Origin of the sequence: Acinetobacter sp. TY1 (genome assembly GCF_048551395.1) — a bacterium.
Taxonomy (GTDB): domain Bacteria; phylum Pseudomonadota; class Gammaproteobacteria; order Pseudomonadales; family Moraxellaceae; genus Acinetobacter.
The window spans coordinates 57,672-115,342 of record NZ_JBLYZK010000002.1; the positions used below are offsets into that span (position 1 = coordinate 57,672).

Consider the following 57,671-nt stretch of genomic DNA (forward strand, 5'->3'; position numbering starts at 1 on the left):
AAAATTGGTTCCATACTTAATGGAGCCATTGGGTTTGAATACTAAAAATAGCGAAGGAATCGTGAATGATTACCTGAAAAATATTGAAAATATGATCATGAGTTATATATTTTTACCTCTTCGGAATGCCGTGAAAAGTGATTTATCGCATATTGAAGAGTTCGAATATTTATTTATGAGTGTACATCGGATTTTGTCTGAAATTTTGGGACATTATCGTGATTTTAAAGAACAGCCATCTTTGTTTTTTAACACCGATATTCAGTTGCTTGAATATCGAATTATGGCGTATTTAAAATTACTTGAAAAACGTAAAGATGAAATTTTTATTCCCATGTATGGTACCGAATGGGCAAAAATGAATGAGCGCTCACAGCAACCTGTGCGTAAAATCCAAGATTTACTTGAATTTCATATGCAGGATTTCTGTGATTTAAAAACCTATATGGGACATTTATTAGAAGAACAAACCATGACCAAGGGTTCGTTTTTAAAACGTATTATTAAAGGTGAAAAAGTTGAAAAAGATTTAATTCAGGCTGAAGCGGCAGCTATGCGTATGAAAAAACAAGCCTATCTTGATATTATTGCTGTACCAAAAAGTTTACTTAGATATAGCGTATTTATTGAGTTTGAAAGCTTAACTTCAATGAATGAGTTTGAACGTCATTATGCTTTTCCAAATGGGGATAATGGACTTACTCGTTTACCTGTGTTGATGAAAATACCTGAAAACTTGGGTGATTTTGATTTTGAAGCATTTAATGCATCAATTATGCGTTATGACGTTAGATTTTCTTCGGTAACAAAGTAAATGATTTTTGTGAAAGCATTACTTGAAAACTTAATATTCGAGTTATTTTTGTGATAAGAAAGATTTTTATACTGTCATAACAATTTACAATAACCTATGGTTTTTACTAACAAAAGTAAAGTGTTCGTTTTGAGAGTTTTTTAAAAATGATGATTGCTCATTTTCTGTTAAAACAACGATTGTTTTTATATGACGGAAAATTTGGGCTATTTTTTTAATAATATTTTAAATCATATATTAAGCTTTAATTGAATGGCAAATATTTTATTGGTGAATAAAAAAGATGAACCGTTTAGATATCAACTTTAGTTGAATTCTAGTACAATTGTGGGGTTTTGAAATTAAGTTTAGATCTACATAAATAGAGGACGCATCTGTGAGCAAAGACACTATCATCGCCCTACATACTGAGCATCAAGGTCGTTGGAAAAACCGTGAAGAAATCGCGGAGCGTATGATCGCATTAATCGGTCAATTGTACCGTGAAAAAAATATTGTGACTTCTGTTTACGGTCGTTCTTTAGTAAACCGTTCAGTAATTCAAATTCTTAAAGCACACCGTCGTACACGTATGATGGATGTTGAGCTTTCTGTTATCCATACTTTTCCTATTTTGGAAGCTTTAGCAAAATTAGAAACAATTGGTTCTGCTGAAGTTGATTTAGGTAAACTTGCTGTTGAATTTAAAGAAAGAGGCGGCGACATAGATGCATTTATTGCTCAAGCTGTTCAATCTTTAGAGGGTCGTCCTGCACAAGTTGAACCTAAAGATGTTGTTCTTTATGGTTTTGGTCGTATTGGTCGTATTCTTGCACGTTTAATCATTGGTCAGTCGGGTCTTGGTCGTGGTTTAAACTTGAAAGCAATTGTTGTACGTAAATCATCAGATGGTGATTTAGAGAAACGTGCTTCATTGTTACGCCGTGATTCAATTCATGGTCCTTTTGCAGGCACAATTTCTGTTGATGAAGCAAATGAAGCAATCATTGCCAATGGTAACTTCATTAAAGTGATTTATGCATCTAGTCCTGCTGAAGTAGATTACACAGCTTATGGTCTTGAAAATGCACTTGTAATTGATAATACAGGTAAATGGCGTGATGCCGAAGGTCTTGCTCAGCATTTGGCTTGCCCTGGTGCTGCTCGTGTGATTTTAACTGCACCTGGTAAAGGTGATATGAAGAACGTTGTATTTGGTGTGAACCAAACTGACATTCTTGATGAAGATAAAATCATCTCTGCTGCAAGCTGTACAACAAATGCGATCACACCAACACTAAAAGTTTTACATGATAAATATACAGTGTTAAATGGTCACGTTGAAACTGTACACTCATTTACAAATGACCAAAACTTGATTGATAACTATCATAAAGCGGATCGTCGTGGCCGTGCGGCAACATTGAACATGGTGATTACAGAAACAGGTGCAGCAAAAGCAGTTGCGAAAGCACTTCCAGCGCTTCAAGGTAAATTGACAGGTAACTCTGTACGTGTACCTACACCGAACGTTTCTTTGGCGATTTTGAACTTAACGTTAGATAAAGAAGTTGATCGTGAAGAAGTGAATGAATATATTCGCCAAATCTCAATTAGCTCTAGCCTTCAAGGTCAAATTGGTTATACAAATTCAACTGAAGTTGTATCTTCTGACTTTATTGGTTCACGTACAGCAGGCGTATTTGATGCTCAAGCAACAATAGCTACGGGTAACCGTTTAACTGCGTATGTTTGGTATGACAATGAAGTAGGTTATAGCTGTCAAGTATTGCGTATTGCTGAACAAATGGGCGGCGTAAGCTATCCTAAAGTTCCTGCTGAAACCAATGCATAATTTGTAAGATGTATAAAAAAGAGCTTCTATTGAAGCTCTTTTTTATTATAAATTTTAGATTTACGACATCATTAAATACAAAAATAAAGATTTAAAATTAATGCAAATTATGGTTTTAATCGACTGTAAATAATGCCTCTATTTGGGATTGTATCGTTATAGGTTTGTGACCAATTAATTGTTCAAGGTCTTTACTTTCACTATACATTGCACCTTCAACTGTCTGTATGTCAGCATCAACAATGACTGAAATAAGTGTTTCAGGTAAGCCTGCCTGTTGAAGTCCATGAGTTAAATCTGAAGCACTCAGTTCAATACGTGATACTTTTTTTCCTGAAGCCTTTTCAATAAATTTAGCTAAATCAAGTTTAGTGAAATTTTCGGAACCTGCAAGTTCATAGGTTTTATTGTCATGATTTGTGGATGCTAAAACAATTGCAGCAGCTTCAGCATAATCAGTACGAGATGCAGAGCTAATTTTTCCATCTTTCGCAGCACTGAATAATTGCCCTGATGCTGCATTTTGAACTACACCTGCAATATAGTTTTCGCTATACCAATTATTACGCAAAAATGTATAGGTTAAACCACTTGCTTGAATGAGGGCTTCAGTTTCACGATGTTCTTGTGCTAAGCCTAAAGATGAAGTATTCGCTCGAAGTAAACTTGTGTAGGCAATATAAGGTACTTTTGCATTTTTCGCGGCTTCAATCACGGCTTGATGCTGTGCTGTACGTCGACCAATTTCATTGGCAGAAATCAGTAATAATTTATCAATTCCTATAAGTGCAGGAGCTAAAGTTTCAGGTGAGTCATAATCGAAATGGCGTAATTCAATATTTTGTTGTTTAAGCTTAAGAGCTTTGGTTTTATTGCGTACCAAAGCGACAATATTGTCCGCAGGTATATGAGTTAACAAAGCTTGAATGATGAGTTCACCGAGCTGTCCTGTTGCACCTGTAATTGCAATTTTCATTATTTTGACCTCTGTACTTTGTGTGCATAAAAGAAACTTGATGAGGAAATATTAATCTGATAACTTACAAATTGTAAGTACGTACCGAAAAGTAAGTTTATTACCTTTAGGAGATAATTGATGAGTACATATGCTTCAAGTACAGTGTTGGGTCAAGTTTTGTCGACAGAATGTCCTTCTCGTGAAATTTTAGAGCATTTGACTCATAAATGGTCGGTGTTAGTTTTACGTTGCTTAAGTGATGGGGTGCATCGTTTTAGTGAGCTAAGGCAACGTATTGAAGGTATTAGTGAGAAAATGCTTGCACAAACACTTAAGTTTTTAGAAAAAGATGGTTTTATTTTGAGAACTGTTTATCCTGTTGTTCCGCCAAAAGTTGAGTACCAATTGACAATTTTAGGTGCACAAGCTGCGGAAAAATTAAATTATTTAATTACTTGGGTTGAAAGAAGTCTGCCTGAAATTTTAGAAAATAAAAATGCATTGAAATGAGAAAGCTACAGAAAAATTTAATTGAAGTGATAATGTTATTTTAAGATTAAATATTTGTTTTTAATTATTCAAAATTGTTAATTTTCATATAGGTAGATATGATAAGTGCTTGCCACTCGGTGATCATCTACCTTTATTTTTTATGTGAATATAGCTAATACTTAAATTGACGAATTGCACTGCCTCTTTCTATAAGTGCATGTTGTTGATGCTGCTTATTTTTTTGTGATTCATGTTGCGCATCTAATTGTTGTTGTATTTTCATGGCCAAGAGTTCTTTAGCTATTTTTTTATTGGCATGTTGGCTACGCTCAGACATGACTTTTACGCTGATACCTGTTGCAACATGAATTGCATGTATAGCAGAATCTGTCGTATTGACATGTTGACCACCAGCACCTGATGCTCGACAAGCCTGAAAAACAATAGCATCATCTTGAGGAAGTTGTTTAGGTTGCACAAATTCAGTTATGCCAACGAACCAATTTTTACGTTTATGATTAGGTCGAATTTTACTTTGAAATGTCCATTGAATCGTACCAAGCCAAGTATTGAGCCAAAGCGTAGATTTTTCGGGAGATGTGCCTTCAAGTTTAAAAAGAACAGAAGAATATCCATATTTAGTACTGTTTTCTTCTAAAATATCGAAGGATATTTGATGTTTTTTAGCGTCTTTTAATATTTCTTGTAGGGTGAGCTTTACAGCGAGTTCACATTCTGCAGGTCCGAGCGCAGCACTAATTTGGACAATAGACAATAGAATATATTTCCTAAATAAACGATTATATTGCTTTTGAAAAATTCAAAAAGTATATGAGAAAAAATCAAAAAATTCGATTTTAAAATTTGCTACTTTATTTGCCCATGAGTTTAATTGTAGTTTGGAAAATAATCAAATTATATCTAATTTAACAAATTGAAGGGCGATCTTAGGTATTTATTCAAAAAGTTAAGCGAAATTCATGTTGTGTTGAATAATACTTATCGAGAAATTTTTCAAAATATGGCAGAATATGCGGTTTTAAAGATTTTAGAGGATTGGCAACATGCGCTTTGTTGATGAAGCAGTCATTACCGTAGAGGCTGGCGACGGTGGCAATGGCGTAGCTAGTTTTCGCCGTGAAAAATTTGTACCATTCGGTGGACCTGATGGTGGCGATGGTGGCCGTGGTGGTAGCGTTTATGTTCAAGCAGATGAGAACACGAGCACCCTAGTCGATTTTCGTTATACCCGTAAATTCCGCGCAGAACGTGCTAAAAATGGTCGCGGTGCAAACTGTGCTGGTCGTGGTGGTGACAACACAGTGTTACTTGTTCCAGTGGGAACAACAATTGTAGATACAGAATCGGGCGATATTATCGGCGATTTGGTGGAAAGTGGTCAGAGTGTAATGGTTGCGGCAGGTGGTGATGGTGGTTTGGGAAATACCCATTTCAAATCATCAACTAACCGTTCACCACGTAAATGTACACATGGTATCAAAGGCGAATTCCGTGAAATTCGTCTTGAATTGAAAGTACTTGCAGATGTTGGTCTATTAGGTATGCCAAATGCGGGTAAATCAACATTTATTCGTGCGGTATCGGCAGCAAAACCGAAAGTTGCAGATTATCCATTTACGACGATGGTGCCAAACTTAGGTGTGGTCGATGCTGATAGTCATCGTTCATTTGTGATGGCAGATATTCCAGGGCTTATCGAGGGTGCATCGGATGGTGCAGGCTTAGGTATTCGCTTCTTAAAACATTTGGCACGTACACGTATTCTTTTGCATATTGTCGATGTTCAGCCAATTGATGGCTCTGATCCAGCATATAACGCAAAAGCAATTATGGCAGAATTGGAAAAATTCTCTCCAACTTTGGCACAGTTGCCGATTGTTTTAGTTTTGAATAAAGTCGATCAACTCGCAGATGATACACGTGACGAATGGTGTCAGCACATTTTGGATGAACTCAAATGGGAAGGACCTGTTTTTAAAACTTCAGGCTTAACCTTTGAAGGAACAAAAGATGTTGTGTATTACTTGATGGATCAGATTGAAGAACAACATGAGTTAGAAGCTGAAGATCCTGAATATGCAGCAAAAGTGAAAGCATTCCGTGATCAGCTTGAAGCTGAAACACGTGAACAAACACTTGCAGCGAAAGAAGCATATCGTTTGATGCGCCGTCAACAACGCCTAGAAGGTATTTTAGGTGAAGACGACGAAGATGAAGACGATGATGGTGATGACGGCGATATGGAAGTGTTTTACGTACGTTAATTTTCAGGTCAATACTCTTAAAGGTGAAGGCTTTGGAAAAGGATAACTGAGGGCAAAATGGTAGAAGTGGTGGATGGGCAACGTCAGCTTGGTGCGTTAAAACGCATTGTTGTGAAAATCGGATCTGCATTACTTACAGCAAATGGCAAGGGTTTGGATCTCAATGCAATTTCGCATTGGGCAAAACAAATTGCCGATTTACATCGTGTAGGACATGAAATTATTTTGGTGTCTTCAGGTGCGGTTGCTGAAGGTATGGTTCGTATGAAGCTTGACAACCGACCCACCGATCTACCAAGTCTTCAGGCTTGTGCGGCTATTGGGCAAATGGGCTTGATTCATACGTGGTCAAGTGTGTTAGAGCAACATGCTATTCAAACGGCCCAGGTTTTATTGACTCACGATGATCTAGCAGATCGTCGCCGTTACTTAAATTCGTGTGATGCATTACAAAATTTAATTGATTGGCGTGTGATTCCTGTTATCAATGAAAATGACACTGTTTCCACAGATGAAATTCGCTTTGGAGATAACGATACTTTAGCTGCGATGGTTGCAGGTCAAGTCCATGCCGATTTGTTAATTATTTTGACCGATCAGCAGGGTATGTTTGACTCAGATCCACGTTCAAATCCCAATGCGAAATTGTTTTCAACGGTTCGTGCGATGGATGAAACACTGTTTGATATGGCGGGCGGCGGCGGTAAGTTTGGTCGTGGTGGTATGCTGACCAAAGTTCGTGCTGCACGTTTGGCAGCAAAGTCAGGTTGTCCAACGCTCATTGCAAGTGGTGAAAGTGACAATGTACTTTCACGTTTAATGTCAGGTGAATTGCTCGGTACGTTCTTTATAACCGATGATGACCGCGTCACAGCACATCAACAATGGCTTGCAGCACATTTGCAAACAGCAGGGCGTTTGGTTATTGATGACGGAGCTGTAAAAGCGATTAAAGAAAATCACCGTAGTTTATTGCCTGTGGGTGTAAAAGCTGTAGAAGGGCATTTTGAACGTGGTGATGTAGTAGAATGCGTTGATATTGCAGGTAATCGGATTGCAGTTGGGCGTGTGAATTTTAGTTCTCGTTCTGCAGAAATTGTTAAAGGTTTATCATCAGATAAAGTGCATCAAGTGCTAGGTGAAGCTCGTTCACTTGAAATGATTCATCGTAATCATATGGCAATCTATTGATTTTTTAATTATATGAATCATTTTGATTATTCTTGGTGAGCTGTTATAGAAACCTCGCTTTGGTGGGGTTTTTTATACTATATATTTTTAAAAATATAGACATAAATAAATATTGTTAGTTAAATTCTTCCTTCGCTATTTGGGGTAAAACTCGATCTTCTCCGACCATATATTTGAAATCGGCAAGGCTAAGCATATCTAAATCTTCTTCACTATTACCATAGGCATAAATTTTTTGATATTGATCAAGATTATATCGTTCTAAAATGCGTATTTTTTTTTGTTCGCAACTGCAATCGGGTGTGGAATAGTCACCTGAATATTTCCCATTAATGATTTTAGTACCTGTGCAAATCAAATTTATATTTAAAAGATGACAAATAATTTCTAAATAAATATCAATAGAGGCGGAAACGAGAACAACATCATCCCCTTGTTCTTGGTGATCTAATAATTGTTGATAGATTTTGACATCTAATTGTCCCATCAACTGATGTGCATATTCCTCAGCAATATCTTGTATTTCAGAAGCTTTAGCATCTTTAAACATGGCATTAAAAAGTTTTATGCGCATTGAGTTGGCAGGATAAATATTTAAATAATACGCTTGAATCCAAGGTAGTATTTTAAGACCTTGCTTCACAATATGTCTTTTAGATAAAGCATAGAAAATGAATCCTGTGAAACTGTCTTTTTTACACAGGGTTCCATCAAAATCAAATAATGCGAGATTTATATTCTTTTTGCCCGTTGCATGCATGTGTCATATCGTCCATTGACCCGGCTTGCATACCAATTGGTATTGTAGTCACGGCTCAGTTTAGGGCCTGAAATAACGACTTCAGGCATAATGGCATAAATAGGATCTTTTTGAGTTTTTTCAGTATAAATTTTAGAAACAGCAGCATAAGTCTGTGTTTTTTCAAAGCCTTTTTCTTTCTCTTTTTCTAAATCATTACGTAACTGACGTGGCGTAATTAAAACATTATTTTGTACAAATAGATTGAGCAGGGCTTTTTCAGTGGTTGTTGTTGCGGCGCGTGGATTGCCATTTTTATCATAGGACAGCAAATCACCATCAAGATCTAAATCGATACCGGATGATTTTTCTATCATTTTTTGAAATGCTGCATTGCGACTTGAATACATACCTGAGTTATAGTCTGCAAAACGATAAATTGGTTTGTCATAATTTGCAGGATACATCATTAAACGATGAATCCCGTAGTATAAACCGCCGTATTGAGTATATAAATCATCACGCAATTCATTGATATTCATACTGCTACGCTTATTATCTTTGGCGTAGTTGATATGGACTTGCATTGAACCCAGAGTCGTAATTGGATTTAATTTTTCGGCAAAATCCTGCCCAACCAATTTGGCAGCACCTGTTAATGCACTTACGTGATAATGCTTTGACATATAAGCAAAAATTTCTCGATATAATACATCGAGCTCTTTTTCATTTTTGACTTTGCTCATTTGCTTTAAATAATTATTTTCAGGTGATGGTTGATTTTTTAAGACATCCTGAAAATAGCCTGCCAATGGTGCACCAATGGTCGTACCTAATTTATCTTCAAATTTTTCTTGTAAACGACTACTGACTTCTTTAACCGCTTTTGCACCTAGACCGGGAACATTAGGATTGGCAATAAAGTTCGACTCTTGATCGACGACAGCAATAATTGAACAGATATTCTCTTTGTTGCGTGGAATTTTTAACTCTTCAGTAATTGCGTAAATATCTTTTGCCCAAGACGAGCGATCATTAACCCGAGAGGGAATGAGTTTTCTGATTTGATCACTTTCTAGTTTTGGCTCGTCATCATTAGACCACCATGAACCATTACCACAGCCAGCAATGCTGATTGTCAGTGCAAGCAAAGCACTGCTACGAACGAATAAATTACGATGTACAGATTTTTTCATAATGATGAAAACGCATCCAGAAAAGGGTGAGTCAGAAACAAGGTTGCAGTATACTATGATCGTCAAAAAATGTATGAATATATATGTATATCGGTCCGTATCAACTGTCAAATAATTTAATCGTTGCTCCGATGGCGGGTGTGACAGATCGCCCTTTTAGAACACTTTGTAAGTACTTTGGTGCAGGGCATGCGGTCAGTGAAATGATGACATCAGATCAAACTTTACGAATGAGTAAAAAAAGTTTGTATCGTGCAAATTTTGATGGCGAACTTGCGCCTATTTCTGCACAGATTGCAGGTTCTGAGCCTCAAGAATTAGCTGAAGCAGCACGTTATCAAGTGGCGAATGGCGCACAAATTGTCGATATTAATATGGGTTGTCCTGCTAAAAAAGTCTGTAGCAAGCTTGCAGGTTCGGCATTACTCAAAGATGAAGATTTGGTTGCGCGTATTTTAGATACAGTTGTTGCAGCGGTTGATGTCCCTGTAACCTTAAAGACACGTTTGGGTTATTTGAATGGTAATGAAAATATCATGCGCGTTGCAAAACGTGCTGAAGAAGCAGGCATTGCAGCACTTGCTTTGCATGGTCGTACACGTGAAGATATGTATTTAAATACAGCACGTTATAGCTTGATTAAAGACGTTAAAAGCATGCTATCGATTCCCGTCATCGCCAATGGTGATATTGATAGCCCTGAAAAAGCCAAGTATGTATTGGATTATACCGGTGCGGATGCAGTCATGATTGGACGTGCTGCGCAAGGTCGTCCGTGGATTTTTCGTGAAATTGCCCATTATTTACAAACAGGTGAGCATTTAGCAACGCCTGAAATTCAAGAAGTCAAAGATGTACTTTTAGGGCATTTATCTGAGCTATATCAGTTTTATGGTGAATATTCAGGTTGCCGTATTGCACGTAAACATATTGCTTGGTACACCAAAGGCTTACGTTCGAGTAATGAATTTCGTCAAAGTATGTATAAGGTTGAAAATACTGCTGATCAGGCTAAAGTGGTTGAAGCGTATTTCAATCATTTACTTTCGGAAGGAAACATTATGAGCGATGTTCAAGTTGAGCAAGTGAATTTACTCGATACTAAATAAGTTGAAATATAGAGAAATTAAAGTTGCCTTTGTCGTATGGTTGAATCAGTTTAGTGTGAGAATTTGTTAGGGAAAATAGATGGATTTAGACAGTTTATTGCTCATGGCGCAATACAATATTTGGGCAACTCAGCGGCTATGTCAAAATTTAGAAAGTGTATCTGATGATGATTTTTATAAAGATGTAGGGCTTCATTTTAAGAGTATATTTGGAACTTTGAATCACTTATTACTCGGTGAACATTATTTATGGTATTCGCGATTTGCACAGGGAATATCACCAAGCTTAAAACTCAATAATATTATTGAAGCAGACCGAAATAAGAGTTTAGAGCAATTACGATTAAAGTCTTATCAGTGGCTTCCCTTTATTGAAACACTCGATCATGAACGTTTACACGGAAATTTAAGCTATACCCGAGTAAATGGTGAACAGTTAACGTTACCATTTATGCCAACTTTATTGCATGTTTTCAATCATGGTACGCATCATCGTGGACAGGTTACAGCTGCTATGACAGCAATGGGTTATGAATGTCCAGAATTGGATTTGGTTTATATGCTTGTAGAACAAGAGAGTGCCAAAGCCAATTCTAATCAGGCATAACTACATCAAATATGCTTTATATTTGATTCATTTCTAAAATCAATTGATTAATTAAATCTCTTGCTTCAAGTTCACGAATTTGAGCGACATTACTACCTGCCCAAAAAGCGCCATAACCAACATCGCCATTTTTTATAGCCAAAGCATTCAACTGTTTAGCAAGATCATAAGCATAAGGATAAGGTGCAGTTTTAGGACGTTCAGGTAAATCAATTTCCATTTGCCAATGGTTGATAATGCCGCGTGCAGGACGACCTGAAATACTTGCAGTCACTTGAGTAATCGGTTGATTCAGTAAGGCTTGACGATAAGTAGAGTTGGCACTTGAAGTTTTACATTGGACGAATGCTGTCCCAAGTTGCACAGCACTTGCACCCAAGTTCAGCATGTATTTGATTTGTTGTCCATTCATAATACCACCCGCTGCAACTACGGGCAGAGTGCAATTTTGAGTGATCAATCGAACTAAATCTGCAGTTGTAATCGCTGCATCAAAAGTAGGATTGAAAATACCACGATGTCCTCCTGCTTCAATACCTTGAGCAATAATGATATCGATGCCTGCCTTTTCAATGGCACGAGCCTCAGCAAGATTGGTTGCAGATACTAAAGTTAATATACCTGCTTCTTTGAGTTTGGTAATTTGATGTGGATGTGGAATGCCAAAATGAAAACTCACAGCTTTGGGTTTGGTTTCTAAAACTAAATTGAGAAAGTCATCATTATCTTTAAAACTTGGATAAATACATTTTAATTCCGTCGGTGCAGGGCTATTGTATTTTTCAAATACAGGACGAATGTAATCAATCCAAAGTTGCTGTGATTCAGCACTAGATTCAACAGATTCATGGCAGAAAAAATTAACTTGAAAGGGATGGTCGGTTAGGACTTGCGTGTCTAAAATTTGTTTACGTGCAGATTCAACAAAATTTGCGCCTAAGCCGAGTGAACCAAGTCCCCCTTGATTGGATACTTCGGCGGCTAACTCCGGAGTTGAAACGCCTGCCATTGGTGCGAGTAAAATCGGGTGTTTAATGCCGAGTTGTTGGGCGAAAGACATGCGCTTGCTCCTGTTATTGATCGGATTACTTTGCCCAAGCCTTTAGTAATATGCAAATTATGTTGGTTATTTATTTAAAAAATGTATTTTAAATATACCTTATCGGTGAGCTTATATTGTTTGCCTCAAATAATCAGAAAGTGCTGGGCTTTACTGTCTTTATTTAAAAGGCGTAGTGTATTAAAGCGGTGTAACTTGGAACAACGATCCAATCCAACTTGAAAAAGCCATGGCTAAAATACCCCACATCGTGACACGTAAACTGCCTTTCCATAACGATGTTCCTGCATAATAACTCGATAATGCACCAAGTAAGGCAAGAGAAATCACACCAACAATGATTACTGATGATTCAATATATTGCTCAGGCGTAAATAAAATGGATAATGTTGGAAATAATGCACCCATTGAAAACGATAGGGCAGAATACAGTGCCGCTTGAATTGGTTTTGCAGATGTGGCATCAACAATACCAATTTCATCTCGAGCATGGGCTGCAAGTGCATCTTTAGCCGTCAATTGAACTGCGACTTCATGTGCTAATTCAGGTGAGAGTCCGCGATGAATATAAATTTGTGTCAGTTCTTTAAGTTCTAAATGCGGATTGCGATCTAACTCTTGAGCTTCAAATTTTAAATCGGCTTCCTCAATGTCAGCTTGTGATTTGACAGAAATATACTCACCCGCAGCCATAGAGGTTGCACCTGAAATTAAGCCTGCAATACAGGTAATTAGCAATGTGTGTGTAGATGCACCACTGGCAGCCATTCCCATAACAAGGCTTGTTACCGAAATAATGCCATCATTTGCCCCTAAGACTGAGGCACGTAACCATCCTGTACGATGGATAAAATGTTGCTCAGGATGTTGTGAATATGACATTGTAAATGATTCTCAATATTATTTTAGTGGGTGCAATGTTAATGTAATTGCGTTACGTTGTCATGCTTGGTATGGATCACTTTTTACTTAAAAATAGTCCCGCAAATATGGCACCAATCGTTGCAAGGAACATATCTTTGTGTGCATCCCAAATATCACCTTGTTGGCCATTGTAGTTTTCGGCTTCTTCGGGAGATAAGCCAATAGCAATCCACCATTCAATCCATTCATATAATAAACTGCTTGCCATGACAAATTGAATCACCAGAATAAACCATATTTTGGGACTTAGACTGGGTAACCAAACTTGAAATAGTCGATAAAAAAATGGATATAATAATAGACCATAAAAAAAATGTACTAAACGATCGAACATATTACGATCCCAACCCATGGCGTTGTTCAGGTCAAAATGTAGATATTGAATCATCCAATCATTATAGGGGACATAAGAATAGAGATAATGTGCCGCTAAAACATGCACAAGTAAAAAGCATATATAAAGGAGGAATGTAGAGAAACTCAGTCCAATTTTCTTTTGACAGAGAATCAGTACAATCAACATGAAAGCCGTACCGACTTGATGCAATAGATAAGATGAAAATTCTAATGGATGGATGCTGGCAAGTATGATTGCAATAAAAAGTATAGTTAAAGTGAACCAGTGTTTTTGAGTGAAGCTGTGATAGATTGTTGTATGGAGCATGTTATTGTTTTCTTACGTTTAGTCCATGCTAGTTTAAACAGAATAGAATAAAAAACGAAGCCGAAGCTTCGTTTTTTAAGAATGATGTTTGTAAGTTTTTAGATTTTTGAAATTAAATCTTTAACTTGTTTTGCTTGCTCAGCGGCATTACCTGTATAAGTTGCAGGTGTCATTTCGGCTAAACGTGCACGGTCTGCTACTGGTACAGCTTCAAGTTCGTTACCATTGACAAAATCAACCATCATGTCACGCGTCATTGCTTGACCACGAGTCAACGCCTTTAATTTTTCGTATGGTTTTTCAACATTGTAACGACGCATAACGGTTTGAATTGGTTCAGCCAATACTTCTTGTGCATTGTCTAAATCTTCATTAATGCGTGTTGCATTGAGCTCAAGTTTACCAATCCCTTTTAAGCATGCTTCAAAAGCGATTAAGCTTTGTGCTAAACCAACACCCATGTTACGAAGAACAGTTGAGTCAGTCAGATCACGCTGCCAGCGAGAAATTGGCAATTTTTCGCCAAGATGAGCAAGGACAGCATTGGCAAGACCTAAGTTTCCTTCAGAGTTTTCAAAGTCAATCGGGTTTACTTTGTGTGGCATCGTTGAAGAGCCTACTTCGCCATCTTTCAAACGTTGTTTGAAGAAACCTAGAGAGATATAACCCCAAACATCACGGTTAAAATCGATTAAGATTGTATTGAAACGGCGTAATGCATCGAACATTTCAGCGATGTAATCGTGTGGTTCAATTTGTGTGGTGTACGGGTTGAAATCTAAACCTAAAGATTCAACAAAAGCTTGCGAATGTGCAGGCCAGTTAATTTCAGGGTAAGCAGAGTAGTGAGCGTTATAGTTACCTACAGCACCATTAATTTTACCTAACAATTCAACTTGTTTGAATTGTTTGATTTGACGTGCAAGGCGGTAAGCCACGTTCGCCATTTCTTTACCCAAAGTTGTTGGGCTTGCAGTTTGACCATGTGTACGTGACAACATAGGTTGTTCTGCATGTGTTTCAGCAAGAGTTGCAATCGCATCAACGATTTGTTGCATAGATTCAACAAGGACTTCACGACCGCTTTTGAGCATTAATGCATGAGACAAATTGTTGATATCTTCAGATGTACACGCAAAGTGAATGAATTCACCTGCATTTTTAAGCTCATCAATGTGTGCAATTTTTGCTTTCAGGAAATATTCAACCGCTTTTACATCGTGGTTCGTTGTACGTTCAATGTCTTTAATGCGATTGGCATCGGCTTCGGAGAAATCAGTCAAAATCGCATCTAAAGCTGTATTGGTTACAGTAGAAAATGGTGGAACTTCAGTGATTTCAGGACGATTTGCAAGCGCTTGCAACCAACGTACTTCAACGGTCACACGAGCATGGATTAAGCCAAACTCAGAGAGGAAAGGACGAAGAGCATCACATTTGCTAGCGTAGCGTCCATCTAATGGAGAAAGTGCGGTTAAAGCGTTCATAACGATTCCTTAAAGGCTGGAATTAAACGTAAAACAAAAAAGCGTGTTACACATCAGTTAAACCACCTGATACTGTAAACGAGCGAGATCCTGAATATCTTGAAGTAACTTACGTTTACTGAAAATCATATTCCACGAACTACCACCGAGCTGTCGCCACAAGTGCGCCATCTGTAAGCCTGTAAAGAGCGAAGCACGAATACGGTTGGTATGGGATGAATCTTTAAATGCCTCAGCATTGCCGCGAACCATAATGCGAGGATTAATTTGTCCTGCTGTTTCTACATAGGTTTGCGCTAAGTTGGCAATAATACTGGGGTGCATATAATTATTGTCGAAAAAAGACAGTTGTCGCAGTATTTTTTGCTGAGACTGCTCAATAATTTCGACATATTTAGGGTTGCTATAGACCTTCTTTTCCAATGCCAAAAGCGACATGGCATAGGACATGGGTAGTTTTGCAGCGGATAGTTTAGGCAATTTTGATTTTGGTGAGGTATTGAACGGCTGACTAATACTACTTTCTAATGTTTTTAGACCAAGTGAGATATCGGCCAATTGGGTAAAAAAATTGAGTGTTTGGCATGATGCAGTTTTACTTGAACGAATATTAAGGCTAGCTTTTATCAATTGTTCAAAATAAAAGTTGCTACTGTCCCCCACGTTTTGGCGACCAGATAGGGCTGTCATATGCGTTAACTGTGTTGCCTGAAAAACGGCAGCCAACGCCAAAGCTCTATTTTGACGTTGGTTGAGTGTTTGAGGCTGTTGAAAGGGCAACTCAACCATGCCTAATTCCTTTACACATTAATGATCATGATGTTAGTCAATAAAATCAGGTTTTGGTGCATTGGTATGATGAATAACACCACCACCTAAACACACTTCATCTGTATAGAATACAACGCTTTGACCTGGAGTAACAGCACGTTGCGGTTCATCAAACTCAACACGTACTCCATTGGATGTATTGCTATCTTTAAACAATGTACAGGTTTGATCGGCTTGGCGATAACGAGTTTTTGCAGTACAGCGGAAACCTGTTTCAGGAATTGCTTGTTCACCTGCAACCCAGTCAATCGTTTCCGACCACAGCATAGTGCTTTGCATGAGCGGATGTTCGTGGCCTTGACCAATCACGAGGCGATTATTTTCAATATCTTTATGTAGAACAAACCAAGCACCTTCTTCAGTACCTTTTAGTCCACCAATACCAATGCCGCCACGCTGACCGAGCGTATAGTACATTAAGCCGTGATGATCACCAACCACTTTCCCATCATCAAGTACGATTTTACCTGGTTGTGCCGGAAGGTATTGTTTTAAAAAGTCATTAAAACGGCGTTCACCAATAAAACAAATACCTGTAGAGTCTTTTTTCTTTGCAGTTGCTAGACCTAGTTCTTCTGCAATTTTGCGTACTTGAGGCTTTTCAATTTCACCAACAGGGAATAATGTCTTATTAATTTCACGGCCATGTACAGCATGTAAAAAGTAAGTTTGGTCTTTGTTATTATCTACACCACGTAGTAAAGGTGCATATTGATCGCCTTTAGAATTGGTTTTTGTTGCGCTACGACGACAGTAATGACCTGTAGCAATAAAGTCTGCACCTAAGTTTACGGCGTGATCTAAAAAGGCACGAAATTTAATTTCTTTATTACATAAAATGTCAGGATTTGGCGTGCGACCTGCAGCATATTCTGCTAGAAAATGCTCAAACACACGATCCCAATATTCCATTGCAAAGTTTGCTGTATGTAGTTTGATGCCAATTTTATCGCAGACGGCTTGCGCATCGGCAAGGTCATCCATAGCGGTGCAATATTCCGTACCATCATCTTCTTCCCAGTTTTTCATGAAAAGCCCTTCAACTTGATATCCTTGTTGAAGTAAAAGTGCAGCAGAAACAGATGAATCTACACCACCCGACATACCGACGATGACACGTTGTTGCATAGGATTAGGCATCCAAATTTGAAATGAAAGGAGAGTTTTGGTGCTCATAGATGAGCGAAAGTGGGTATTTTTGCCCAGAAAGCGCATCTTGTACAGCTTTAATCACTAAGGGGCTACGTGCGCGAGCGGTTTCGAGTAATTCATCGAGTGTCATCCACTTTGGGCCGACAATGCCTGTATCAAGTTCAGCTTCAGGGAAATATTCAAGTACATGCGCTAAAAAGCAAAATCTATAATAAGTACGGTCAGGAAACATAGGGGGTGTATAAGTATAAATGCCAAGTAAGGCATCGACATCGACCGCATGACCTGTTTCTTCCATGGTTTCACGAATTGCCGCTTGAATAATAGATTCACCTGCTTCGACATGACCTGCAGGTTGATTGAACACAGTATGCGTTACACCTTCGCCATGTTCTTCTACAAACAGGAATTTTCCGTCTTTTTCGACAACGGTTGCAACAGTAACGTGAGCAGTCCAAGCGGTCATGATCAGCACCATAGGAAAGAGAGGGCTTATTCTACAAAATTTAGAGCGTGGTGGCTATGTCGATTTACGATTTCTATGTTTAGATGACTTTAAATTGTAAGAGATGATCATACATAGTCTTACTAGGAAAATCCTTGCCAAGGATTGTGTCATTACAATAAATCGAGTAGTTTGTTGTGCATGAAATTGTAGGACTGTAATGATGCAAAATGATTCCCAAAAAAAATCCCGTATTATTCTGTTTGGAACCTTAGCAGTCATGATTCCGATCGTAATTTTGGCGATTGTTTTTTTTGCGGCAAAAAATGATGCAGAAAATAAACGTGAATATGATCAAATTCGATTGGAACAAGCTCAGAGAATTGCAGAGCGTGAAGCTCAAGAAACGGCTGAACATGTTTCAACTGTAGTGGCACATTAAGTGCTTTTATTTTTAGTGAATAATATCTTTTTTTAATGTTCGAATACTTGGGATTTCGGTATAACGAGAAACCTTGTAACCTGCCTGAGTTAACATCTTATCTCGACTTGCATCTTCCTTCTCCTTGCCAATGTGGGAAGGATCATCAAGTTCAATAATTGCGATCACCTGCATTTGCATATCTAAAATCACAAAATCAGTCACTTTACGATTGAATTTCGCTCGTAGTTTATATTGTTGGCTGGTGATCAGTGCGCTAAAGGCGACTTGTGCAAGAATGTGGTGTTGTGGAAAAGCTTCATTTAAACGGAGAAACATTTTTTGTTCAAATGGAGTAATCACTCTGCGAGCATAATAATCTTGAGAATGAAAAAAACGCTGTCCAAAAAGAATAAACAAGAGTGCCAAAGTTGCACAGCAACCAATGAAAAAAAAGACTAACTGTGATGTGTCAGGCATGAGAATGAAAAAATCAGTTGAATAAGAAAAACCCACTCAATTGAGTGGGTTTTTAGAATTTGGCTCTCCAACCTGGGCTCGAACCAGGGACCTGCGGATTAACAGTCCGTCGCTCTACCGACTGAGCTATTGGAGAATCTGATGCGCATTCTATGTGGCAAATGCGAATCGGTCAAGGAAGAAAGTCATAAAAAGCTATATTTTTTATTTAAATGTTTTAAAAATAAGCATTATTAAGTTTGATTGAACATTATGCTTGTATGATTAAAGGTAAATGGATTGCCTTTTATTTTAAGAGGAGGCTACAGTATTATCTTTATGTGATTTGGAATTATTGAAGAGCTATTTTAGAAAATATATGCATAAAAAAGCCCACTTCATAATGAGTGGGCTTTTTAGAATCTGGCTCTTCCACCTGGGTTCGAACCAGGGACCTGCGGATTAACAGTCCGTCGCTCTACCGACTGAGCTATGGAAGAATAGATGGCTCTCCAACCTGGGCTCGAACCAGGGACCTGCGGATTAACAGTCCGTCGCTCTACCGACTGAGCTATTGGAGAATCTGATGCGCATTCTATGGATGAAATGGAAAGTGGTCAAGCAAAATGACAAGAAAAAAAGGTTAAGTGTTTTTTTATTGTTCAGATTCGAAGTTTTTGCTTATATATTGATTATTTTTGAAGTTTTTAAACTCATTTGGGTGAATGATTTGATTATATTTCAACATTTTGCATTGTCAGTGCTTAAGTTTTTTCAACAATTTTTATATTTTGATCTTATATTGCAGTCATAAAGAAGTATGGATTGTAAAAATTATAAATTTTTACATAGGTGTTTTTCACGGAATAGGAAAAACAACTCTATTGTTTAATCCATTTTAAACAGGGTTTTATTTATTGAGTACAGATGCATCATTCAATATAAAAAAATCGCCCAAAAGGACGATTTTTTAAAGAATTAAAATTTTAATTCTTATTTTTCAACACCAGCAGCAAGACCTGCATATTTAGCGTTTGCATAATCCCAGTTTACAAGGCTTTCAAGGAAAGTTTTGATGTAAACAGGACGTGCATTACGGAAATCGATGTAATAAGCATGTTCCCAAACGTCAATTGTTAATACTGCAACTTTGCCATGAGCAAGTGGAGTATCTGCATTTGCAGTTTTAAGAATAGAAAGGTCACCATTTGCTTTATCAGCAACTAACCAAGCCCAACCTGAACCGAATTGAGTTGTTGCAGCGGCAGCAAATTCTTCAGCAAATTTTTCATAAGAACCGAAAGCTTCATCAATTTTAGTCGCTAAAGCACCAGTCGCTGCGCCGCCACCATTTTTAGCCATACAGTTCCAATAGAACGTGTGGTTCCATACTTGAGCAGCATTGTTGAACACACCTGCTTTAGAAGCATCGCCTGCAACAGCAACGATGATTTCTTCTAAAGTTTTACCTTCAAGGTCAGTGCCTTTGATCAGGTTGTTTAGGTTTACAACATAAGTGTTGTGGTGTTTGTCATGGTGAAATTCTAAAGTTTCTTTGCTGATGTGCGGTGCAAGATCTTCGTAACCATATGGAAGTGCTGGTAAAGTAATCGTTGTCATGTTTTCAATTCCTTGCTTTTTGCTGGGTTTTGACATTAAGTGGCTTTATTGTAATAGATTCTAAGAATAAATGTGCATTGCGACAAATAACAATACACAATAATGTCTGAATTTATACGAATAAAGAAAAATGCCAAAATCAGATCGATGAAAATAACCCAAAATATTAAATCGGATTGTTCAATTCGAAATAACTATACTCAATATTAAACTGTTCTGAAATAGCTTTGGCGAGTCGTTGCACACCATAGCGTTCAGTTGCATGGTGCCCACAGGCATAATAATGCACATTTAATTCTTTGGCTTCATAGAAAGTGCGCTCTGAAACTTCACCTGAAATATAGGCGTCACAGTTCATTTTTGCTGCTTGAGCAATAAAATCTTGTGCACCACCTGTACAGAAACCAACTTTTTGAATGAGTGATTTTTCTGCAGGTAAGTGAATCGCATTAAAACCTAATTTTTCAGTGACTAAGTTTTTGAAGCCTTCAGGTGAGATGGCATTTTTTAAATAGCCAATATTGCCAATAGGATGACGCTCACTAGGATCTAAAGGTCCAATATTGTCTAACTCTAAAATATCTGCAATGGCAGCATTATTTCCTAAAGTTGGGTGACTATCTAAAGGAAGATGGTAGCCGACCAAAGAAATATCATTTTGAATGAGTGATTTAATCCGTTTACCACGCATGCCTGTAATAGGGTAGGCTTCACCTTTCCAAAAAAAGCCATGATGTACAAGTAACAGGTCAGCATTTTGGGCAATTGCTGCATCAATCGCATCTTGGGATGCAGTCACCGCGCATAAAATTTTACGTACTTCGGTCTTACCTTCAATTTGTAAGCCGTTTGGTGCGTAATCTTTGAATTCTGCTGCTTTGAGGGTGTGATCACACCACTGAATAATGTCCTGAAGTGTTGTCATATCAAACCTAAAATAGAACAAAAAAATATACAGACATCAAAGCATATTTTGAATTGTAACTAAAGCTGAACAAATCTTTAAAATGAAATTTAGGTATTGGACTAAAATTTGATTACAATAATGAAAATGTTAGATTCATCAATATATTAAAAAAAATTCGAGGATAATACAGTGCGCCGTTCATTTACTTGGTTACCTTGGGTATTACTTGTGATTGTGATTGCTAGCTTTATCGGTTGGCAGAAGTTCCATCAGCCAAAAGCACCCATTTCAGCTGATGGTGTAAAAATGCCTGCGGAAAAAGTTGAACCGTTGGTCGATACGACCCGTACAGGTGGGGTGGTTTCATATAATGCTGCGGTAAAAGTAGCAGCACCTGCTGTGGTCAATATTTTTACGACACAAAAAGTAAAACAAAAACATCCTTTACTTAATGATCCTGCATTCCGTGAATTTTTTGGTAATCAAATACCTGAAGAAAATCAGGGTGATAGTGAGAATAGTTTGGGTTCAGGCGTGATTGTGCGCCCAGATGGTTATATTTTGACAAATAATCATGTGATTGCGCAGGCTGATCAAATTGTTGTTGCATTACAAGATGGTCGCCGTGCAGTTGCGAAAGTGATTGGTACAGATCCCGATACCGATATTGCTGTAATTAAAATTGAGCTTGATAAATTACCCGTTTTACCTTTTAAACTCAGTGGTAATGAAGTCGGTGATGTTGTTTTAGCGATTGGTAACCCATTTGGTGTAGGGCAAACGGTGACACAAGGGATTATTTCTGCGACAGGTCGTTCAGATTTAGGAATTAATACTTACGAAGATTTTATTCAAACGGATGCTGCGATTAATCCTGGTAACTCAGGTGGCGCGCTGATTGATGTTGCAGGAAATTTAATTGGTGTCAATACGGCTATTTTTTCTCAATCCGGTGGTTCATTGGGCATTGGTTTCGCGATTCCTGCAAAAATTTGTCAACAAGTGATGAATTCGATTTTGAAAGATGGTCGAGTCGTTCGTGGATGGTTAGGCATTAGTCTGATGGCACCGCAACAAGATGATGTGTTGAAACCGCGTCAAGCAGGTGTAGTCGTTGCAGATGTGTTGAAGACAGGGCCAGCAGCAATGGCAGGGTTGAAAGTGGGTGATAATATAATTAAAGTAAATGATGAAGTCATTACATCAACTTCACATTTAATTAATTATGTTGCGCTTCAAGCACCAAATTCTGAGATTAAAATTGTGGTCATTCGTGATGGTAAACAACTTGATCTAACCGTGAAAGTGGGTGAGCGTAAGGTTCAGCCAACTAACTCTCAGTTCATTCCGTTACCGCAACGTTAATTTTGAGTTATGTTTAAATAAAAAGCTCTGACAATTCAGGGCTTTTTTTTATGATTAAAAAAATGATATTTTCATGAGCATCACAAGTGATATAAAAAAAGCATGCTATAAGTGATAAGACGTATTGTTGTAATACGAAAATAAGCATTAAAGCAATGATTCAAAAAGGATTTTAAAAATGGATAGACTTGAACAGACTAGACCAAGTCATATTAAGGAGGCTGAGTGGAATGCACGTTGTGAATTGGCAGCCCTGTATCGACTGATTGCCTATTATATAATGACCGATTTAATTGATACCCATATCAGTTTACGTGTACCTAATGAACCAGAACATTTTTTAATAAATTGTTATGGTGTGACTTTTGACCGTATGAAAGCATCTGATTTGGTTAAAATTGATCATGAAGGAAGAATTGTTGAAGAATATGATCAAGGTAAAATGGTAAATGTTGCTGGTTTTGTTATTCATTCAGCTTTACATCATGCACGCGAGAATATCCACTGTGTCATTCATACCCATACTGCTGATGGAATTGCGGTTTCAGCACAGGAGCAGGGTTTATTGCCACTATCACAACATGCACTCAAATTTTATAACAATATTGCCTATCATGAGTACGAAGGTATTGCATTTTCAACGGCTGAGCGTGAGCGTTTAGTTACAGATATGGGGCAGTATAGATGCATGATTTTGCGTAATCATGGATTATTATCCACAGGAGATAGTGTGGCTCGGGCATTCCATGAAATCTACTTTTTAGAGCGAGCTTGTCAGGTGCAAATTAAAGCCATGAGTAGTTCTACATTACACTATCCTAGTGCGGAAGTTTGTGCATATACAGTGAAGCAGTTTGAGAGTGATGCTGCCGAACCGATTATCCAAATTGCATGGAAAGCGGCATTGTCTTTAATAGAAAATCAACAAATAGATTATTGTTCTTAATCTTTATTCAAAACAAAAAAATCAGTGTCGAAGCACTGGTTTTTTTGTTTGTTCACTTTCAATAAGAAATTAACTTTCTTGTTGAATGCCTGCAACTAACCAATCTTGTGTCGAACCCGTAGGTTTCACAAAATGCCAAATTTCAGAGAATGGGACAGGTGCACTGTTTAAGTCTTCACTGACTGTACCAGTAAAACGTACGCTGACAATGAATTGACCATTGTCAGTTGCACTGTCTGCAACCATTGCATTTAAGTTTGAAAATTCAGCAACATCTTGATCTTGGTTCGTCATAATGTCGTTATACATCGACTGGTAAAGATCAGGTGTTAAATAACGCTGAATTTCAGTGATATTGCTTGCCGTATTCATTGACTGAATATGATTGAAACGCTGACGAGCAATACGTAAGAATGCAGCAGGTTCAGTACCGTCGGGTAACTGGTTTCCACTTTGAGTAGATGCAGAACCAAAAGGTGCTTGAACAGGCGCACCGCCACCGACTGCTTGACCAAAAATATTGGTGTTCGTGCCTGAAGCAGTACGTTGTGTTGCATTATTCTGACCAAACGGTGCAGATGTAGGACCTGCATTGTTTGGTGCATAAGGGTTATTGGTTGCTAATTTTTTTTTTGCGCCGAATTTACGGAACAAGAAGAATGCAGCACCACCAATCACAAGAAGCCAAATCCAACTAGGGATTCCACCTTTCTCTTCTTCCTGTTGAGCTGCTTGTGCTTGCTGTTGTGCAGTCGCATCAGTTTTTGCAGGATTAGCATTGTCATCCGCCATTGCATTGGCAGCAACCGCACCAATTGCAGCACCAGCAACACCAGCTGCAACCATACCACCGACACCTGGACCAGATTTCTGTGGTGCTGTAGCAGGAGCCATCGGTTGTTGAGCAGGGGTTGCTTGGCGGGTTTGCTGAGATGACTGACTTGGAGCAGCAGAACGGCTCATACCATGACTTTTACCGCCACCAGCACGTTTCGCTTCAGCTAAAGGAGCAACCACTAAAGTTGCCATTAATAGACCTGCCATCAAGCCACGCTGTCGAACTTCCATTGAGAATTCCTATTTTTAATAAATCAAAAAGTATCAATGTTCTTTATGCAGTCTTTTGCTATGAATTTCAATGGATGTGTTAGATTTTTGGACTAAAATTCACACAAATATAACGAATATTTTTAAAGAGGAATAATGAGGTTGTCAGATATAAATTTAAAAAATAGCTATGAAGTTGAATGCGTTTATCATATGAGATGAATTGATCTTTAAAAAGAGAATTCAGCGGATATTCTTAACGCTGAATTCTCAAAAAGTACTTTTAAAATTATTTTTTATAACTGGTGGTCAAAATTATGATTCATCACTGAGTTGCATTGCTTCTGTCAAAGCTTCGTGTAAACGAGCTACTGCAATAATTTGTACACCGGGAATGTTTTTTTGTGGTGCATTACCACGTGGGACAATAATGTATTTGAAACCATGTTTAATGGCTTCTTTTAAGCGTTCTTGACCGTTAGGTACGGGACGAATTTCACCTGATAATCCGACTTCACCAAATACCGCTAAATGTTGAGGAAGCGCTTTGGAGCGTAAACTTGAAGCGCAAGCCAGTAGTACCGCAAGATCTGAACCTGTTTCAGTGATTTTTAAGCCACCCACGACATTGACATATACGTCTTGTCCTGATGTTTGAACACCGCCATGGCGATGCATGACGGCAAGAAGCATATTTAAGCGGTTTTGCTCTAAGCCAAGTGCAACACGACGAGGCTGTCCATGAGCATCATCAACTAATGCCTGTACCTCAACTAAAAGTGGGCGTGTGCCTTCTCGGCTAATCATTACAATTGAACCGGGAATGGCTTCATCATAGCGACTAAGGAAAATTGCAGATGGATTGGCAACTTCTTTTAGACCTTTATCGGTCATGCCAAAAACACCGAGTTCATTGACTGCACCAAAACGATTTTTGACTGCACGAATCATACGGTAGCGCGAATCAGACTGTCCTTCAAAATATAAAACGCAATCGACCATATGTTCTAGTACACGAGGACCTGCAAGAGAACCTTCTTTGGTTACATGACCGACAATAAATAGTGCAGTGCCACTATTTTTCGCAAAACGTGTGAGTAGCGCGGCAGATTCACGAATTTGTGAAACTCCACCTGGCGCAGATTGTAAGGTTTCGGTATAAAGCGTTTGAATTGAATCAAGGATGGCAACAGCAGGCCGTATTTGAGCTAAAGTTTCACAAATACGTTCTACGCAGGTTTCTGCCATGACTTGTAGTCGATCTGTCGGTAAATCAAGTCGATTGGCGCGTAAAGCCACTTGAGAAAGAGACTCTTCACCTGTTACATAGAGTGCTGAACTATTTGCGGCTGCCATATAAGTGGCAGTTTGTAACAAAATGGTCGATTTACCAATACCGGGATCACCACCAATCAGTACGACAGAACCTGTGACCAGACCACCACCCAATACACGGTCAAATTCACTTATCCCCGTGCCTAGACGTGTTTCATTGGATACGGTAATTTGATTGAGCAAGGTAACATTGGCAGCTTGTCCTGTATAACCGCCACCCATAGGTTTAGCACGATGTGTGACCGTTGGCTCAATACGAACTTCGGTTAAAGAATTCCATTCACCACACTCTGAACATTGACCTGCCCATTTAGAATGGTCAGCACCACATTGTTCGCAACGGTAAACAGATTTAACTTTAGCCATAATTGAGATCATCCATAAAAAGCTCAATCACTATACATGATTTTACTAGTGATTTTAGAAGATGATTTTAATGAGAAAATGAGACTATAAAAAGTGGATTAAAGAAAAGAGCGACTATTTTTGTCGCCCTGATGCGATGCTATTTTTGTTTAATAATTAAAATCAAGAAAATTATACTTAGTACAATTCGCCTGATTTGCGTTTATCCAAAAAGTCTTTGGTTTCTTTCACAATAACGGTTGACAGAAGTAAGAGTGCAATTAAGTTTGGAATTGCCATCAGACCATTAAATGTATCTGCGAAGAGCCATACTAAATCTAGTGTTGCGACTGTGCCGATAAACACTGTAGCGATATAAATCAGGCGATAAATGAGAACAAATTTTTCACCTAATAAATAAGTTGCGCATTTTTCCCCATAATAGCACCAACCTAAAATTGTAGAATAGGCAAAGAAGATAATACCAAAAGTGACAACCCAACCACCGACACCAGGAAGTAATCGATCAAAAATATGGGTGGTCAATACTGCACCTGTTTCCGTACCAAATGTATTACCTGCAACAATATATCCCATAACAAGAACAATGCCTGTAATACTACAAACAATAATCGTGTCAATAAATGTCCCTGTCATAGAGACTAGACCTTGACGAACAGGGTGATCGGTTTTAGCTGCTGCAGCAGCAATGGGCGCAGAACCCATGCCAGCTTCATTTGAAAAGACACCTCGTGCTACACCATAGCGAATCACTGCCCCAATCGCACCTCCAGCAACAGCCTGACCTGTAAAAGCATCGACAAAAATGAGTTTGAGTGCGGGAATTACCAAATTTAAATTTGTTAAAATAATGGCTAAACCACCTAATACATAGCCAATTGCCATAATAGGAACGATGAATGTTGCAGCTTTTGCAATGGATTTAATACCACCTAAAATGACCAATGCAGAAAATACCGTAATGACAACACCTGTAATCCACGTTTCAATGCCCATACTGTTTTGTACAGCGAGTGCGACAGTGTTGGATTGGACTGAGCTACCAATTCCAAAAGAAGCAATGGTTCCAAATAGGGCAAATAAAACAGCAAGCCATTTCCACTTGAGACCATGCTCAATATAGTACATAGGCCCGCCTGATTTTTGCCCATTTTCATTTGTGGTTCTATACTTTACTGCAAGCACAGCTTCACCGTATTTGGTTGCCATACCTACAAGTGCGGTCATCCACATCCAGAAAACTGCCCCAGGACCACCGAGTACGCATGCAGTGGCGACCCCAGCAATATTGCCTGTCCCAATGGTCGCTGACAGTGCAGTCATAAGTGCACCAAAATGGGAAATATCACCCTCATGATCTTTAGATTTTTCATGACGACCAAAGACTTGCTTAAAGGCAAAAGGAAGTAAGCGGAATTGTAAAAACATCAGTCGAAAGGTGAGAAATACACCTGTTCCAACCAGTAAAATCAGCATATAAGGTCCCCAGACCCAAGCGCTGAGTGTTTCCATAATCGATTGAATATTTTGCATAGTACCTTCTTTTTATCTGTCCATTTTTATACATAACAGCCTGATTAAGCGAGCAATTGTTATGCCATCCTTGTTATTTTGATGATGCACTATTCTATTTTTCGTGGTATTGATTACTCCTTAATTAATTTTTATGACTGATCTATATTGTTTTTTTCAATCTTTTTCTTTTTTGACATAGATTTAATTGAGATACAAGTCCGAATATTTTTCTATAATGCTAAAATCATAATAAATTTTAATATATGATTTTTATTATTTTATTTTAATATTTCTTAAATGTTGTAGTGGTCGTAGTTTGGTGTATTTGACCGTTGTTTAAAAACAAGTGGTAATAATTAATAATCAGTTCAAAAAAAAATTTTTACTTTAGAAAAAAATCAGCTAATTTGTGAAGACTATTTGCTTTAGTCGAATTAAAAAATGTCAAATGGAAATTACAACGCTTCCGAAGGTGGAGAGTTAGCAAGAAGTCTTTCAAATAGACACTTGCAGTTAATCGCGATTGGTGGTGCGATTGGTACAGGGTTATTTATGGGGTCAGGTAAGACCATCAGTTTAGCTGGACCCTCAATTTTATTTATTTACATGATCATTGGTTTGATGGTGTTTTTCGTCATGCGTGCGCTTGGTGAATTATTACTTTCAAATTTACAATACAAATCATTTATCGATTTCTCTACAGACTTAATTGGTCCTTGGGCAGGTTATTTTGTCGGATGGACCTACTGGTTGTGTTGGATCACGATTGGTATCGCAGATTTATCGGCGATTATTTATTACTTACAGTTTTTCAATAACGGACTACCCTTTAGTCCAACTGAAGGTGCTTTGATTAGTGTTGCCGCTATCTTTTTTATCATGGGGCTAAATTTAGTCACTGTAAAATTGTTTGGTGAACTCGAGTTCTGGTTTGCACTGATTAAAATTATTGCCATTGTCGTACTGATTTTAGTCGGTTTTTGGATGATCTTTACAGGTTTTGAATCTGCTGCAACAGGTCAAGTCGCTTCATTTACAAATCTTTGGTCTCATGGAGGTTTTTTCCCGAAAGGTTTTGAAGGCTTCTTGGCAGGCTTCCAAATTGCAATTTTTGCATTCGTAGGTGTTGAGCTCGTCGGTACAACGGCTGCGGAAACCAAAGATCCTGAAAAGAATTTACCAAAAGCGGTAAATTCAATTCCAATTCGTATCATTTTCTTCTATGTATTGGCATTGATTATTGTGATGTCAGTAACACCGTGGAATGCTATTGATCCAAAAGTCAGCCCATTTGTAAACTTGTTTAGCCAAGCAGGTATTGCTGCTGCTGCAATCATTATGAATTTGGTGGTGTTATCTTCAGTGATGTCATCAATGAACAGTGGTGTATTCTCAACAAGCCGTATGTTATTTGGTTTGTCACGTGAAGAGCAAGGTCCGAAAGCATTTGGTCGCTTAAATAAACGTGCTGTACCAGCAAACGCATTGTACTTTTCAGGCGTGTGTTTATTAGGTGGGGCTGCATTACAGTACTTTGTACCAAATACCGTTGAAGCCTTTACTTTGGCGACAACACTATCAACCATCTTGTTTATTTTGGTGTGGATTATCATTTTGTGGAGCTACTTGGTGTATTACAAAACACGCCCAGAGTTACATGCAAAATCGGTATTTAAACTACCAGGTGGTCCAATCACATGTTATGTGGTTATGGCATTCTTTGTTGGTACGATTGGTATTTTAGCTTTAGAACCAGATACACTTAAATCTTTGATGGTAAGCCCAATTTGGTTGATTATCCTTGCAATTGGTTATTTTACTTTTTATAAGAAAAAATAATCGCATCGAAGTTGTATGATAAAAAACTGTCGAATGGGAACATTCGGCAGTTTTTATTTTTACGACAGTGTGTGTCGTTTGATATTGGAAAATATTGTTTTTTAATTATATTATTTTTATATAAATAAATTTAAAAACTAAAAGAGAAAAATATGCCGACCATTGCGACTCAGAAAGAAACGAGTACAGGGAAAATCTAGGATTATTTAAAACTTGAAATTGAGTATCAAATAACAACACTGAAGCAGATTTTTGAACAGTGTATTGTTGTCCAATTTCAGATCATTGCAGATAAAATGTCAACAGATACAGCAGAAAAGGTTTTAAACGTCTAGAGAATTAAAAGATTTATGGCAGCGTGTGAGTGAATTGAGTAAAAATTTAAATATTTACGCCAAAGATTTTGAGCATTATTTTATTCAACAATGTCAATGGGAATATTCTTTTTGGTAAGACCATGTTATTTCACACGGTATTTTGAGATGGATAGGATAATGTGAGTGCGCCATCTCGTTATTGTAATGGGATTCATGCTATTTTAAATATAGATTTTCCATACAATCTGGAATTGCTCACTAATACTGGGGTATATGCATATATTAAACTCAATATGTTGAGTTCTATAGTGACTATGGAAAATTAGCTTTAGGAAAAGTACCTGGAATAGTTTTGTCTGAAGTGATGAGAAATGTTGATTACTTAATTCAGGGTTGTTCAATTGGTTTGGATTTATCTTAGATTTGCATGGTTTTCCTGAAGATATGCTTCAATATTATCAGGTAGGTCATCCATATTCGAATAGTCAGTTGATAGCCACTCGCGGACATACGTTCGATTTAATTGTATCTAAACTGAAAATTGCAACACAGTGACGTTTAGAACAAGCGTTTATTTACGTTGTAGGAACGAACACTGCATGAATACAAAATTCATTTAGGTACAGGGCGCATATTTGGATGTCACTGAATGATCATTATTTATGTATTGTGCCTGAAAAGTGTTTGGAGGATATCTCGCTACAAAGCATTTTATTGCCTTTTGAAGATGATGAAATGCTGAGCCCGATTTTAAGTAAAATTTTGCTACTAAGTACAGATGATCAGATTAAAGATCAACTAATTCTCAAGCAAATACAGGCAACATAAGCACGTAACTTGCTATTTTAGTAGCTTAACCTATTTCACTTATATGAAAAGCCTATGAGTAAATCGTGGGCTTTTGCTTTTATCGTACAAGTGATCAGGCTATACTTTAGAAAATCGTTTTATTGGGTACAGTGATGTATCGTACTATATTAAATTCACACAAAATTGCCTTATTGTCACTGAGTGTTTTTTTGACAGCTTGTGGTCAGACAGGGTCTTTACAGTTGGCGAATGATGTAAATGTCGACAAACGTGCAAAATATTTGATTTATCCAGATCAGCCTACACAGATGAAAGAGCAAAGCCAAAAGTCTGTTGCAACGACACATTCATCTGCTGCATCTGAAGCAATCGCTCAATAATCTACATTTAAACGTTCATTGAAAGGATACATTCATGAGTTTTTCCCGCATTAATGGGGTATTGCATGCAGAGCAATGTTCACTCGAACAGCTTGCACAGCAATTTTCGACGCCGCTTTATGTTTATTCAAAAGCAGCATTTGAAAAGCATTATTTAGATATGGATCAAGCATTCAGTTTTATTGATCATCAAATTTGCTTTGCAGTGAAGTCGAACTCAAATATTGCGGTGTTGAATGTGCTCGCTAAACTTGGTTCAGGTTTTGACATTGTTACAGGTGGTGAGCTTGCGCGTGTTTTAGCTGCGGGCGGTGATGCCTCTAAAATTGTATTTTCAGGTTTAGGCAAGCAAGAAGCTGATATCCAAAAAGCACTTGAAGTGGGTATTGCTTGCTTCAATGTCGAATCTTATGCCGAGCTTGATCGTATTCAAAAAGTGGCTGAAAAATTAGGTAAAAAAGCCCCGATTTCTTTACGTGTTAATCCTGATGTTGATGCCAAAACACATCCTTATATTTCGACAGGTTTGAAAGAAAACAAGTTTGGTATTCCTTCAGATGTGGTTTTCGAAACTTATCAATATGCAGCGTCATTGCCAAATTTAGATGTGGTGGGTATTGATTGCCATATTGGTTCACAGTTAACAGAAACACAGCCTTTTGTTGATGCGCTTGATCGCGTTATCTCAATGATTGATCAATTAAAAAAATTGGGCATTAACTTAAAACACATCGATATTGGTGGTGGTTTAGGGGTGACCTATAAAGATGAAATGCCACCAACTGTAGCTGAATATGCCAATGCGATGCGTTCTGCGCTCGAAAAATTGGGGATGAAAGTGTACATGGAGCCAGGTCGTAGTATTTCTGCCAATGCAGGTGTTTTGGTGACTAAAGTTGATTTGTTAAAACCGACCAATCACCGTAACTTTGCCATTATTGATGCTGCAATGAATGACTTGATCCGCCCATCTTTATATCAGGCATGGATGGATATTCAGCCTGTGACAGTACGTACAGATGTCGATGCGAAAGAGTGGGATTTGGTGGGTGCAATTTGTGAAACAGGTGATTTTCTTGGTAAAGAGCGTGAGCTAGCACTGAAAGAAAATGATCATTTGGCTGTACTTGGTGCAGGTGCATACGGTTTTGTGATGAGTTCAAATTACAATACTCGTGGTCGTGCAGCAGAAGTGATGGTCGATGGTGATCAGGCACATGTGATTCGTCAACGTGAAACGATTGAATCATTGTGGGCAAATGAATGTTTATTGCCACAGGAGTAAATGAAAATGTTATTTGAATTTACAAAAATGCACGGCTTGGGCAATGATTTTGTAGTGATTGACCTGATTTCTCAGCGTTTAATGCTCGATAAAACGACCATTCAACGTATGGCAGACCGTCATTTTGGCATTGGTTTTGATCAGCTTTTGATTGTTGAACCACCTGATTTACCCAATGTTGATTTTAAATATCGAATTTTTAATGCAGATGGCTCTGAAGTTGAACAATGTGGTAATGGTGTACGTTGTTTTGCACGTTTTGTGCATGAACGCCAGTTGACCAATAAAACTAAATTTAAGGTACAAACGACTGCAGGGATTGTTGAGCCTGAACTGGGTGCAAATGGTTGGGTGCGTGTCAATATGGGCTATCCAAAGTTTTTGCCTGTGGAAATTCCATTTATTGCAGAAGAACCTGAAGCTTTGTATGACATTGATTTGCTTAATAATGAAAAATTGAGCATTGATGTGGTTAATATGGGCAATCCACATGCAGTGACAATCGTTCCTGATGTGCTCACCGCTGATGTGGCAAATATTGGTCCACAAGTCGAGTCACATGAGCGTTTTCCACATCGTGTCAATGCTGGCTTTATGCAAATCATTGACGGCAAGCATGCGCGTTTACGTGTATTTGAACGTGGTGTGGGTGAAACTATGGCATGTGGTACAGGTGCTTGTGCTGCTGCTGTTTCTGGTATGCGCCGTGGCTTACTTGAAAAGTCGGTTAAAATTGAACTTGCAGGCGGTACATTACAAATTGAGTGGGAAGAAGGCGGTGTCGTGTGGATGACAGGTCCGACTGCAACAGTATATGAAGGTCGTACCGATTTACGTTTATTTCAAAGTTAAATGGCTATTATTTTTAAAAATCTGTTTAAAAGACCCTGAATTAATTTCAGGGTCTTTTACATAACAAAGCTTAAATTACTGATTGAATGTATTCATAATGATTTTAATATAATGTTGATGATATAATAAAGAAGAATAGGTAAAACTAAAATGGCAATAGATCGTATAGATTGGCATGGTGAATCTGCAGAAACAGCGGGTTTCCCTTATGAAAATGGTGGTACACATATTGGTATTTATCTCGCATGGATTATCAATAATCACTTAGAAGGTGAAATGCACCTAGAAGAAAGCGAAGAAGAATTACAGCAAGTTCGTGACCATATAATTACAGGTCGAGATTTTTTAAGCACGATGTGTGATGAAAAATTCTGGGAAGATGACTTAAACGAAGAGGCATTTGCATTTACACAGTATTATTACGAGAGTAATCAGTATTTTAACGACTACGATGTAACATTGGTGCATTCAAAAGGATTAAGTGATACCTATGCCGTTGAAGATACGTGGGAAAATTATGATTTAATGGCTGTTGTGATTGATCAAAAATACCAACAATGGAAAAAATTAAACTTAGCATAAAATTTTATTGCGCATCATTGTCAAATAATTATAAATTCCATCGGAATATAGAAAATAATCATTCAACATAATGAAATTATTTAAGGTTACATACGAAAATTTTTTCGAGAGGACTACGGGTGCATATTTACTGTTAAATCCCGACTCTAACGTCAGTAAAGAGCTTTATCCTAAAAAGGTGGAAGGATTATTAGAGGGATATTTTAGACCGAAACCTGAAGCATATGAATTTACAGAAGATACGCAAGTTTTACTGAGCCAGCCTTTACCCTGTCCAGTTGAAATGGTGATTTATTAATCAGCTTTTAAAAACAAAAGGAAGTAATAGTGTTGCATATTTGGCTCAAATACATATGTGAAAAGAGATCCTGAACTGGCATTGGTTTGACGATTTCATCATTATTCACAGAGAAAGAGCGTAAAAAAAATAAATGTTCAAGTTGGACAAACGGCATTTAATACACTTGTTAAGAAAACAGCGGTTGATTTGATATTTATTGATGAGCATAAGCAAGAAGGTCTAAGTCATTATTTTTAAGCGATACACAATCATTTTATATTCGAGAGCAAGAGAGAAAGAAAGGATTTTTTGCTAAACTGTTTTCATAAATAAATATTTAGGCGATTAGAGAAATGCTTGTGCAACATGGTGCGATGCAATTGCTCTCTATGTGGATAGATGAACGCAAAATACAAAATCAGTCAGAACATACTTTAGATGCTTACTTTCGAGATGTATCAGGATTTATTGACTTTTGTTATAACAAAAAACTTGAATTACATAATGTTGAAAAAGCTGATTTACGTGAGTATATGGCGTATAAGGTTGAGCAAAATCAGCTCAGTACAAGCAGCTTACAGCGCCATTTGACTTCTATTCGTCAATTTATGAAGTGGGCAACGCAGGGTAATTATTTGGCTTTTAACCCTGCACATGATTTACAGCTAAAGCGGCAACCCCGTCCTTTGCCTGGTCTGATAGATATTGAAACGATCAACCAAATTATAGATCAAGTTGCACCTGAAAAACCCGTTGAACATCAGTTGTGGCTACGTGATAAAGCTATTCTTGAACTATTGTACTCAAGTGGTCTGCGTCTAGCGGAAATACAAGGTTTAACTATTCGAGATATTGATTTTGGTCGACACTTACTACGTGTAACAGGGAAGGGAAATAAAACTCGTATTGTACCTTTTGGTGGTAAAGCGAGAGAAAGTTTAATTGAATGGTTGAAAATTTATCGTATTTGGCAAGGTGATTTTAAGGCAGATTATCCAGTATTTATTACTCAACGCGGTAATGTCATTACCCCACGACAAATTGAAAATCGAGTCAAACTACAAGCGCAACGAGCTGGGGTAAATGTCGATTTACATCCACATTTATTACGTCATTGTTTTGCGAGTCATATGCTATCGAATAGTGGTGATTTACGTGCAGTACAAGAAATGCTTGGTCATAGTAATTTGACCACGACACAAATTTATACACATATTGATTTTGATCATTTGGCTCAGGTATATGATAGAGCACATCCACGTGCAAGTAAGTCTAAAAATTAAGGTTATTTATATATGTTTTCAATGTGATAACGCATAAATTTTCTGTATCTGTATATAACTTTTTATGGTTGATGATATTAAGGGTAAATCACATACAGTCTTTTTTATGAAATCTATTGATCATTTTTACCTTTGAATACGTCTTTTGGATAATTGTTTTTTAAGTACGACTGCGGTATAAATTTTACTCGGTTAATGTCGGCATACTTTATGCTTATATTATAAAGTTCACACGTATTTTTATATTCCTAGGTATCACCATGACTCCTGAGCTTGAGCAAAAATATCTACAACTCTCAGATGTGCAAAAAGAAATTTTTAAAGGCTATGGCTTACGTCAGGTTAAGCATTTTGTTGAACTCAGCATTCCGAAAGTAGAGCATTGTTTACCTGAAGGTGCGGTAGTGGTTGGGGTAAATACAGAAGGACGTGTGCAAGCGGTCAATGCGGATACACAGCAAATTTATTTGTGGATTTCAGATCAACAATGGCAATTAAGCAATAAGCCATCTTTACATGTCGATGCAAAAGAGGATTTTCTACAAATCTGGACTATTTTTGAATTGGAAAAACAAGATCTTATTCATTTAAGTCATATCCATCGTGACTTTATACAAAGCCAGGTGAGCTAAGCCTACCCAAGCTCACATGATTTAAAGTGATTTTTGTACGATCTTATATAAGATATGCCGTGAGAGTGGACTTTCTTGTGTTAATGCAGGGTGATTAAATTCGAACATGGCTTGCATGCCTAAGCGTTGCATCACATGTTCGGAAGCTGTGTTATGCACTGCGGTAAATGAAACGACTTCTTTGAGTTGTAATGTTTCAAAAGCAAATTTTAAACAGGCTTTAGCCGCTTCTGTTGCATAGCCTTGATGCCAATATTGTTTTGCAAATCGCCAACCAATTTCTACGCAAGGTGAAAAAATAAATTGTTCAGGTTGTATATTTAAACCCGTAAATCCAATAAATTGTCCTGTCGCTTTCAGTTCAACTGCCCAAAATCCCCAACCATGATCTAAGATTAAATGCTGAAATTTATCTGCTAAATTATCACTTTGTTCACGCGTAAGCACGGATGGGAAGTAATGCATAACATCTTTGTCAGCATTTAGTTCTGCAAAAGGCTGTAAATCAGACTCTTGCCAAGCTCGAAGTTTCAGACGTTCAGTTTCAAGTTCAATCAGTTGTTTAGTGAATGTTGAAATTGGTATTGATGGTAATTTTATTAATTCAATCATTAGACAAACCCCATTTTAGATACTTCTGTGAATCATATTCTTATCTTTAAGACCTTACAGCTTAATCTCTTTAATGTCATCCAGCGGTAACTGATAACTTTGTTTAATAATTTGGCTTGGTAAATCGGTTTTAACACTAGTAATACCATTCTTTTTAGTTAAATGTGCAGTTTGAAATTTACGATAACTTTCAAGGTCGGGGACAACCACTTTGAGCAGCGCATCGGATTCACCTAAAATAATGTAGCATTCCATGACCTGTGGAAGTCCTTTCATTGCCTCAATAAAGGTGTCAATCGTTTCAGCATCTTGACCTGTTAGCCAAATGCGTGAAAACAAAATCAGTTGAAAACCAATTTTAAGCGGATCAACCACGGCTGTGTAATTTTGAATGACGCCAGCTTCTTCAAGCAATTTAACTCGACGTAGACAGGATGATGGGGATAATCCAATTTCACGGGCTAAATCATTATTTTGAATACGTCCATTATTTTGTAAAGTACGAATGATATTTTTATCAATACGATCAAGCTTTACTGAAATAGATTTAGAATATAATTTCATAAATTAGAATATAATTCGAAAAATAATCATTATTATAGAATATTTGAAATCCTATTTTAAGTCATTTACAAGATACTATTTTTTATCTTCAGAGATACAGAAAGGAACTTGAAATGACTGTATTCGTACTTTTTGCCTTGACGGTGTTGCCGTTAATTTTCACACCAGGACCCGATATGTTATTTATCCTGTCACAAGTGATGGGTAAAGATGCGAAAGCAGGCATGATGGCAACATTAGGGGTTTGCTCAGGTTATTTGGTACATTCTATTTTGGTAGCATTGGGGATTGCAGCGATTATTGTATCGTTTCCTGTATTGTTTGATGCGATTCGTTATTTGGGCATTGCTTATTTATTGTATTTGGCTTTTCACTTGTTTAAATCGGTGTTCAGTAATAAAACTTTAAAGATTGAGCAAAGTACGACAGCACATCCAATTCGCAAAGGATTCTTTACCGCACTTTTAAATCCTAAAGGTATGCTGATTTATTTTGCGATTTTACCGCAGTTTATTAATCAATCAGGTAATACAGTACAACAAGGTTTGATTCTATCTTTCATTTTTATTGGCTTAATTTTATTGGTTTACTGTGCATTGAGTTTGATTTTAGGGAAAATAATTAGCAATAAGCCGTTAGACGTGCAGAAACAAAAATGGATTGATGGTGGTTCAGGGACTTTATTGACGGTTGCAGCAGTGTGGTTAACCGTAAGTTAAAAGTGATTTAAAAAATTGAGAAAAATGATTTTTTGAAGAACGAGTAACTAAAAAGGTCGCCATTTTTTAATTTTTGCTTTTTGTTACACTTTTATTGTGGAAAATTTGATGATTTATTTGATTAGGCTTCTTCGTAAAATAGAGATGCTGTCTAAAATGACATAAAAACTGTTGAGAAACTGTTATGTTATTTAAATTGAATAAGCATTTAAAATAAAGTTGTAATTGTTTAGATATATCAGTGTGATTTTAATAAATTATGATATTTATCAATATATAAAAAATGTATAAATCACATACGAAAAAAACAGACTAAAACCCTTAATAAAAAGTGTGAACGGTACGTTCAAGCTTTTTTAGGAAATTTTAATGCTCTTTTTCCAATTGTGACTTGACCGAAATGCCAAACGCATTGCAAGATAGGACACCTAATAAATTTTAAAAGAAGGGTTATGATGACTCTTCTTAACATTTACATTTGCTAAAACAGCCGAGGAATACATGAAGGCTCTTGTTGCTGTAAAACGTGTGGTTGATGCCAACGTTAAAGTTCGCGTTAAACCGGACAATAGTGGTGTTGACCTAACTAACGTAAAAATGTCGATCAACCCATTCTGTGAAATCGCAGTGGAAGAAGCGGTTCGCTTAAAAGAAAAAGGAACTGTTTCGGAAATCGTTGTTGTTTCTATTGGTCCTAAAGAAGCGCAAGAACAGATTCGTTCTGCTATGGCGCTTGGTGCAGATCGCGGTATCTTGGTTGAAGCTGATGACAGCCAACTTGGTGCTTTAGAAATTGCTAAAATCCTGAAAGGAATTGTTGAAGCTGAGCAGCCTCAATTGGTTCTTCTTGGTAAACAAGCAATTGATGATGATTCTAACCAAGTGGGTCAGATGTTGGGTGCTTTACTTGGCGCAGGTCAAGGTACATTTGCTTCTGTAGTGACAGTAAATGGCGATAAAGTACAAGTGACTCGTGAAGTTGATGGTGGTTTACAAACGGTTGAATTAAACACACCTGCGATCATTACGACTGACTTACGTTTAAATGAGCCACGTTATGCTGCATTGCCTAACATCATGAAAGCTCGTAAAAAGCCACTTGAAACGAAATCTCCTGCAGATTATGGTGTAACTTCAACGTCTAAACTTAAAACAGTTAAAGTTGAACCACCTGCAGAGCGTAAAGCTGGCGTACAAGTGAAGTCTGTAGATGAGCTTGTTGAAAAACTTAAAAATGAAGCGAAAGTGATCTAATACAGAAGGATAAAAATCATGAGTATTTTAGTTATCGCTGAGCACGACAACAAAGCACTAAACGGTGCAACTTTAAACGTTGTTGCTGCGGCGCAAAAAATCGGTGGTGATATCACTGTATTGGTTGCAGGTTCAGGCGCACAAGCTGTTGCTGACCAAGCAGCTAAAGTTGCAGGCGTAAGCAAAGTATTGCTTGCTGATGATGCTGCTTATGCAAATCAATTGGCTGAAAACGTTGCTAAATTAGTCGCTTCTCTTGGTGCGGGTTATTCTCACATCCTTGCTGCCTCTACAACAACGGGTAAGAATATTCTTCCTCGCGCTGCTGCACTTTTAGACGTAAGCATGATTACTGATATTACTGCTGTTGATGGTCCAAAGACTTTCAAACGTCCAATTTATGCAGGTAACGCAATTGCAACTGTAGAATCTGGTGAATCAGTTGTTGTTGCAACTGTTCGTGGTACTGCATTTGATCCTGTTGCTACTGAAGGTGGTTCGGCTGCTGTTGAAGCTATTGCTTCTACTGGCGATGCAGGCATCTCTAAATTTATCTCTGAAGAAATTGTAAAATCAGAGCGTCCAGAATTGACAGCGGCTCGTATTGTTGTTTCTGGTGGTCGTGGTGTGGGTTCAGGTGAAAATTATCACACTGTACTTGATCCATTGGCTGACAAGTTGGGTGCTGCTCAAGGCGCTTCACGTGCTGCGGTTGATGCTGGCTTCGTTCCAAATGATATGCAAGTCGGTCAAACAGGTAAAATTGTTGCTCCTGATTTATATATCGCTGTGGGTATTTCTGGTGCGATTCAGCATTTGGCGGGTATGAAAGATTCTAAAGTGATCGTTGCGATCAACAAAGATGAAGAAGCACCAATCAATGCTGTAGCTGACTACTGGTTAGTTGGTGATTTAAATACTGTAGTTCCTGAATTGGTTTCTAAAATCTAATTCTCGATTTTCGTATTGAATAAAAAATGCTCCTTTTAAGGAGCATTTTTTATTCTGTCGAAATGTTTATATGTTATAGATAGATTATAAAACAAATAAAAGATGAATGAGTATGAGATGCCAAAAGTGTAATGCTGAAAATATCAATGAAGCAGTTCGATGTGGTATATGCGGAACACGATTAAAACACCAAAAATTTGTTGATACATTTATGAGTAGTACTCAGGTGCAATCATCTATTCGGCGTGATCAAACTAAGCCATTCAGTCGAGATAAGAATTCATCGATAAGCCGATCATCAAATAAAACCACTCAGCGAACAGGCACGCCAAGACCTCAAAAACCAAATGATCAACAATCATCTTCGTTACTCAATACAATTTTTGATCAAAATACAAAACTAGAAGATAAAGCAGAAAAATTACTCAGTCATTGGCAACAAAAAGCCCGTCAATCATCCGACGTTAAAAAGCCATCTAAAGGGTTAGGTGGGAAAATCGTTTGGATATTATTGGTTATTTTTATGTTTGGACCAGTTGCTTTAGAGATCGTAAAAAAGAACGTGATGCCTCATATTGCAAATATTTTTACAGCGTCTGTACCTACTGAAGCGGTGGAAGATATGGCAATTGATCAAGTTACTACGATTGCGAGTGAGTCTTTAGAGTATCAGGTTATTCGGAGATTGGATGAGCTGAAAGAGGTAACAAGTGCGGCAGATCACTATTATAAAACTACAGATCAGTTAACCACCGAGTATCAGGATTTGGTTGATTCAGACTTAATTGTTCATTTTATCAATGATGGGCAGACCTAGTTTAACTCAACAGGCATGCTTGAAAGTAGTTTTACGGATGATGCAGAGGTCAAAATATTTTTAAAACCTTACTATGATACAGATAGTGATCAATCGGCATGGATGTGTTTTAGCGCGGGTATAGATGTTTCTGAACAAACAGACTGTAAAATGATTCCAGCAGGAACTAAGCCGTAGCTTTTTATCAAATGATGCTTTATTTGAGTGCGAAAAAAAAATGTTTATATGGGGCGAATTTTGTTGGCGTGTTGGGTGAAAAATAATGAAGTCGGACTTGCTTCACAAATTTAAAAAATGTCTGAAATGTCGTCATTAAATTATCGAAAATTAACAGTATTGGGCAGGATTAATACAGACAAAACAGGCAGATTTTGTGCTATAATTTACGGCTGTATTTTAGATTTTAACTCAGAATATTTGAGCTAAGTTTTTGCAAGATTGATGATATAAATCAGACAACAAAACGTTGTCTGTTATAAGGAGTATGCATGAGCGTATCGGAAATCAGACCGATTGCCATTGAGGATGAACTTAAAAGCTCATATCTCGACTATGCCATGAGCGTCATTGTCTCTCGTGCATTGCCAGACGTCAGAGATGGCTTAAAACCCGTTCATCGTCGTGTACTTTTTGCGATGCACGAATTGGGTAACGACTACAACAAAGCCTACAAAAAATCTGCACGTGTTGTTGGTGATGTCATCGGTAAATATCACCCACATGGTGATTCTGCTGTTTATGAAACCATTGTTCGTATGGCGCAAGATTTTAGCCTGCGTTATCAATTGGTTGATGGTCAAGGTAACTTCGGTTCTGTTGATGGTGATAGTGCGGCAGCAATGCGTTATACCGAAGTTCGTATGCGTAAACTGACCCATGAAATGCTTGCTGATCTTGAAAAAGATACCGTTGAGTGGGAAGACAACTACGATGGCTCTGAGCGTATTCCTCAGGTAATGCCGACGCGTATTCCCAACTTATTGATTAATGGTGTGACAGGTATTGCAGTCGGTATGGCGACCAACATGGCGCCACACAACATGACTGAAGTGGTCAATGCATGTTTGGCATATGCTGAAAACCCGAATATTTCCATTGAAGGTTTGATGGAACATATTTCAGGACCAGATTTTCCTACAGGTGGTATTATTTATGGTAAATCGGGTATTGTAGATGCTTACCGTACAGGTAAAGGTCGTCTACATATTCGTGGTAAATACCATATTGAAGAAGATCCGAAAACTAGTCGTAATACGATTGTTTTCACGGAAATTCCGTATCAGGTCAATAAAGCAAGAACCATTGAGCGTATTGCAGAGTTGGTCAAAGAGAAGAAATTAGAAGGTATTTCTGAACTTCGTGATGAGTCAGATAAAGATGGTATGCGTATCGCGATTGATTTGAAGCGTGGTGAGAACGCTGAAGTCATCGTTAATAACTTATTCCAAAATACGCAACTTGAAAATTCATTCAGCATTAACATGGTTTGTCTAGATAATGGTCAGCCTAAGTTAATGAATTTAAAAGATATCATTGCTGCATTTATTCGCCATCGTCAAGAAGTTGTGACACGTCGTACCATGTACGAACTGCGTAAAGCACGTGAACGTGGTCATATCTTAGAAGGATTGACAGTTGCGCTTGCCAATATCGATGAAATTATTGAAACTATTAAAACTTCTGCAAATCCTGCCGAAGCGCGTGAGCGTTTACAAGCAGGTGAGTGGGCAGGTGGTGGTGTTGTTGCATTACTTGAAAAAGCGGGTTCAATTTCAATTCGTCCTGATGAAATTGAAGGTGAAGATCCATCAAAACCATTTGGTTTAGAAGGAGACATTTATCGCTTATCGCCAACGCAAGTGGCTGCGATTCTTGAATTGCGCTTACACCGTTTAACGGGTCTTGAACAAGATAAATTACATGCAGAATATACTGAAATCTTGGGTCAAATTGCAGAATTAACTGCAATTTTGAACGATTTCAATCTATTGATGGCTGTGATTAAAGAAGAGTTAGCGCTAATTTTACAACAGTATGGTGATGCGCGTAAAACGTCTATTGTTGAATCTCGTATTGATTTTTCACGTGAAGATTTAATTCCTGAAGAGCAAATGGTATTAACCGTTTCTAAAACAGGGTATGCGAAAACTCAACCATTGTCAGACTACGCTGCACAGCGCCGTGGTGGACGTGGTAAATCTGCAACTTCAATGAAAGAAGATGATTACATTCAACATTTGATTGTAACATCAAGTCATGCGACCGTACTTTGCTTTACCAATGTCGGTAAGGTGTACCGTTTACGCGTATTTGAAGTACCTCAAGCATCTCGTGGTGCAAAAGGTCGTCCAATGGTGAACTTGTTACCATTAGATGCAGATGAAACAATTACAGCGATTCTTCCTGTAATTGATGCACCGAAAAAATTCAAAGAGCGTTTAACTGAATTTAGGACATTTGTTCGTGCCAATGTTGCAAAACTTCGTGAAAATGAAATTATTGATGCACATTACGAACCGTTAAAAGCTGCATTTGCAGAATTGGGCGAAAACCCTGATGACTTGTCAGATGCTTTGCGTATTCAACTGAAAGAAATCGGTTTAGAACTTTCTACAACAGATGTGCAAGATGATCTTGTTGCTGAGTTTGCTGAACGTGTTGAAAATGTTCGTAAAAACTTCTATGTCTTTATGGCAACAGCATCAGGTACAGTAAAACGTGTTGAATTAGAGCAGTTTAGTAATGTTCGTTCAAATGGTTTACGTGCGATTGAGTTGAAAGATGAAGATACCTTGATTGGTGTTGCGATTACAGATGGTGAACAGCAAATTATGTTGTTCTCAAATGAAGGTAAAGCTATTCGCTTCTCTGAAACTGATGCTCGTGTGATGGGGCGTAGTGCAAAAGGTGTTCGCGGTATGCGTGTAACACTTGCTGCTGCTCAAGCTGAGGAAGACGTTGGAGCAGATGTAGAACCAGACGATGAGGATTCTATAGATACGAATTTTGTCAGTCGTATTGTTTCACTTGTTGTGGTCCCTGAAACAGGTGAAGTATTGTGTGCTTCTGCGAATGGTTATGGTAAACGTACATCTGTAGATGATTTCCCGACCAAAAAACGTGGTGGTAAAGGTGTTATTGCCATTAAAACATCTGAACGTAATGGTGAGTTGGTTGGTGCAGTTGCGATTGATGTAACGAAAGAAGTGATGTTGATTTCTGATGGCGGTACTTTAGTTCGTACTCGCGCTTCTGAGATTGCACATACTGGTCGTAATGCACAAGGTGTTCGTCTAATCCGTTTAGGTAATGACGAAGTCTTAGTTGGCGTAGTTGCGGTTGAAGCGGTTGAAGATGATTTGATTGATGAAAGCGTTGTCGATGTCGATGCTAATCATCAAGCGGAAACAATCGATTCAGTTGATGGTGAAGCATTAATTGACAACGAAAAGCTAATTGGTGATGAAACCATTATGGATGAAACGGATCCAAATGAATCTGATGAGTAATTATTTAAAATATTAAAATAACAAAAGGATGCTTCGGCATCCTTTTGTTATTTTAAACGAATGAAATACGGTATTTCTTAAAAATAGCGTATTATTTTAATGAATAGCATGATCTCGATGCTCTGGATTCATTGGTTTAGACAGTATGATGATTTAAAAAAGCAGTGTTTAAAATGAAATATAAAAATACCCTTTTAGTGATAACCTAGATTTTTCCATTGGTTGTATGTAATCAAGTGAAACAAACGATGAGTGAAAAAATATAGAACTTCATTACTGATGCTAGTGAATAACAAAATGAAAAAGAAGCAACACTATTTCAAGTGATTATTGATCGTGATCAATCAACAATATTGAGTTTGAGTGAGGCAAATTTACGTCAAGAATTGCTTAAAAATTCACAAGAACCCATGCAGATTTATGCGTCTTTATCTGAGTATATGCTAGAACAACCTCAAGAAAATAAAAGCCTTTGAATTGGCTTATGGGAAAGTCACTAAAATAGGCTATAAGTATAATTATTCTGATAACATCATGATTTTTGTGGTGACTTTTTTAGGATCGTGGTGGCAATAATATTGTTGGTATTTGGATGCAAGAGCTGCATAATTGAATATTAGCAATGTGAATGATGGGTAACGGAGTACAAATTATTTAAATTTATAGGTTTTGCTATTTGTACTATGAGTTGGTATTTAAACTTAATTATTTTGTTAAATTGTGAGATAAAGAATATATTAACTTAAATGGGGCGAAGAATGATGATCAAAAATAAGATGAAAAGTACTGTTTTAATTTTAAGTCTGATATTCCCATTGTCTGCATGTGAAAAAGTAAAAGAAACTATTTTAGATAAAATTGAGGAAAAAATGCCCGACTTAGAGGCTTCAGAGCAACAAAATACAAAAGCAAAAATATTGTTTCAAGCTTTGATTGATCATGATCAGGCTAAAATTCTGAGTTTGAGCGAGCAAGATATTAGAGATGAGTTGACTAAAAATCCTCAAATCTTACAAACAGTTTTTGATGCTTTACCTGATAATGTTGCAGATAATCCTGAACTTGTATTGACTGCTAAATCTATTGAAACAACGTATGGTAAAGTGACAAAAATTGGTTATAAATATATTTATCCCAATCAAACGATTATATTTTCTGTGGTGTTCGATGGGCATGATGGTGGTGATAAAATTGTGGGGTTTTGGGTGCAAGAAGTAGAAAAATAAAGTGATTTGAAAAATAGGTATCGATATAAAATGGAAGCCGAAGCTCCCATTTTATATAAGAAAAAATGTTTAAATGTTAGTGAGTGGCATCAAAATTATAATTTTTTTGCTTTTCACTATCAAATTGACCTTCCCATTTACTAATCACAAGAACAGCCAAAGCATTACCAATTACGTTCAATACAGTACGTGCCATATCTAAGATACGGTCAATACCTGCAATAAATGCTAAGCCTTCAAGTGGAATACCAACACTACCTAGGGTTGCAAGTAGAACCACGAAAGAAACACCTGGTACGCCTGCAATCCCTTTAGAAGTGATCATGAGTGTGAGCACAAGTACAACTTGCTGTGTAATGGTTAAATCGATACCGTAAAGCTGTGCAATAAAGATTGCTGCAATACTTTGGTATAGTGTTGAACCATCAAGATTAAACGAATAACCAATTGGAACAACAAAGCTAGTGATCGATTTTGGAGCGCCATAGGCTTCCATTTTTTCCATCATACGAGGTAAAACAGTTTCAGAACTTGCAGTTGAATAGGCTAAAATTAATTCATCTTTTAAGATTTTGATAATCGTCCAAATGCTGAATCCACAGAATTTAGCCACAAAACCAAGTACAATAAAGATAAAGAAGAAGATTGCACCATAAACCAATAAAGCAAGTTTCACGAGTGGAACCAATGAGCTAAAACCGAAGTTCGCAACAGTCGCAGCGATCAAACCAAATACACCAATCGGTGCAAAAAGCATAATCATGTGCGTCACTTTGAACATTGTTTCAGAGATCGCTTTTAAAACATCAATGAGCGGTTGTTTTGTTTCTTTAGCAAGTGATCCAAGACCAATACCGAATATCACGGCAAAGAAAATAATTGGCAACATATGCCCATCATTCATTGCAGAGAAAATATTAGATGGAATCAAAGACAAAACAGTGTTAACTAAACCATGTGCATGCTGACTAACTTCTTGTGTGGTTTGCTGATATTGGGAGATATCAGAAGTTGTCAGTTGTGACATATCAATGCCAGCGCCTGGCTTGAAAATGTTTGCAGCAAAAAGACCGACAATAATAGCAATTGTGGTAATGATTTCGAAGTAAACAATGGTTTTAAAACCGAGCTTTCCTATACTTTTACTGTCACCTGCATTAGCAATACCCAAAATTAACATGGATAAAACCAACGGGATCACAATCATTTTGATCAGATTAATGAAAATCTTACCCAAAGGTTGTAGGAAGTTATGGACGATGTCGTCACGGATTTCAGGTTGGTTATGTAAAACAGCACCAACCAAAATACCTAAAAAGAGCGCAATAACGATTTGCCATGCTAGGCTAATTTTCAGTTTATTCATACTGAGCCCTTAAAAAATCAGATTTTGGCGAAAAAAAAATTAAATGATCAAAACGCGAAATCGCCAATTCCAAGCATGAATATGGGTATGCTAGAAGGAGGGAGAGCGTGATTGTTGAGCGCATTTCTCAGAAGCGTTTATTTTGCATCTATTTTTATCTGCTCGACTAATTATTTCTGATTGAATGTATTTTGATTGGGTGAAATTAATACAGTTTAATTTAATTATCCAATCAATTAATTTAGTTTAATTTAATATATAGATGTAAGTTGGCTTATTTATGTATTTTTTTTATGAATACTCCAAGGCGATACCAAGATAAACTTAATAAAATTAATGAGATAAATAGTAAATAAATTAATTTAGGTAATATCAATTGAGTTGATACCCCCATTTGGTTAAGTTGTACAAACAAGTTGATACCCTGAGTGGATGGTAGTAATTGAGAAAACATTTGCATCCATTCAGGCATGGCTTGTAAGGGCCAAGCCGTTCCTGATAATAAAAATAAAGGTACAGAGCTAAAGACAATGAGATGTCCTGCACGTTCAGAGGTATCTAAATAACTTGCAATGAAGAAGGCAAGCCCAATGACTGCACTAATAAAAATAGGTACAGCGCAAAGCATTCCAAAGAAATTTCCGCCTCTAGGATAATCATTTAGCCAAAAAGTGAAACCAAAAAGATAGAGACAGCCCAAAGTCCCAATAGTAAGAGCCACTAAATAAATAGCTAAAAATTCAGCACGAGAAGCACGCCATTGTTTTTCACGGTATCCACCAATCAGCATACATAAACCGAGTAATACTGTTTGGTGAATAATGAGTGGTGCTACAGCGGGGAATATATAACTACCATAACCAGATAAAGTATTGAAAAGTGGGATTTGGTGAATAGGTAGAGCAGGTGAAAAATGTGTAACTTGTGCAAAACGAGAAAGATATTCAGCAATAGTATTTTCAACGGCTGTTGCTATTCCTAAGCCGATTTGTTTAGTTTTTAAAAAATTAGCACCGCTTAGGTAAAGTCCAATTCCTCCAGTTTCTCCTCTAATGAGGCTTTCTGAAAGGTGTTCTGGAAGAAGTAATATTCCATCAGCTTTTTGTGTTTGTACCAGATATTTAGCTTCTTCAAAATTATGACTAATATCGATTATGGCTACATTTGGACTATTACTAATTGCTGTAATGAGTTGGGTTGTGAGTACACTTTGTTCTTCATCAACAATTACGATAGGTAATTGTTCTGCGGTCTGTGATTTATAGGCAATTGGATAAAAAAAACTATAGAAAATTACAGATAGAATCATCGTGGTTAAAATTGAAAAATTACCTGCAATATTCTTAAAGGTCTGAATATAGTCTTGCCCAACTTGCTTCCAAAAAGTGATGATTTTTATGAATTGCTCATTTTTCATTGACTGCTCCCCAAATAATTTTTTTGAGTAGGGTGCCAGATATTGCTAAATAAAAAATACAATATAACGTGAGAATGAATAAAGGAGTAAGTGAAGTAGTTGGTGGGCTACCAATGACCCATTGTTCAGTTTGTAATTTTGCATAAGGTGTATAAGGGATAATGTTTGACCAAAATTTAGTGAAAAGTGGTGCATTATTTAAAGGTAAAGTAACACCTGCAAAGCTCAGAGAAGAGCCACCATATACAGCAAGAAAACCAAAAGTTTTTGAAAGATTCTTTGTAGCAAGAACAACAGTCACACTAATTAATGCATAAGCGAGATAAAATAAAAACTGAGCAAATAAAATAAGACTCAGTGACCCTGCGACTGTCCAGCCTCGAATAACAATTAACCAAAACATCCATAACCATGTCCAAAAGCAAAAAATAATCACATAAACGAAGCTTTTGGCAAAAATGGCTTGAAGTACTGTTGTTGAATCTCTCCATTGTTGAGTGGTATTTAGTTTGAGTTCTTGCCCAACTGAAAAGGCAATACAACAACATAATAATAAATGTAAAACCGCAGGAATTACGAATGGTTCAAGATAAAGTTCATAATTTAAATTCGGGTTGAAAAGAGGGGAAATTTTGATATGTGCTGTATCAATATCGATATAAGGTATTTCATTTACAAAATAATTATTTTTTAAAAAATCAGTAGAAGCTTGAACTGTGGACAATAACATTGCTGAAGAAATAGTATTGCCAATGCTAAAATAGGACTGGTTATAGACAATACTAATTTGTGCATCCTCTCCTTTGACTAAGCGTTGTTCAGCACCCTCAGGAATCATTACATAACCCCAGATTCGGGTCTGATTTAAATTTTTCTCTACCTCTGTTTGATCTTCAGAAATCTGTTGTACGTGCAATGTTGTATTTAGTTTAAGATACTTTTCAATCGTATGACTCAGTTCGCTATGATCTTGATTAATAATAGCAATAGGTACATGTTCAGCTTTACCTGAATAAAACATACTACAAAACAGAATAATAATGCATAACGGCGCTAGACTCACCATGCATAAATCCCATTTATGCGTGAGTAAATATCTAATTTCACGTTTGATGGTGCTGAGCATGAATAATTATCCAGTCATTGACTCGCCTTAAATTTATTCTGCTTGTGCAGAACCTTGTTTTAACTTGAAGATGACACTCATTCCAACTTTTAAATTTTCAGCTTCTTTAGGTGGGGTCAGATGAATTTTAAAGCTACGAATATCATAACCACCACTTTGACGCGTGGTTTTAATTGTGGCGAAATCACCCTCGGCATCAATGTTTTTAATTTGAAATCTGAAATTCTGGTTTAAAGCAGGAACATAACCTTCAAGAGATTTTGCTTGGTAAACTTGACTATACTGATCCTCACGAATATTTAAGCTCACCCATTTTTCATCTTTAATAATACTGACAATAGGAACGCCAATTGCGACGAGTTCTGTCGGTTTTCCATAAGTTTTAGAAACAATACCTTGAATAGGGGAAAATAAGCGTGTTTCTGATTCGAGTGCATTGGCTTCTGCTACAGCAGCTTTGGCAATTTCTACTTGTGCATCTGCTCCCGACTTTTGCTGTTCTGTACTACCACGCTTAGCACGTAAATATTGTTGCCGAGAAGCTTCGGATAGTTCTTTTGCAGACTGTGCAGCTGCAAACATTTCATCACGACGCTGTCTAGAAATGACGCCTTGAGTATAAAGATTCTGACCTCGTTGATAGGTTGTCTGAGCAAGGTTTTCTTGAGCTTTTAGGCTTTGCCAATTTGCATAAAGCGTATCAATATTTTCTTGTTGTGAACCCCGCTCAACAGTAGATTGCAGGGCTAAAGCCGATTGTAAAGTTGCTAATGCTTGCTGTTTTTTTGTCTCAATTTCTGGACTGCTTAATGTAACGAGTAATTGTCCTTTTTCAATGGCTTGTCCATCATGTACAAAAATTTCTTCAATTCGGCTGGGAATTTTTGTGCTGACATGTAACGTCTCGGCTTCTACACGTCCTTGTACATCAATAATTTGCGGTTGATAGCTTTTCCATAAACCAAATGCAATAAAACCCAGAGCAACAAGGATAAGAATACAAAGTAATAATATTTTATATTTAGAGGGTTTTTCTGCATGAGTATTTTGAATGGGCAGATCAGTTGATACATTTTCAACATCAGTTTCTAGGTTGTGATGCAATTGATCTGTTGCCGAGTGTGATGTGCTTGGATCAACTGTAGTACTTTGTTCATCTACAGATTCATTCGGCGGTGTCTGTGTATTAGGATCTTGAGTCATTCAACATACTCCATTAACGAATATAATCAGTATTAGATTGATGAATATAATTTTGAAATTGTTCTAAACTACCATGGCTTTGAAGTAACGTCGCGAGTGACATAATGTATTTATAGGAATTGAGTGCTTTTTCTGCTTTCAATATACTGAGTTGATTTTGAGCATCAATAACTTGTGTAGCAGTTCCCATATCTTCTTTAAAAGAAAGCTGTTGAATTCTTAAGTTTTCCATTACAGCAGGTTCATTATTTTGTAGAAGCTGATTATTTTGTTGTGCTGAATGTAGTTCACTATAAGATTTATAAATAATATTTTCAATTTCTTGTTGAGTGCGTGCAGTGAGTAGTTCTGTTGCTTGTTTTTGCAGTTGAGCGGCTTGCACATTTTTATTTTTATCTAAACCTGAAAATAAGTTATATCTTGCAGCAACACCAACAATCCAATTTTGATCTGAGTCTAAACTGTATTCACCAAATGCGAATAACGTTGGTTTCTTACTCGCACTTTGTAGTTTGATATTTTCATTCGCGAGTTGAGTATCCGTTTGTAGTTTTTTAACTAAGCTTGAGCTTTCAGAATAACTAGCCAAAAGTTGTTGTACTGATTGGCTTTGTTCGCGATTAACAAAAAGTGGCGTAGTTAATTTATCGATGGATGATTGGTTGAGTAAGTTTTTCAGATGAAATTGACTCGATTGTAAATTGGAAAAGGCATTTTGATTGACACGTTGGGCATTGTTACGAGCAACCTCAAATTGCATACGCTGTCCTTTGCTAATAAATCCTGCTTGTTCTAGTTTTAGAGCATTATCATAATGCTTTTGCATGGACGTTAAGTTGAATTGGCTTGAAGCGAAAAGTTGTTGTTGTAATTGGACATTGAAATAAGATTGAATCATTTCAAATCGTTGTATATCTTGCTGCTGTTTACTATTTAACTCACTGCGTTCAGCATTTAAATGGGCGATATTTTTGGTAGCGGTCGTAACACCACCTGTATAAAGCGGCATCATGACAGAAATAGTTGGGCGTATCACTTCATCTTCTAAAATGACATTGGCTTTATCTGGAATTAAACCCACACCATTTTGTATTCCTTGTGTCAGACCTTGTTTTAAAGGGTCTACAATTGTTGATGGAATATTATTTTGTGATTGCCATTGGTCAATATGATCATTTACACCTTGAGAGAGTGATTGCTCTAGATTGTTTTTTACACCATTTAGCGGAATATCAGTTTCAGTGTGAAATTTATAAGCACGGACATTGAGGTCAACTCTAGGTAAACCAATATTTTTGACCGCTTCTGCCTGAAGTTTTGTTGCTTGATTTAAAGCTATATTTGCTTGAGTAGTATATGAGTGTTCAATAAAATATTGTTCTGCTTGGACATAGCTAAGCGACTCAGCATAAGTTAGTTGACTGAGAGTGGCTCCTGTAAAGCAAAGAAGCAAAAATTTCAGACGTGTTTGTACTTTTTGGTTATACATATTTTGCGTCGTTTTGAAAAACATAATCTTTCACATCTGACTTCATTTAAACTTATTCTAACCCTGAATGACTAGAATAAGTAATCTAAATCAATCTCTTAAAGTGTTTCGTTTTGTAGTTTACATGTGATTGTTAAAAATCTAATGTATGTATAGTCGATATACACTTTTGTTCATGTACTTTTAAATTTTTATCGTTAAGATAAATTGAACATAATTGTGTATAAGGAAAATAAAAATGGCAAAAATTACAGTTGAATCTTTAATTAAGGCACCCATTGATCTTATTTGGAATACTTATAACAATCCTCAAGATATTCAAGAATGGAATACAGCTTCACCTGAATGGCATACGGTCAATTCAGTCAATGATCTAAGAGTTGGTGGGCAATTTTCAAATCGTATGGAAGCCAAAGATGGCAGTATAGGTTTTGATTTTGCAGGAACATATACTGAAATTATCCCCCATGAGAAAATTGCCTATTCATTTGGTGAGCGTAATGCAGAGATTATTTTTCAGCAAAAAGATCAGGCCGTTTTAGTACAAATCAGTTTTGATCCTGAACATGAATATCCACTTGAGCAACAGCAAGCAGGGTGGCAGGCAATTTTAGATAATTTTATGAAGTATGTAGAAAGTAAAAAGTAACGAGAGTACTGCTTTGTTGAATTTTTTCAGTATGCAGAAAATTATTGCTCTATAAAGCTGACGTCTCTTTCAGTGAGTGATTTAACACCAAGTAGGCAGATCTAGTTAAATTTTCTTATTGAAATATCAATTCTAAATCTTTAAACACATTGAAAGTTTGACTGACAAAGCTACTGCAAGAAAAGCCAAATTGTGGTTAAATGCGCCTATTTCATTCGTTTCACTTTAAAAAGGGAAAAATCATGCGCGCGTACAATTTTTGTGCTGGTCCTGCTGCATTACCTACTGCCGTTTTAGAAAAAGCTCAGTCAGAGTTATTAGATTGGCGTGGTAAAGGCTTATCCATCATGGAAATGAGCCATCGTAGTGCAGACTATGTTGCTGTCGCTGAAAAAGCTGAGGCTGATTTACGTAAGTTGATGAATATTCCTGAGAATTATAAAGTTCTGTTCTTACAGGGCGGCGCATCGCTACAATTTTCTGCAATTCCACTTAATTTATTGGGCAAGAATAATAAAGCAGATTATATCCATACGGGTATCTGGTCAGAAAAAGCGACTCAAGAAGCACAGCGCTATGGTGAGATCAATATTATTGAAGCGGGTACAAGAATTAACGGAAAATTGGCTATTTCAGATCAAAGCCAATGGAACTTGTCAAATGATGCTGCCTACGTACATTACGCCGATAATGAAACGATTGGTGGTATTCAATTTGCTAATATCCCTGTAACTGACAAACCATTGGTTTCAGACTTGTCTTCAAGTATTTTATCTGCACCGATTGATGTCTCTAAATTTGGTCTGATTTATGCGGGTGCGCAGAAAAATATCGGTCCTGCTGGATTAACATTAGTCATTGTACGTGATGATTTGCTTGATCAAGCGAAACCTGAAATTCCAAGTTTGTTGAAATATAGTTCACAAGCGAAAAATGAATCTATGGTGAATACACCTGCAACTTATGCATGGTATTTATCAGGTTTAGTATTTGAATGGTTACTTGAGCAAGGTGGTGTGGATGCAATGCATCAAGTGAACTTGGCAAAATCACAATTATTGTATGGTTACATCGATTCTAGTGATTTCTATGCAAATCCGATTGCAACACCAAACCGTTCAATTATGAATGTACCATTTACATTGGCAAATGCTGATTTAGATAAGTTATTCTTGAAAGAAGCGGAAGAAAATCATTTACTCAATCTTGCTGGGCACCGTTCAGTCGGTGGTATGCGTGCAAGTATTTATAATGCTGTACCACTTGAAGGTGTGCAAGCATTAGTTAACTTTATGGATGATTTTGCTAAGCGAAATGGCTAAGTCAGTCTAATTGAAAATGCATTAAAAAACCCTCTTTATGAGGGTTTTTTAATGCAAAATCGAGTGATTAGTGAAGTGATGGAAAAATACCAAGATAATTAAATATCATTGCAGTAAGAAACATCCCTAAAATAAAAAAGCAGAAACCACCCCTATCAATACGTAGCACAAATGTACGAGGGGAATGTATTAAATCGGTCGTTTGTTCTGATGTGATTTTCATTGCTAAGCCTGGATTTTGAAATTATTGTTCAATCCTGTGTTGTCACATTTTTAACATATTTCTTTGATCAATTAAAGTACAAACTTAAATAAATAACAATAATTTAAATATTTTATTAAACGGCATTAAATATATGAGCGGTATCTTGAATTGATAACCTAATTTTTTAGACAAAAGATTTGGGTGATTTATATACAGTAATGTTTCCAAGTTACTGATTAAATTATTTTAAGATCTTATTCATTATGAATTATTGATATTTTTACTATTTTTATTTTTTAATATGTAGCTAATTATATGCTCAATAAAAATAAATAAGTGATAACAATCAGCAGAATTTTTTAAGTTAAAGAATTAAATTTATCATCTATTTTATAATCATAATGGGCAGGTGTTTCTGCTTTGATTGAAAGAGATCATTATTAAAGAGGGAAATATGCCATTATGTTCGGTGAGAATAAACATTCAAAATTCTGATTAAAAAGAGGATAAAAATTGGTATTTTATCCTCTTTCTTATTTATATCACTCAAAACTTGACTGTTTAGGCTTTGGCTTCTGCATATATATTCGCTTGAATCCAAAGATTGCCACGAATATATTGTCCAATTTCAAAATCTTTAAAAGCTGGATTTTGTGTGGCAATACGAATTAGTGTTGCAGGCTGATCTTCTTCTAAAATTAGTGTGACATCATAGAGTGTAAATTCAGATTGTTGAAATTCAGTCTGTGTTTTGCCGACAATTTTGCCTTGGAACCATGCTTCATCTTCCTGCCCAAGGGTTTCGCCATACAAATAAGCCACCATTTTGGAAAAATCGACAGTGACGGGTGCTTTATCATCTTCAGATTTTGGCTCCCATGCATCAATAAGTTCTTGCAAATTGGCAGGTGCAACCCCGTTATTTTCTGACAAAATTTCATTTAAAGCACGATGATGTTTAATTGAAGCTGGATCATCGACAATGATTTGCTCATGATCAGATACTTTTTCCAATTCATAAGCAAAAGCATTGAGTTGAACTTTATAGGTTTGATTTTTTTTATAATTGGCATGATTGACACTATATAAGCTGTCAAAAGCATACACTGTACTATTGGCATTGAGCTTGAGGCTTAAAACAGCTTGCGTATTTGATTTGCAGGTAATAATGCGTTCAATCTCTGCATGCATCGTATAAGGGCTTTCAAAAAATGGGAATGCTGTTTTAACCGCTTTCGGTTTCCCATCTTCAACGGCAATCACTTGTGCAATTTGAATGGTTTGCTGCTGTGGCCCTTGAATGAGCCAAATGGCTTGATCCATATCGCATTCTTGTGAGCAGATGCCCATAGGCATAACAGGGGAATTGAGAGCTTCACCCATCCACTTAGGTACATCAGTTGAGGGGTGTTCTGTTAGCAGCGACCAGTGTTCTACATGGCTGCCAAAATTCTGATCTTCAATGATTATAATTTCAGGGCTGTTGTGATTATTCATGTGCACAGAGTCAATTGGGTGAACTTACATTATTAAATCGTGGGTGTTTGGTTTTTTTCAAGTGTAAATGTAAAAATTAAGCCATATAGGCTAATATTTATATATGGTTTGTTGATTAATTGAACATTAAATAAAAAAAGTCGTCCAAAATCTATTCTAAGATAAGTAGAAAAAATAATAAGATAAGAGAGGTGATATTTTTACAGCGAAAAAATAGATGGCGTCCCTACGGGGATTCGAACCCCGGTTACCGCCGTGAAAGGGCGATGTCCTAGGCCTCTAGACGATAGGGACGTTTAGAAGATGACGGTATCTTAGTGATCCGTCATCAAGGTGTCAAGTAAGTGAGGTGCGAGTTTGTTCAAAATATAGCAAAACAGTTCAGCAGTCTTTTGAGTATCGTATAAAGCAGAGTGTGCTTCTTTACCATCGAACTCAATTCCAGCTTGAATGCATGATTTTGCGAGTACCGTTTGTCCAAACATCACAGCACTTAAGGTCACAGTATCAAAAACAGAAAAGCTATGAAAAGGATTCTGATTTTTAGTGCCTGTACGTGCAATTGCGGCTTTGACAAAGCCGAGGTCGAAATGAGCGTTATGACCAACAAGTACGGCATGCGTACAGTGTTGCTGTTTACGAACTTCATTGACGGCTTTGAACATGCGTTTAAGCGCTGTTTTTTCGTCTTCTGCCATTGCCATGCGCATCGGGTTAAATGGATCGACACCAATAAAATCAAGCGATCTACGATCTAGATTTGCACCTTCAAATGGATTGATATGTGCATGATGTGCTTGACCTGGAACAAATTTTCCTTCTGCATCATAAACAATAGGAATGCATGCAATTTCTAGCAATGCATCCGTATCAGAATTAAAACCTGCAGTTTCAACATCAACAACGACGGGTAAAAAACCACGGAAGCGTTGACCAATTACAGGTTGTATTTCAGTTGTCACACCTTTCTCCAATGGATGGTTTTTCCTGCATAGAGCGGGATAATTTTTTCACCATCCAAGTAGTCTAAACTTTCAGGAATTACCTGATCTTCTTTCACGAGGGTAATTGTACTCGTATTTCGTGGCAAACCATAGAAGTCTGCACCAAAGTGACTTGCAAAGCCTTCTAAACGCTCAATACGACCCATTTGATCAAATGCTTGTGCATAAAGCTCAATCGCGGTTGGTGCGCTGTAGCAACCTGCACAACCACAGGCATTTTCTTTAGCATCTTTAGAATGTGGCGCGCTGTCAGTGCCTAAGAAAAATTTAGGATTACCACTGGTTGCCACTTCAAGCAAAGTTTGCTGATGTGTTTGGCGTTTTAAAATAGGTAAACAGTAAAAATGAGGTTTTACGCCACCAACCAACATATCATTACGGTTAAATAATAAATGCTGTGGGGTAATGGTTGCTGCAACATTACGATCTTGCTCAAGAACGAAGTTTGCTGCTTCACTTGTGGTGATGTGTTCAAGTACCAATTTTAATTTCGGAAATTGTCTTAAAAGTGGGGCAAGTACTTCATCGATAAAACGTTTTTCACGGTCAAAAATATCGACATGATTATGTGTGACTTCACCATGTAATAACAATGGAACTTGATGCTCTTCAAGTTGCTCAATGACGCTATATACTTTACGAATATCGCTCACGCCATTGTCTGAATTCGTGGTTGCACCGGCAGGGTATAATTTAATTGCATTTACAAATG

54 protein-coding genes and 4 tRNA genes (2 of these 58 cut by a window edge) are annotated in these 57,671 nt (G+C 37.2%); 27 read left to right on the forward strand and 31 right to left on the reverse strand.

Annotation, left to right across the window (positions count from 1 at the left end; genetic code table 11):
- Positions 1-814, forward strand: partial view of a hypothetical protein gene (locus ACK2M2_RS01680; protein ID WP_419345922.1) — the end only. It extends 920 nt beyond the left edge of the window; the window shows 814 of its 1,734 coding nt (coding positions 921-1,734); its start codon lies beyond the left edge, outside the window; it ends in the stop codon at positions 812-814.
- Between the two features lie 376 nt (positions 815-1,190).
- Entirely contained in the window at positions 1,191-2,648 is a 1,458-nt protein-coding gene (locus tag ACK2M2_RS01685; RefSeq protein ID WP_419345923.1) for a glyceraldehyde-3-phosphate dehydrogenase, read from the forward strand.
- Positions 2,649-2,763: 115 nt separating this feature from the next.
- Here the strand turns inward: ACK2M2_RS01685 and ACK2M2_RS01690 are convergent, their stop codons facing one another.
- On the reverse strand, positions 2,764-3,624 hold the full coding sequence (locus ACK2M2_RS01690) for an SDR family oxidoreductase (protein ID WP_419345924.1): 861 nt from the start codon (positions 3,622-3,624) through the stop codon (positions 2,764-2,766).
- Between the two features lie 120 nt (positions 3,625-3,744).
- On the opposite strand from ACK2M2_RS01690, the gene ACK2M2_RS01695 reads away from it, so the two are divergent.
- A complete protein-coding gene (locus tag ACK2M2_RS01695) occupies positions 3,745-4,116 on the forward strand; it encodes a winged helix-turn-helix transcriptional regulator (protein WP_409511913.1) in 372 nt (123 codons plus the stop codon).
- 154 nt (positions 4,117-4,270) lie between these two features.
- Here ACK2M2_RS01695 and prfH read toward each other — a convergent pair whose 3' ends face one another.
- Entirely contained in the window at positions 4,271-4,873 is a 603-nt protein-coding gene (prfH, locus tag ACK2M2_RS01700; protein ID WP_409511914.1) for a peptide chain release factor H, read from the reverse strand.
- A 289-nt stretch (positions 4,874-5,162) separates the two neighbouring features.
- Between prfH and cgtA the strand changes: the two genes are divergently transcribed.
- Together cgtA and proB are read left to right on the forward strand one after the other, a co-directional pair.
- Positions 5,163-6,383 carry an Obg family GTPase CgtA gene (gene cgtA, locus ACK2M2_RS01705; RefSeq protein ID WP_409511915.1) on the forward strand — a complete coding sequence of 407 codons (1,221 nt, stop codon included), beginning with the start codon at positions 5,163-5,165 and terminating at the stop codon, positions 6,381-6,383.
- A gap of 57 nt (positions 6,384-6,440) precedes the next feature.
- Positions 6,441-7,574 (forward strand): glutamate 5-kinase, encoded by a 1,134-nt coding sequence (gene proB / locus ACK2M2_RS01710; protein ID WP_409511916.1) that lies wholly within the window; start codon positions 6,441-6,443, stop codon positions 7,572-7,574.
- Positions 7,575-7,689: 115 nt separating this feature from the next.
- Here proB and ACK2M2_RS01715 read toward each other — a convergent pair whose 3' ends face one another.
- Both ACK2M2_RS01715 and ACK2M2_RS01720 read right to left on the reverse strand, forming a co-directional pair.
- Positions 7,690-8,334 (reverse strand): HAD-IB family hydrolase, encoded by a 645-nt coding sequence (locus ACK2M2_RS01715; protein ID WP_409511917.1) that lies wholly within the window; start codon positions 8,332-8,334, stop codon positions 7,690-7,692.
- Positions 8,307-9,509, reverse strand: coding sequence for a DUF1615 family protein (locus tag ACK2M2_RS01720; protein ID WP_419345925.1), 1,203 nt, complete (start codon positions 9,507-9,509; stop codon positions 8,307-8,309). The genes ACK2M2_RS01715 and ACK2M2_RS01720 overlap by 28 nt, the downstream gene beginning before the upstream one ends.
- An 83-nt stretch (positions 9,510-9,592) precedes the next feature.
- On the opposite strand from ACK2M2_RS01720, the gene dusB reads away from it, so the two are divergent.
- Complete coding sequence (dusB, locus tag ACK2M2_RS01725) at positions 9,593-10,618, forward strand: tRNA dihydrouridine synthase DusB (protein ID WP_409511919.1); 1,026 nt, start codon at positions 9,593-9,595, stop codon at positions 10,616-10,618.
- 79 nt (positions 10,619-10,697) lie between these two features.
- Entirely contained in the window at positions 10,698-11,225 is a 528-nt protein-coding gene (locus ACK2M2_RS01730; RefSeq protein WP_419345926.1) for a DinB family protein, read from the forward strand.
- Positions 11,226-11,241: 16 nt separating this feature from the next.
- Here ACK2M2_RS01730 and ACK2M2_RS01735 read toward each other — a convergent pair whose 3' ends face one another.
- The 7 genes from ACK2M2_RS01735 to ACK2M2_RS01765 all read right to left on the reverse strand — a co-directional run bounded on the left by ACK2M2_RS01735 (position 11,242) and on the right by ACK2M2_RS01765 (position 17,809).
- Positions 11,242-12,285: an NAD(P)H-dependent flavin oxidoreductase gene (locus ACK2M2_RS01735; RefSeq protein WP_419345927.1), complete on the reverse strand. Its 1,044-nt coding sequence runs from the start codon at positions 12,283-12,285 to the stop codon at positions 11,242-11,244.
- Between the two features lie 180 nt (positions 12,286-12,465).
- Positions 12,466-13,167 carry a VIT1/CCC1 transporter family protein gene (locus ACK2M2_RS01740; protein WP_419345928.1) on the reverse strand — a complete coding sequence of 234 codons (702 nt, stop codon included), beginning with the start codon at positions 13,165-13,167 and terminating at the stop codon, positions 12,466-12,468.
- 76 nt (positions 13,168-13,243) lie between these two features.
- Positions 13,244-13,873 (reverse strand): DUF2238 domain-containing protein, encoded by a 630-nt coding sequence (locus ACK2M2_RS01745; RefSeq protein ID WP_419345929.1) that lies wholly within the window; start codon positions 13,871-13,873, stop codon positions 13,244-13,246.
- A gap of 98 nt (positions 13,874-13,971) precedes the next feature.
- The gene (purB, locus tag ACK2M2_RS01750; protein ID WP_419345930.1) at positions 13,972-15,360 is read right to left on the reverse strand and encodes an adenylosuccinate lyase; all 1,389 of its coding nucleotides are present in this window, start codon (positions 15,358-15,360) and stop codon (positions 13,972-13,974) included.
- A gap of 57 nt (positions 15,361-15,417) precedes the next feature.
- A complete protein-coding gene (gene hflD, locus ACK2M2_RS01755) occupies positions 15,418-16,149 on the reverse strand; it encodes a high frequency lysogenization protein HflD (RefSeq protein WP_409511925.1) in 732 nt (243 codons plus the stop codon).
- A gap of 33 nt (positions 16,150-16,182) precedes the next feature.
- On the reverse strand, positions 16,183-17,319 hold the full coding sequence (mnmA, locus tag ACK2M2_RS01760; RefSeq protein ID WP_419345931.1) for a tRNA 2-thiouridine(34) synthase MnmA: 1,137 nt from the start codon (positions 17,317-17,319) through the stop codon (positions 16,183-16,185).
- A 4-nt stretch (positions 17,320-17,323) separates the two neighbouring features.
- Positions 17,324-17,809, reverse strand: a complete 486-nt coding sequence (locus tag ACK2M2_RS01765; protein WP_409511927.1) for an NUDIX hydrolase — start codon at positions 17,807-17,809, stop codon at positions 17,324-17,326.
- 202 nt (positions 17,810-18,011) lie between these two features.
- Between ACK2M2_RS01765 and ACK2M2_RS01770 the strand changes: the two genes are divergently transcribed.
- Positions 18,012-18,230, forward strand: a complete 219-nt coding sequence (locus ACK2M2_RS01770; RefSeq protein ID WP_409511928.1) for a hypothetical protein — start codon at positions 18,012-18,014, stop codon at positions 18,228-18,230.
- Between the two features lie 12 nt (positions 18,231-18,242).
- Here the strand turns inward: ACK2M2_RS01770 and ACK2M2_RS01775 are convergent, their stop codons facing one another.
- From ACK2M2_RS01775 to ACK2M2_RS01800, 6 genes are all read right to left on the reverse strand, one after another.
- Positions 18,243-18,689, reverse strand: a complete 447-nt coding sequence (locus tag ACK2M2_RS01775) for a DUF2726 domain-containing protein (RefSeq protein ID WP_409511929.1) — start codon at positions 18,687-18,689, stop codon at positions 18,243-18,245.
- Positions 18,690-18,749: 60 nt separating this feature from the next.
- Positions 18,750-18,825 (reverse strand) — tRNA-Asn (locus ACK2M2_RS01780).
- Between the two features lie 267 nt (positions 18,826-19,092).
- Positions 19,093-19,168 (reverse strand) — tRNA-Asn (locus tag ACK2M2_RS01785).
- A 5-nt stretch (positions 19,169-19,173) separates the two neighbouring features.
- A tRNA-Asn gene (locus ACK2M2_RS01790) sits at positions 19,174-19,249 on the reverse strand.
- 412 nt (positions 19,250-19,661) lie between these two features.
- Positions 19,662-20,288 carry a superoxide dismutase gene (locus tag ACK2M2_RS01795; protein ID WP_409511930.1) on the reverse strand — a complete coding sequence of 209 codons (627 nt, stop codon included), beginning with the start codon at positions 20,286-20,288 and terminating at the stop codon, positions 19,662-19,664.
- A gap of 166 nt (positions 20,289-20,454) precedes the next feature.
- Positions 20,455-21,213 (reverse strand): Nif3-like dinuclear metal center hexameric protein, encoded by a 759-nt coding sequence (locus tag ACK2M2_RS01800; RefSeq protein ID WP_409511931.1) that lies wholly within the window; start codon positions 21,211-21,213, stop codon positions 20,455-20,457.
- 171 nt (positions 21,214-21,384) lie between these two features.
- On the opposite strand from ACK2M2_RS01800, the gene ACK2M2_RS01805 reads away from it, so the two are divergent.
- Positions 21,385-22,560: a S1C family serine protease gene (locus ACK2M2_RS01805; RefSeq protein WP_419345932.1), complete on the forward strand. Its 1,176-nt coding sequence runs from the start codon at positions 21,385-21,387 to the stop codon at positions 22,558-22,560.
- Between the two features lie 178 nt (positions 22,561-22,738).
- Positions 22,739-23,506, forward strand: a complete 768-nt coding sequence (locus ACK2M2_RS01810; protein ID WP_419345933.1) for a class II aldolase/adducin family protein — start codon at positions 22,739-22,741, stop codon at positions 23,504-23,506.
- A 69-nt stretch (positions 23,507-23,575) separates the two neighbouring features.
- On the opposite strand, the gene ACK2M2_RS01815 is transcribed toward ACK2M2_RS01810, so the two are convergent.
- From ACK2M2_RS01815 to ACK2M2_RS01825, 3 genes are all read right to left on the reverse strand, one after another.
- Positions 23,576-24,574 carry a Tim44 domain-containing protein gene (locus ACK2M2_RS01815; RefSeq protein ID WP_419345934.1) on the reverse strand — a complete coding sequence of 333 codons (999 nt, stop codon included), beginning with the start codon at positions 24,572-24,574 and terminating at the stop codon, positions 23,576-23,578.
- 294 nt (positions 24,575-24,868) lie between these two features.
- Positions 24,869-26,254, reverse strand: a complete 1,386-nt coding sequence (gene radA / locus ACK2M2_RS01820) for a DNA repair protein RadA (protein ID WP_419345935.1) — start codon at positions 26,252-26,254, stop codon at positions 24,869-24,871.
- A 177-nt stretch (positions 26,255-26,431) separates the two neighbouring features.
- The gene (locus tag ACK2M2_RS01825; RefSeq protein ID WP_409511936.1) at positions 26,432-27,787 is read right to left on the reverse strand and encodes an alanine/glycine:cation symporter family protein; all 1,356 of its coding nucleotides are present in this window, start codon (positions 27,785-27,787) and stop codon (positions 26,432-26,434) included.
- Positions 27,788-28,210: 423 nt separating this feature from the next.
- On the opposite strand from ACK2M2_RS01825, the gene ACK2M2_RS01830 reads away from it, so the two are divergent.
- The 8 genes from ACK2M2_RS01830 to ACK2M2_RS01865 all read left to right on the forward strand — a co-directional run bounded on the left by ACK2M2_RS01830 (position 28,211) and on the right by ACK2M2_RS01865 (position 36,029).
- The gene (locus tag ACK2M2_RS01830; RefSeq protein ID WP_409511937.1) at positions 28,211-29,608 is read left to right on the forward strand and encodes an amino acid permease; all 1,398 of its coding nucleotides are present in this window, start codon (positions 28,211-28,213) and stop codon (positions 29,606-29,608) included.
- Positions 29,609-30,564: 956 nt separating this feature from the next.
- Positions 30,565-30,753 (forward strand): hypothetical protein, encoded by a 189-nt coding sequence (locus ACK2M2_RS01835; RefSeq protein ID WP_419345936.1) that lies wholly within the window; start codon positions 30,565-30,567, stop codon positions 30,751-30,753.
- Positions 30,754-30,887: 134 nt separating this feature from the next.
- Complete coding sequence (lptM, locus tag ACK2M2_RS01840; protein ID WP_419345937.1) at positions 30,888-31,115, forward strand: LPS translocon maturation chaperone LptM; 228 nt, start codon at positions 30,888-30,890, stop codon at positions 31,113-31,115.
- Positions 31,116-31,149: 34 nt separating this feature from the next.
- Positions 31,150-32,400 (forward strand): diaminopimelate decarboxylase, encoded by a 1,251-nt coding sequence (lysA, locus tag ACK2M2_RS01845; RefSeq protein ID WP_419345938.1) that lies wholly within the window; start codon positions 31,150-31,152, stop codon positions 32,398-32,400.
- A 6-nt stretch (positions 32,401-32,406) separates the two neighbouring features.
- Complete coding sequence (gene dapF / locus ACK2M2_RS01850; protein WP_409512121.1) at positions 32,407-33,252, forward strand: diaminopimelate epimerase; 846 nt, start codon at positions 32,407-32,409, stop codon at positions 33,250-33,252.
- A gap of 150 nt (positions 33,253-33,402) precedes the next feature.
- Entirely contained in the window at positions 33,403-33,834 is a 432-nt protein-coding gene (locus ACK2M2_RS01855; protein ID WP_409512122.1) for a hypothetical protein, read from the forward strand.
- Between the two features lie 669 nt (positions 33,835-34,503).
- On the forward strand, positions 34,504-35,397 hold the full coding sequence (locus ACK2M2_RS01860) for a tyrosine recombinase XerC (protein ID WP_409512176.1): 894 nt from the start codon (positions 34,504-34,506) through the stop codon (positions 35,395-35,397).
- A gap of 260 nt (positions 35,398-35,657) precedes the next feature.
- Positions 35,658-36,029 carry a hypothetical protein gene (locus ACK2M2_RS01865; protein ID WP_409512123.1) on the forward strand — a complete coding sequence of 124 codons (372 nt, stop codon included), beginning with the start codon at positions 35,658-35,660 and terminating at the stop codon, positions 36,027-36,029.
- A 21-nt stretch (positions 36,030-36,050) separates the two neighbouring features.
- Here ACK2M2_RS01865 and ACK2M2_RS01870 read toward each other — a convergent pair whose 3' ends face one another.
- A complete protein-coding gene (locus ACK2M2_RS01870; protein WP_419345939.1) occupies positions 36,051-36,641 on the reverse strand; it encodes a GNAT family N-acetyltransferase in 591 nt (196 codons plus the stop codon).
- A 54-nt stretch (positions 36,642-36,695) separates the two neighbouring features.
- Positions 36,696-37,205 (reverse strand): Lrp/AsnC family transcriptional regulator, encoded by a 510-nt coding sequence (locus ACK2M2_RS01875; protein WP_409512125.1) that lies wholly within the window; start codon positions 37,203-37,205, stop codon positions 36,696-36,698.
- Positions 37,206-37,318: 113 nt separating this feature from the next.
- Between ACK2M2_RS01875 and ACK2M2_RS01880 the strand changes: the two genes are divergently transcribed.
- The 7 genes from ACK2M2_RS01880 (at position 37,319) to ACK2M2_RS01910 (ending at position 45,681) form a co-directional block, all read left to right on the forward strand.
- On the forward strand, positions 37,319-37,924 hold the full coding sequence (locus tag ACK2M2_RS01880) for a LysE family translocator (protein WP_419345940.1): 606 nt from the start codon (positions 37,319-37,321) through the stop codon (positions 37,922-37,924).
- Positions 37,925-38,425: 501 nt separating this feature from the next.
- A complete protein-coding gene (locus tag ACK2M2_RS01885) occupies positions 38,426-39,178 on the forward strand; it encodes an electron transfer flavoprotein subunit beta/FixA family protein (RefSeq protein ID WP_409512127.1) in 753 nt (250 codons plus the stop codon).
- An 18-nt stretch (positions 39,179-39,196) separates the two neighbouring features.
- Positions 39,197-40,129: an electron transfer flavoprotein subunit alpha/FixB family protein gene (locus tag ACK2M2_RS01890; protein WP_409512128.1), complete on the forward strand. Its 933-nt coding sequence runs from the start codon at positions 39,197-39,199 to the stop codon at positions 40,127-40,129.
- A gap of 211 nt (positions 40,130-40,340) precedes the next feature.
- The gene (locus tag ACK2M2_RS01895; RefSeq protein ID WP_419345941.1) at positions 40,341-40,946 is read left to right on the forward strand and encodes a hypothetical protein; all 606 of its coding nucleotides are present in this window, start codon (positions 40,341-40,343) and stop codon (positions 40,944-40,946) included.
- A gap of 15 nt (positions 40,947-40,961) precedes the next feature.
- A complete protein-coding gene (locus tag ACK2M2_RS01900) occupies positions 40,962-41,123 on the forward strand; it encodes a hypothetical protein (protein ID WP_419345942.1) in 162 nt (53 codons plus the stop codon).
- A 311-nt stretch (positions 41,124-41,434) separates the two neighbouring features.
- Entirely contained in the window at positions 41,435-44,455 is a 3,021-nt protein-coding gene (gene gyrA, locus ACK2M2_RS01905) for a DNA gyrase subunit A (RefSeq protein WP_419345943.1), read from the forward strand.
- 758 nt (positions 44,456-45,213) lie between these two features.
- Entirely contained in the window at positions 45,214-45,681 is a 468-nt protein-coding gene (locus ACK2M2_RS01910) for a hypothetical protein (protein WP_419345944.1), read from the forward strand.
- A 76-nt stretch (positions 45,682-45,757) separates the two neighbouring features.
- Here ACK2M2_RS01910 and gltP read toward each other — a convergent pair whose 3' ends face one another.
- From gltP to ACK2M2_RS01935, 5 genes are all read right to left on the reverse strand, one after another.
- Positions 45,758-47,047 (reverse strand): glutamate/aspartate:proton symporter GltP, encoded by a 1,290-nt coding sequence (gltP, locus tag ACK2M2_RS01915; protein WP_409512133.1) that lies wholly within the window; start codon positions 47,045-47,047, stop codon positions 45,758-45,760.
- Positions 47,048-47,321: 274 nt separating this feature from the next.
- Complete coding sequence (locus ACK2M2_RS01920; protein ID WP_409512134.1) at positions 47,322-48,464, reverse strand: ABC transporter permease; 1,143 nt, start codon at positions 48,462-48,464, stop codon at positions 47,322-47,324.
- Entirely contained in the window at positions 48,454-49,590 is a 1,137-nt protein-coding gene (locus ACK2M2_RS01925) for an ABC transporter permease (protein WP_419345945.1), read from the reverse strand. The genes ACK2M2_RS01920 and ACK2M2_RS01925 overlap by 11 nt, the downstream gene beginning before the upstream one ends.
- Before the next feature lie 33 nt (positions 49,591-49,623).
- Positions 49,624-50,694 carry an HlyD family secretion protein gene (locus ACK2M2_RS01930; protein ID WP_419346027.1) on the reverse strand — a complete coding sequence of 357 codons (1,071 nt, stop codon included), beginning with the start codon at positions 50,692-50,694 and terminating at the stop codon, positions 49,624-49,626.
- A 112-nt stretch (positions 50,695-50,806) separates the two neighbouring features.
- Complete coding sequence (locus ACK2M2_RS01935; RefSeq protein ID WP_419345946.1) at positions 50,807-52,306, reverse strand: TolC family protein; 1,500 nt, start codon at positions 52,304-52,306, stop codon at positions 50,807-50,809.
- Positions 52,307-52,520: 214 nt separating this feature from the next.
- On the opposite strand from ACK2M2_RS01935, the gene ACK2M2_RS01940 reads away from it, so the two are divergent.
- Together ACK2M2_RS01940 and serC are read left to right on the forward strand one after the other, a co-directional pair.
- Positions 52,521-52,931: an SRPBCC domain-containing protein gene (locus tag ACK2M2_RS01940; RefSeq protein WP_419345947.1), complete on the forward strand. Its 411-nt coding sequence runs from the start codon at positions 52,521-52,523 to the stop codon at positions 52,929-52,931.
- A gap of 242 nt (positions 52,932-53,173) precedes the next feature.
- Positions 53,174-54,253, forward strand: a complete 1,080-nt coding sequence (gene serC, locus ACK2M2_RS01945) for a 3-phosphoserine/phosphohydroxythreonine transaminase (RefSeq protein ID WP_419345948.1) — start codon at positions 53,174-53,176, stop codon at positions 54,251-54,253.
- Between the two features lie 766 nt (positions 54,254-55,019).
- Here the strand turns inward: serC and ACK2M2_RS01950 are convergent.
- The 4 genes from ACK2M2_RS01950 to pyrC form a co-directional block, all read right to left on the reverse strand.
- Positions 55,020-55,955 carry a hypothetical protein gene (locus ACK2M2_RS01950; RefSeq protein ID WP_409512140.1) on the reverse strand — a complete coding sequence of 312 codons (936 nt, stop codon included), beginning with the start codon at positions 55,953-55,955 and terminating at the stop codon, positions 55,020-55,022.
- Positions 55,956-56,173: 218 nt separating this feature from the next.
- Positions 56,174-56,249 (reverse strand) — tRNA-Glu (locus ACK2M2_RS01955).
- A 20-nt stretch (positions 56,250-56,269) separates the two neighbouring features.
- Positions 56,270-56,929, reverse strand: a complete 660-nt coding sequence (rnt, locus tag ACK2M2_RS01960) for a ribonuclease T (protein WP_409512141.1) — start codon at positions 56,927-56,929, stop codon at positions 56,270-56,272.
- Positions 56,914-57,671 carry the 3' portion of a dihydroorotase gene (gene pyrC, locus ACK2M2_RS01965; protein ID WP_409512177.1) on the reverse strand. Its footprint extends 277 nt past the window's final position, so only the last 758 of its 1,035 coding nucleotides appear in the window; its start codon lies off the right edge, out of view — the gene reads right to left on this strand; the stop codon is at positions 56,914-56,916. The genes rnt and pyrC overlap by 16 nt, the downstream gene beginning before the upstream one ends.

Excerpts from the sequence above, each read along its gene's own strand:
- ACK2M2_RS01690 (WP_419345924.1), bottom strand. The coding sequence starts at position 3,624 with ATGAAAATTGCAATTACAGGTGCAACAGGACAGCTCGGTGAACTCATC.
- ACK2M2_RS01695 (WP_409511913.1), top strand. The coding sequence starts at position 3,745 with ATGAGTACATATGCTTCAAGTACAGTGTTGGGTCAAGTTTTGTCGACA.
- cgtA (WP_409511915.1), top strand. The coding sequence starts at position 5,163 with ATGCGCTTTGTTGATGAAGCAGTCATTACCGTAGAGGCTGGCGACGGT.
- proB (WP_409511916.1), top strand. The coding sequence starts at position 6,441 with ATGGTAGAAGTGGTGGATGGGCAACGTCAGCTTGGTGCGTTAAAACGC.
- ACK2M2_RS01715 (WP_409511917.1), bottom strand. The coding sequence starts at position 8,334 with ATGCATGCAACGGGCAAAAAGAATATAAATCTCGCATTATTTGATTTT.
- ACK2M2_RS01720 (WP_419345925.1), bottom strand. The coding sequence starts at position 9,509 with ATGAAAAAATCTGTACATCGTAATTTATTCGTTCGTAGCAGTGCTTTG.
- dusB (WP_409511919.1), top strand. The coding sequence starts at position 9,593 with ATGTATATCGGTCCGTATCAACTGTCAAATAATTTAATCGTTGCTCCG.
- ACK2M2_RS01730 (WP_419345926.1), top strand. The coding sequence starts at position 10,698 with ATGGATTTAGACAGTTTATTGCTCATGGCGCAATACAATATTTGGGCA.
- ACK2M2_RS01735 (WP_419345927.1), bottom strand. The coding sequence starts at position 12,285 with ATGTCTTTCGCCCAACAACTCGGCATTAAACACCCGATTTTACTCGCA.
- ACK2M2_RS01740 (WP_419345928.1), bottom strand. The coding sequence starts at position 13,167 with ATGTCATATTCACAACATCCTGAGCAACATTTTATCCATCGTACAGGA.
- ACK2M2_RS01745 (WP_419345929.1), bottom strand. The coding sequence starts at position 13,873 with ATGCTCCATACAACAATCTATCACAGCTTCACTCAAAAACACTGGTTC.
- purB (WP_419345930.1), bottom strand. The coding sequence starts at position 15,360 with ATGAACGCTTTAACCGCACTTTCTCCATTAGATGGACGCTACGCTAGC.
- hflD (WP_409511925.1), bottom strand. The coding sequence starts at position 16,149 with ATGGTTGAGTTGCCCTTTCAACAGCCTCAAACACTCAACCAACGTCAA.
- mnmA (WP_419345931.1), bottom strand. The coding sequence starts at position 17,319 with ATGCAACAACGTGTCATCGTCGGTATGTCGGGTGGTGTAGATTCATCT.
- ACK2M2_RS01765 (WP_409511927.1), bottom strand. The coding sequence starts at position 17,809 with ATGACCGCTTGGACTGCTCACGTTACTGTTGCAACCGTTGTCGAAAAA.
- ACK2M2_RS01770 (WP_409511928.1), top strand. The coding sequence starts at position 18,012 with ATGCAAAATGATTCCCAAAAAAAATCCCGTATTATTCTGTTTGGAACC.
- ACK2M2_RS01775 (WP_409511929.1), bottom strand. The coding sequence starts at position 18,689 with ATGCCTGACACATCACAGTTAGTCTTTTTTTTCATTGGTTGCTGTGCA.
- ACK2M2_RS01795 (WP_409511930.1), bottom strand. The coding sequence starts at position 20,288 with ATGACAACGATTACTTTACCAGCACTTCCATATGGTTACGAAGATCTT.
- ACK2M2_RS01800 (WP_409511931.1), bottom strand. The coding sequence starts at position 21,213 with ATGACAACACTTCAGGACATTATTCAGTGGTGTGATCACACCCTCAAA.
- ACK2M2_RS01810 (WP_419345933.1), top strand. The coding sequence starts at position 22,739 with ATGGATAGACTTGAACAGACTAGACCAAGTCATATTAAGGAGGCTGAG.
- ACK2M2_RS01815 (WP_419345934.1), bottom strand. The coding sequence starts at position 24,574 with ATGGAAGTTCGACAGCGTGGCTTGATGGCAGGTCTATTAATGGCAACT.
- radA (WP_419345935.1), bottom strand. The coding sequence starts at position 26,254 with ATGGCTAAAGTTAAATCTGTTTACCGTTGCGAACAATGTGGTGCTGAC.
- ACK2M2_RS01825 (WP_409511936.1), bottom strand. The coding sequence starts at position 27,787 with ATGCAAAATATTCAATCGATTATGGAAACACTCAGCGCTTGGGTCTGG.
- ACK2M2_RS01830 (WP_409511937.1), top strand. The coding sequence starts at position 28,211 with ATGTCAAATGGAAATTACAACGCTTCCGAAGGTGGAGAGTTAGCAAGA.
- ACK2M2_RS01835 (WP_419345936.1), top strand. The coding sequence starts at position 30,565 with ATGTCACTGAATGATCATTATTTATGTATTGTGCCTGAAAAGTGTTTG.
- lptM (WP_419345937.1), top strand. The coding sequence starts at position 30,888 with ATGTATCGTACTATATTAAATTCACACAAAATTGCCTTATTGTCACTG.
- lysA (WP_419345938.1), top strand. The coding sequence starts at position 31,150 with ATGAGTTTTTCCCGCATTAATGGGGTATTGCATGCAGAGCAATGTTCA.
- dapF (WP_409512121.1), top strand. The coding sequence starts at position 32,407 with ATGTTATTTGAATTTACAAAAATGCACGGCTTGGGCAATGATTTTGTA.
- ACK2M2_RS01855 (WP_409512122.1), top strand. The coding sequence starts at position 33,403 with ATGGCAATAGATCGTATAGATTGGCATGGTGAATCTGCAGAAACAGCG.
- ACK2M2_RS01860 (WP_409512176.1), top strand. The coding sequence starts at position 34,504 with ATGTGGATAGATGAACGCAAAATACAAAATCAGTCAGAACATACTTTA.
- ACK2M2_RS01865 (WP_409512123.1), top strand. The coding sequence starts at position 35,658 with ATGACTCCTGAGCTTGAGCAAAAATATCTACAACTCTCAGATGTGCAA.
- ACK2M2_RS01870 (WP_419345939.1), bottom strand. The coding sequence starts at position 36,641 with ATGATTGAATTAATAAAATTACCATCAATACCAATTTCAACATTCACT.
- ACK2M2_RS01875 (WP_409512125.1), bottom strand. The coding sequence starts at position 37,205 with ATGAAATTATATTCTAAATCTATTTCAGTAAAGCTTGATCGTATTGAT.
- ACK2M2_RS01880 (WP_419345940.1), top strand. The coding sequence starts at position 37,319 with ATGACTGTATTCGTACTTTTTGCCTTGACGGTGTTGCCGTTAATTTTC.
- ACK2M2_RS01885 (WP_409512127.1), top strand. The coding sequence starts at position 38,426 with ATGAAGGCTCTTGTTGCTGTAAAACGTGTGGTTGATGCCAACGTTAAA.
- ACK2M2_RS01890 (WP_409512128.1), top strand. The coding sequence starts at position 39,197 with ATGAGTATTTTAGTTATCGCTGAGCACGACAACAAAGCACTAAACGGT.
- ACK2M2_RS01895 (WP_419345941.1), top strand. The coding sequence starts at position 40,341 with ATGAGTAGTACTCAGGTGCAATCATCTATTCGGCGTGATCAAACTAAG.
- ACK2M2_RS01900 (WP_419345942.1), top strand. The coding sequence starts at position 40,962 with ATGCTTGAAAGTAGTTTTACGGATGATGCAGAGGTCAAAATATTTTTA.
- gyrA (WP_419345943.1), top strand. The coding sequence starts at position 41,435 with ATGAGCGTATCGGAAATCAGACCGATTGCCATTGAGGATGAACTTAAA.
- ACK2M2_RS01910 (WP_419345944.1), top strand. The coding sequence starts at position 45,214 with ATGATGATCAAAAATAAGATGAAAAGTACTGTTTTAATTTTAAGTCTG.
- gltP (WP_409512133.1), bottom strand. The coding sequence starts at position 47,047 with ATGAATAAACTGAAAATTAGCCTAGCATGGCAAATCGTTATTGCGCTC.
- ACK2M2_RS01920 (WP_409512134.1), bottom strand. The coding sequence starts at position 48,464 with ATGAAAAATGAGCAATTCATAAAAATCATCACTTTTTGGAAGCAAGTT.
- ACK2M2_RS01925 (WP_419345945.1), bottom strand. The coding sequence starts at position 49,590 with ATGCTCAGCACCATCAAACGTGAAATTAGATATTTACTCACGCATAAA.
- ACK2M2_RS01935 (WP_419345946.1), bottom strand. The coding sequence starts at position 52,306 with ATGTTTTTCAAAACGACGCAAAATATGTATAACCAAAAAGTACAAACA.
- ACK2M2_RS01940 (WP_419345947.1), top strand. The coding sequence starts at position 52,521 with ATGGCAAAAATTACAGTTGAATCTTTAATTAAGGCACCCATTGATCTT.
- serC (WP_419345948.1), top strand. The coding sequence starts at position 53,174 with ATGCGCGCGTACAATTTTTGTGCTGGTCCTGCTGCATTACCTACTGCC.
- ACK2M2_RS01950 (WP_409512140.1), bottom strand. The coding sequence starts at position 55,955 with ATGAATAATCACAACAGCCCTGAAATTATAATCATTGAAGATCAGAAT.